Genomic DNA, 57671 nt, shown 5'->3' with positions numbered 1-57671 from the left:
GGTGTCTTTTTCTGGAATAAATACCATACCTGGAAAAAACTCAACCTTAACATTTTTAGAAACAACTGTTTTGTGTCCCGAAAGCATTATGGTAATCATGTACTTATCAAAAGTAAATAAAATGTCCTTACAAGGAGAGTTTGTTTCATAAATGGTTAATAGTCCATTATCAAACTTATATTCTGTGCTTTTCTCAATAAAAATTTTTCTTTCAATTTTCATATTATGAATTATAGTTAATAAAAGAGGTGTATAATTCAAATATACGCAATTTTAACAGTTAAAAATTGTTAAATGTGTTATAGTTTGAGTAATGCGTATAATAATTCAATAAATTTTTCTTTTTGAATGGTAATTTGGTGCAAAGTTGTTTTAACTCATAAAATAATAACTAAATAAATAATTTCTAAACCTTATCATGAAAACGTACCATACAATAATAGGAGGAAAACTAATAACTCCCAAAAACACCTTTGAGGTTAAAAATCCTGCTACCGATGAACTTATCGGTCATGCACCAATTTCAACTAAAACAGAAGTAGAACAAGCTGTTAATGCTGCAAAAGAAGCGCAACCAGGTTGGGCGGCTTTGGAGGATGATGTGAGAAAAAAATATATAATGAAAGTTGCAGATGTACTTTCTAATAATTCAGAAGCTTTGGCAAGATGGATAACAAAAGAACAGGGAAAACCTTTGGCTGGACCTGGTTCAATGTTCGAAATGGAAGCATGTGTTGGTTGGACTCAAGTTCCAGCATCTTTAGATTTGCCTGTTGAAGTCGTTTTTGAAGATGACGCCAGACGTGATGAATTGCATAGAAAACCAATAGGTGTTGTAGCAGCAATAGCACCTTGGAATTGGCCTTTAATGATTGCGATTTGGCAAATAATTCCTGCAATTAGAGTTGGAAATACAGTGGTTTTAAAGCCTTCGGAATATACTACAATTGGTACACTAGAAATGGTAAGATTAATTAATGAAGTACTGCCAGTTGGAGTTTTAAATACGGTAAGCGGTCCAGGAGAAATTGGAGCAGAATTAGTTGCTAATAAAAATGTTGGAAAAGTGATGTTTACTGGATCTAATAGTACTGGAGAAAAAATTATTGAAGCTACTGCTTGCAACATGACGCGTTTAACTTTAGAGTTAGGTGGTAATGATGCTGCAATTGTAATGGAAGATGTAAATGTTAAAGCTATAGCTGAAGGTTTATTTTGGGGATCGTTTTTAAATATGGGACAAACTTGTGCTTGTGCTAAAAGGCTATATGTCCATGAGGATAAATATGAAGAAGTAGTTAATGTGCTTAGCGATTTGGCTCAAAAAATGCCAATGGGCAATGGTTTAGACGAAGGTGTTGTTTTAGGTCCAATTCAAAATAAAATGCAATACGATAAAGTGGTGGATTTGGTAGAAGATGCTAAAGCAAATAATGCTCGAATAGTTTGTGGAGGCAATGCTAAAGAAGGTAAAGGTTTTTTCTATCCAATTACAATTATAGCAGATGTTAAAGATGGAACACGAATAGTTGACGAAGAACAATTTGGGCCAGTTTTACCAATTATTAAATATTCAAATATTGAAGATGCTATTAAAAGTGCCAATAGGTTAGAAGCTGGTTTGGGAGCGTCGGTTTGGTCTTCAAATATTGACGAAGCTAAAAAAGTAGCTGCAAGAGTTGAAGCAGGAACTGTTTGGATTAATCAACATGGAGCAGTACATCCTATGGTTCCTTTTGGAGGGATTAAAGGATCTGGTTATGGAGTAGAGTTTGGAGTAGATGGACTTAAATCTGTAACTCAGCCACAAGTAATTAGTATTAATAAAGCTTAATTTTTTAATATGATTTACAATAAGAAAATAGAGACTTTGCCGTTAGAAGAACTTAGAAAACTTCAAAACCAGCGTTTGGCAACCATGCTTAATCGTGTTTATACAAAGGTGCCTTTTTATAAACATAAATTCGATGAGTTAGGTATAAAACCAAGTGATATTAGAGGTGTTCAAGATTTACACTTATTACCATTTACAAAAAAAACAGATTTAAGAGATCATTATCCTTTTGGGCTGTTTACTTGTGGAGTAGACCAATTAAGTAGAGTTCATTGTTCTAGTGGTACAACAGGAAAACCAACAGTGGTTGGTTATACAAAAAACGATTTGGATGTTTTTGATGAGGTAGTAGCAAGGTCCTTAGCTTGTGCAGGAGCAACACCAGAAATGCGTTTGCATAATGCGTATGGTTATGGTTTGTTTACTGGAGGTTTAGGTTTGCACAGTGGAGCAACAAAAATGGGAATGACCGTTATACCTGTTTCTGGCGGAATGACAGATAGGCAACTTCAGCTTTTAGAAGATTTTCAATCAGAAGTTATTTGTTGTACGCCTTCGTATGCACAAACAATAGCCAATGAATGCGAAAAAAGAGGAATAGATTCATCACGATTCAATTTGAAATATGCCATTCTTGGAGCAGAACCTTGGACAGATGCGATTAGAGATGAAATTGAGCAGAAACTAAATGTAAAAGCAACTAATATTTATGGGTTAAGTGAAATTATTGGACCTGGAGTTTCTCAAGAAGATTTTGAAGAACAAGGTACAGGTAGTTATATATGGGAAGATCATTTTTATCCAGAAATAGTAGATAAAGATACCGGAGAACCTTTGCCTTATGGTGAAGAAGGTGTTTTGGTTTTAACAACATTGACTAAAGAGGCTTTTCCTGTTTTAAGATATTGGACTAACGATATTTGTAGTCTTTCTTACGATAATAGTATAAAACGAACGCATGTAAAAATGAGTTCTATAAAAGGAAGATCAGACGATATGCTAATTATAAGAGGTGTTAATCTTTTTCATACTCAAGTAGAAGATGTAATGTCAAATATTAAAGAGTTGTCTCCTAATTATCAACTTATAGTTTCCAAGCATAATGCTATGGATGTAGTAGAGGTTAAAGTAGAAGTGGTAGATAATTCGTTATTAAATAATGACGATTTAATAAAAAAGTTTTCAAAAAAAATAAAAGATAATATAGGCTTATCTATGAAAATTAACCTTCAGGCAATAGGAACAATACCTAAAAGCGAGGGCGGAAAACTTAACAGAATACTTGATAAAAGATAAAATTAAACCCTAAAAAATAACAATTATGAATTACGATTATATAGTAGTAGGAGCTGGTTCTGCAGGCTGTGTTTTAGCAAATCGCTTGTCTGAAGATGTAAAAAATAAAGTTTTATTAATAGAAGCCGGAAGTCCAGATAATGATCCAAATATAGAAGCACCAGCAGGTTGGCCAGCAACTTGGAATACAGAAAGAGATTGGGCATACATGACGGTTCCTCAAAAAAATGCAGGAAATAAGGCTAAGTATTGGCCAAGAGGAAAAACTTTAGGTGGAAGCAGTAGTATAAACGGTATGATTTATATTAGAGGTCATAAAACAGATTACGATAATTGGGCATACCAAGGTTGTCAAGGTTGGGATTATGAGAGTGTATTGCCTTATTTTAAAAAATCTGAAAATTTTGAAAAAGGAGCTAGTGATGCTCATGGAGCAAATGGACCATTACATGTGACCACAATTAAAAAACCAAGCCCAATTTCAGATATTGCCATAGCGGCTTGTAAAGAAGTTGGTTTACCTGTAACAGACGATTTTAATACAGATATTTGGGGAGCAGGTTTAAATCACATAACAGTAACTCCAGAAGGAGAGCGTTGCTCGGCCGCTAAAGCTTTTTTAGTACCAGCCCTTTCTCGCGAAAACTTAACAGTAATTACTAATGCTCAAGCGCAAAAACTGACCTTTAATGGTAAAAAATGCTCGGGTCTTGTATATAAAAAAGACGGAGAATTACACGAGGTTAGCTGTACTAAAGAAGTTGTTTTATCTGGAGGAGCAATTGGTTCTCCTCAATTATTAATGCTCTCTGGTGTTGGTAATGCTAAAGATTTAAAGCAACATGGTATTGATAGTGTTGTAGATTTGCCTGGAGTTGGACAAAACTTACACGATCATATTTTGGTGAGTGTTATTTTTGAAGCTAAGCAGCAAATTCCTGCTCCACAAGCAAACTTATTAGAAGCGCAGTTATTTTGGAAAAGTAAGCCAGAAATGATTGTTCCAGATTTACAGCCTTTATTTATGGGATTACCTTATTACAGTCCAGGATTAGAAGGACCTGCAAATGCATTTACATTATGTGCAGGATTAGTACGTCCAGTAAGTAGAGGTGAGATAAAATTAAATTCTGCAAATGCGGAAGATGATCCTTATTTAGATCCAAATTATCTAGGAGAACAAGCAGATTATGATGCTATTTACGAAGCCGTCAAGTTATGTCAGCAACTTGGCCGAACTGAAGCAATGGCTGAGTGGATGAAAGAAGAAGTGTATCCTGGAAACAATAAAAGTGAAGCAGAAATAGAGGATTATATAAGAAACTCTTGTGAAACGTACCATCACATGGTGGGCACTTGTAAAATGGGAATTGATAATATGTCGGTTGTAGATCCAGAATTAAAAGTACGTGGTGTCGAAGGTCTTCGTGTGGCAGATGCTTCAATCATGCCAACAATTATTTCAGGAAATACTAATGCTCCAGCAATTATGATTGGTGAAAAAGCTGCAGATATGATTTTAAATGGCTAATCTTAAATCTTAATAATGTAACAGATTTGAGTGTTAAGAAGCGCTCAAATCTATTACATTAGTTTCCTTTCCGGTAGAAAGCGTAATTAAACTCTGTACATTTCCTAAATAAGGTAGTAGAGTTAATTTTGATATAATAAAAGTTTCGTAAGCTTCAATGTCTTCAACAACAAGTTTTAGTAGGTAGTCAAAGTTCCCGCTCACTCTGTGGCATTCTACCACTTCAGGAAAGTTATTTATTTCATTTACAAATTTCTCTAAATAACTTCTAGTATGTCCTTGTAAAGTGATGCCGATAAACACGGTAAGTTTTAGCCCTATTTTCTTTTTATCTAAAACGGCTACATATTTTTTAATATAACCTTCTTTTTCAAGTTTTTTTATGCGTTCAAAAATAGGTGACGTTGTCATTCCTAGTTCTTTAGCAATACTCTTTGTAGTTCTGTTGCTATTTGTTTGAAGAATGTTTAAAATTTGAGTGTCTATTTTATCTAGAGTATTTAACATAAGGAAATAATATTTTAAAGACGATTATATTTAGCTGTAAAAGTAAAATATTCTTTTTATAATATATTTATAAGAATTAAATTCTTTTTAGGGTTTATTTTGAAGTTTTTAACAGTTGTAAATTCTATGATTTATTATCTTTATTTCTTGAAATAAAAGATATTTAACTTGAAGAATTTTGAATTGAAGATGCCCAAAATGGGCGAAAGTATAACAGAGGGAACCATAATTAATTGGTTAATTTCTGAAGGAGATAGTTTTGATGAAGGAGATATTATACTTGAAGTAGCTACAGATAAAGTTGATAACGAAGTGCCTGCGCCAGCATCTGGAACATTGGTTAAAACCTTATTTCAAGCTAAAGATGTTGTGCCAGTTGGAGAAGTAATAGCTGTTCTAGAAGTTTTAGAAGAAGTGAAATCTTCTAATAAAACAAAAGTTTCGTCAAGCGCAGTCGAGACGTCTAAAATGAAAGAAAAGGCACCAAAAAGACCAAAGCCAGTTCAGCAATCAACAACCTCAACTTCATTTTCAACATCAAACTCAAATACATTCTTTTCGCCATTAGTATTAGAAATAGCAAAAGAACAACATATCAGTTTTGAAGAATTAGCACGTATTCCTGCAACGGGTCACGAAGGCAGATTACGAAAAAGTGATGTGTTTCAATATATAGAAGACGGTAGACCATATAAATTCGCGCAACCAGTTGCCGAAAAAGATCCAACAGCTTATCGCATTCCGCAATTGCAATTCGATAAAGGTAAAGGTAAAGTCATTGAAATGGATAGAATGCGCCAAATGATTGCAGATCATATGGTGTACTCTAAACACACGTCGCCACACGTTACAGCTTATGTTGAAGCCGATTTAACCAATATGGTCAATTGGAGAAATGCAAACAAAATGGCATTTCAAGAAAAGCATGGCGAACGCTTAACCTTTACACCATTATTTGTTGAAGCAGTAGCGAAAGCGGTGAAAGATTTTCCAAACATTAATGCTTCGGTAGATGGGAATAACATCATTGTAAAAGAAGATATCAATATTGGTATGGCAACTGCATTACCTAGCGGAAACTTAATAGTTCCTGTAGTAAAAAATGCCGATACTAAAGATTTAAAAACTATTGCTAGCAATGTAAATGAATTAGCAGGAAAAGCAAGAGAAAACAAATTAGCAGGAGACGATATTAAAGGCAGTACCTTTACCATTTCTAACGTAGGAACCTTTGGTAGTGTTATGGGTACACCAATAATCAACCAGCCAGAAGTTGCTATTTTAGCTTTAGGAATCATAAAAAAACGACCTGAAGTTATCGAAACCGAAAATGGAGATGAAATCGCTATTCGTAGTATGATGTATTTATCGTTATCATTTGATCATAGAGTTGTAGATGGTTTTTTAGGCGGAAGTTTTGTACGTCGCGTAGCCGATTATTTCGAGCAATTTGATGTAAATAGAAAAATATAATAGGATATCCAATTCTCGCGTTAGGGATTGCAGTGAAAAGCCCACAGCGCAGCGAGGACTTGTAACGAAAAGCCCGCTCGAACGCCAAAAAAATAAAATATGAGTGCTTTAAATAAAGACATACTAAAAAAAGGATTTTTAAAACTCTGTACAGCAAAAGCTATGGCAGAACTTTACGAAGCTAATTTTAAACAAGTTTCTAAATATGTGCATGCTACTTCACGTGGTCATGAGGCGATTCAAATTGCTTTAGGAATGCAGTTGTTACCGCAAGATTATGCATTTCCATATTACCGAGATGATGCCATGTTACTCTCATTTGGTTTAGAGCCATATGATTTAATGTTGCAATTATTAGCTAAAAAAGACGATCCGTTTTCTGGTGGACGAACCTATTATTCTCATCCAAGTTTGAAGGATGATGATAAACCAAAAATTCCGCATCAATCCTCAGCAACAGGTATGCAAACCATACCTGCAACAGGAGTTGCAATGGGAATGCAGTATAAAGAATTACAAGGGTTAGATGATAAAACACTTAAAGAATTACCATTTGTAGTTTGTAGTTTAGGAGATGCATCAGTAACTGAAGGAGAAATAGCTGAAGCCTTCCAAATGGCAGCATTAAAACAAATGCCCATTTTATATTTAGTACAAGATAACGGTTGGGATATTAGTGCAAACGCTGCAGAAACAAGAGCGCAAAATGCCTTTGAGTATGCACAAGGTTTTAAAGGTTTGGAAGCCATTTCAATAGATGGAGCAAATTTTACAGAAAGTTACGAGGCCATTGAAAAAGTAATAAAAACAATTAGGGAAGAACGAAGGCCCTTTTTGGTTCATGCTAAAGTACCATTATTAAATCACCATACTTCTGGAGTAAGAATGGAATGGTATAGAGATGATTTGGACGAAGCGCGTTCTCGCGATCCTTATCCAGTTATAAAACAACAATTATTAGATAGCGGTTTTACTGCGGAAGAGATTGATACCATCGAAAATTTAGCGAAAGCGAAAGTGCAATCAGATTTTGAAAAGGCTTTAAAAGCTGAAGATCCAAAGCCTGAAGATTTATTTACTAACGATTTTGTGCCTACTCCAATTTCCGAAGAAAAAGGAACACGTTCACCAGAAGGTGCTGATAAAGTGGTGATGGTAGATTGTGCGTTATTCGCAGTAGAAGAACTAATGAAAAAGCACAAAGAATGCTTGCTGTATGGTCAAGATGTTGGAGGACGATTAGGTGGTGTTTTTAGAGAAGCAGCGACTTTAGCACAAAAATTTGGAGACGACAGAGTTTTTAATACACCAATTCAAGAAGCGTTTATTGTTGGTTCAACGGTTGGTATGAGTGCTGTTGGTTTAAAACCAATTGTTGAGGTTCAGTTTGCCGATTATATTTGGCCAGGATTAAATCAATTATTTACAGAAGTTAGTAGAAGTTGTTATTTATCTAACGGAAAATGGCCAGTTAGCATGATTCTTAGAGTGCCAATTGGTGCTTATGGAAGTGGTGGACCTTATCATTCATCATCAGTAGAATCTGTAATCACAAATATTCGTGGGATAAAAATAGCGTATCCAAGTAATGGAGCCGATTTAAAAGGCTTGATGAAAGCGGCTTATTACGATCCAAATCCTGTAGTGATTTTAGAACATAAAGGCTTGTATTGGTCTAAAGTGCCAGGGACACAAGGCGCAACATCTGTGGAGCCAAGTGAAGATTACGTTTTACCTTTTGGCAAAGCATGGGTTTTACAAGAAATTTGGAAACAAGATCATGTAGAAACTCTAACGATTGTTACTTACGGAATGGGAGTGCATTGGGCTATGAATGCTAGTGAAGCATTAGGGATGCAAGATCAAATTGAAGTCATTGATTTGCGTACCTTATTCCCATTAGATGAAGACACGATTATAAAATCGGTTAAGAAAACAGGGAAGTGTTTGGTCGTAACTGAAGAACCCTCAAATAATAGTTTTGCAAGAGCGTTATCTGGAAAAATTCAAGAAGAATGCTTTAAATATATGGACGCACCAGTAATGACTATTGGTAGTGAAAATATGCCTGCAATACCTTTAAATTCAACTTTAGAGCAAACTATGATTCCTTCTACGGATAAAGTAAAGGCTAAAATAGAAATGATTTTAAACTACTAATGGTTTTATTATTGGATAATTAACTTTTTAGCTCTTTTTATTTGAGTCTCAGATTCTGTTAATTCAATAATATACATCCCAGAAGTTAATTGAGAAATGTCAATAAATTGTCGAGTTTGAGCACTATCTAAAGTGTTAGAAATGATTATTCTTCCGTTAACATCGTATAGTTTATAATGTGTTTGATTTTGCAATTGGCCAATCACTGCAATAGTATTGTTAGTTTGGTTCGCATATATTATTAATTTTTCTAGAGGTTGTTCTGAAATGTTAAGTTGGTTAGATTCTAGTCTTAAATAAAAACGACCTGTGCCTGAAATTTGCTCTAATGGATTAATTATATACTCTGAATTATTAAGTAAGGTTACTTCGTTATTTAGGTTGTCTTCTAGGTATAAATTAATGGTATTTGGCAATGTTGATTCTAAAATACTAAAACTTAAAGACTCATTTGCATTTGCATGAACACCCAATGGAATTATTAAATCTGATACATCATTAGAATTAAAAGCTTGCAAAGCAATTGGGCTGCCCACGTTATCTTGTAATAAATGAGAATACAAAGAGAAATTAGGAGGTGTTGCGTCCCAAATTTTAGCATCATATCCTGGGTCTAATCCTAAACTGGCGTGATCATTAAAATAAAAATCGGTATGATATTCCTTGTTTGATGAATTAATTTTTAATTTCAAATAGGTTAATGGGTTAGCATTTCGTCCTTGAATAAAATCATCGTCATTTCCCACTCTTCTCATACTTGGCGTAAAAACTATATCTCCAGATGTTTCTGCATTAACAAAAAATCCTTGTCCTGGAGCAATGATTGTGCTAGCATTAGTTGTGGCTAAATTTAAAATTGACCAGCCATCTAATGCAGATCCGTCATAACCATAAATACCAATGGCGCTTTCGTCAATTAACCCAGAGTTTGATAAATTATTTAAAAAATCTTGAGCATTTAGATAACTTGGGTATGGATTGCCAATAAGATTCCAATCATTAACTCCTCCAGACACTATAGAGGCGTTAATAGAACTTGTTTCTACATTCCCAACAAATGTAAAATCAGATCCATCGCTTGATCCAGATACATAACCAATTCCTGCCGATAGAATATTACTATCTTCATTTGGTGAATAATAAACATAATTTCCCGTTGCAGGATTATATGTTCCAAATAAAAAGGCTGGATCACCATTAATAGTTCCTGATGGTATATTTGAATTTTCAGATCTAAAATCCCCAAAAGATTGTCCTGTTACTGGTGCACTTATTAAGTCGTTACTAGAAGTTGTAGTATTTGCTCCAGCAGCATTATTTATATGACGATTATAATTCACATTTCCTGTGCTAGTTCCTTCTACGATTAAGCTTGAGTATTTATTAGATATGGATTCGAGCGTAAGATTTCCGTTGTTTATTAAATTACCATTTACTGTTATGCTTCCACCTTCTTCAATTATTATCGATCCGTTAAGAGATACATTAAGATCATTAACTACTACATTTTCATCTGCATTTATAATATAGGTTCCTTTACCTATAAATACATCTATAGTGCCTGTAGTTAAAGAAGGCATATTATCGTTTTTCCATGAATCATTACAGTAAAGATATGCTCCTACTGGAAGATTAGAAATGCAATCAGCATTTTCAATGTCTTTACCTAAAACTTTATTAAATAGTATGTTGTGTCCTAAGTTGTTTAAATGAACTCCATCTCCATAATCTAATTGGCTTAAAATTGTTCCGTCAGTTTCGGCAACATTTGTCCAAAAATCGATAGAATTAGTACCGTAAGTGGATATTATTCCATCTCTAACATCAATTTGATCTTGTATTTGGGTTGGAGATCCAAAATTTCGTGGTTGGGTTGTAGTAATCCATATTGGGATAGTATTGGTTACAGCTTCATTATATAGAGTAGCGAAATTGTTTAATTGATCTGCCACAGGATACCCATTAGCTGTATCATTAGAAGGTAAATTTACGATTATAGCAATGGGCTGGTCTGATATGGCCTTTGTAATATTTCTTTCAGTATCTATAGTTACTCCTACGCCTCCAGGAATTGGAGTGCCTGTTGGTAATAAATGATACGTTGTATATCCACCTTTGCCGTAATTAATTACGTTTATTCTAGTGTTTTTTTGAAAAAGCGCTTTAGCATATAAATTTACCCATGCAAATTCAGGAGAAGATGCTCCAATACCTTCAGCTGTAGAGGATCCTATAACAACAATATTACAACTAGTGTCGTCACTAGATATCTCAAAAACACCATTACTTGTGTCACTGATTGCGTCAGATGTTGCTCTCACTAAACAGTTTTCTGAGGGTGTGTTTGGTATAGTCCAATTATAACTGTTTGTTAGATAGGATACAGTGGCAATTGGATTCCAAGATGCGCCATTATCTGTAGAATATTCTAAATCGATGTCTGAACTAAGATCTGTAGAGTCCCACATTATTTCAGGTGTCTTTCCAACTTGCCAAAATTCACCACCATTTGGACTATTTAGTGATAATGTAGGTTGAGGTGTATACTCCATGACAACAGCTCCTAAATAGAAAAAACCATTAATATTTGTATTATTAGGACCTGGCGATGCTGTGATTTTTATTGTACCGTCTGCCTTAGGGCTAATACTAGTTGAGACTGTATTGTTATGGTTATTTGCAATATCTAAAAATAACGTCTCTGTTGTTAAGCCTTCAATTACATATTGAGTTTCCTTATTGTCAGGAACAGCGTAGTCTAGTCGAGATGCATAAATGGTTATATTTAATGCGTTATTGGGATTTAAATCACTAAACTCTACAGCGCCTGTTGGCTCTGTTTTTCCTATAAATTCGGTTGTATTACCAAAAAAACTATCACCTGTAGCTGTGATTGGTAAGCCTAAGCTAGTACCAGGAGCAGTGGTTCCGTCCTCATTAAAATAATTAAAAGCGTCGGTGACAGAAATATCTATTGCTGTTGTATTACCTCCTTTATTTATTAAATTAATGATGTTTCCTGAAATAAAAGGATCAGTTAAGTTATTCCAAGGAGTACTACTTTGATTCGTGTTAGATCCAAAATCTATTAGCAAAGCATTGTCAGAATATATAGGTGCATCAACACTGTATTCTAATTCAATAACTCCTAAGTAGAAAAAACCAGAACCATTATCATTGTTTGGTCCAGTTGATACATTTATAACTATTGTGCCATCTGCTTTAGGATAGAAAGAAGCTGTAGCTACGTTACTTGTGTTTTCAGTAGCATCTAAATAAACGGTTTGTGTAGATTGAGCTTCAATGGTGTAGGATGTTTCTCTATTGTCTGACACTCCTGTGCGCGAAGCAAATATTGAGATAGTGTACTGTTTACCTATTACTAAATTGTTAAAAATTAAAGAGCTACTATCGGAAGTCGTCCCATAAAAACTATCTCGTGTAGCAGATTCTAGAAAATTTAAGCCAGGATCTGCTGATTGTGTTCCAACTACATTAATCCCTGTAAAACCATCGATAATTGAAAACCCTATTCCTGTTTCGAGGCTGTTAGAATTGATAAGATTATTTATGGTGCCTGAAACATTATTAGTGACATTATTCCAAGGAGAAGCACTTTCGTTCGTACCAATACTTCCAAAATCAATATAGATAGTTTCGGTCTGAGCAGAAATAGAATGAATTGAGAAACAAAAAAGTAAAAATACAAGGATCCTAACTTTTGTAGAAAAAGTTATTTTCATAATACATAAGGTTTAAAAATGTTAAAATAGATTTTGGGGCTCTACTCTTAAACAAAGATACTATTTATTTTTGGTATTCATATTGCAATTTTCAATAAACACCTGTTAGTGAGTGTTTTGCGGTGTTTTGTGTTAAATTGTAATTATGAATGTTATCTAATAAAATCAATGAAAAATGATTTCAGTATTTAGATGTCAATGTAAATATAATTCGTGGTGAGAATATGACTGTAACTTATCGCTATTTACATACAAGAATAAATGATTCATTCTGCGGAAAAGGTAAAGATGAGATGATGCAGGTTTGATTTATCAAAATATTATAATTTAATTCTTTGAATTTCGTATATTGAACCATTAATTTATTATACTATAACCATGAAAAAAATTTTTATATTAAGCGTTGCTTGTTTTTTATTTGCAGGTAGTCAAATGGCTTTCGCTCAAACAAAGGCAAATTCTCCTGTAGTGACTTCAAATACAACTATCCAAAATTCTGCAAAAGAGAAGACTAATGAAGTTGTAAATATGTTATTGAGAACCGATAAGTTAGATGAAACGCAACAGAAGAAAATATATGAAATCTTTTCTTCCGTAGAAAAAAAGATGAAGGGTGTTGAGTCTATTAAGGATTCTAGCGCAAGGAGTGCTAAGAAAGCTAAGTTGCAAAAGTATGTTAATGAAAAATTGAAAAATGTATTAACAGATTCACAATATCAATTATATCTAAAAAATATGCCTAAATAGTTTTTACTATTTTAAAATAAAAAGCAACCAGTCAATATGTTAATAGTATCGACTGGTTTTTTTATATGTCATATTCAGAAAGCGGTTTTGTGAATTTTTCTGGATCTGCAGCTAAATGATATCTAGGGTCATCAATTGCTTCTATAATAACTTCTTTAAATTTAGGGCTTGCTTTGTACATTAGTGTTTTACAGTCTTCACTAAGATGTTTGAGTTTTATAGTTTTACCTTCGGCTTCATATTTATTTACTAAGTTGTAAATCGCTTCTAAAGCTGAATGATCACTAACTCTTGATTCTACAAAGTCAATTTCTACATTTTGAGGATCGTTCTTTACATCAAACTTGCTGTTAAAATTTTGAATAGACCCAAAAAATAAAGGTCCCCATATTTCATAAATTTTTGTACCATCATCTTTAATACGTTTTCTTGCTCTAATCATTATTGCATTTTTCCAAGCAAATACTAAGGCGGAAACGATTACACCAATAAAAACAGCGATAGCAAGGTCAAAAATAACCGTAACAGCAGATACAATAACAAGTACAACTGCATCTGAAATTGGTATTTTTCTAATAATTCTAAAACTAGACCAGGCAAATGTTTCAATCACCATCATAAACATGACGCCAACCAAGGCAGCAATAGGTACTTGTTCTATATATTGATCTGTGAAAAGAATAAATGTTAATAATGTTAGTGCCATCATTATACCTGATAATCGTCCTCTACCACCAGCATTAATATTAATTACGGTTTGACCAATCATGCCACAACCACCAGTACCACCAAATAAACCACTTACAATGTTACCAGCACCTTGCGCAACACATTCTCTATTTCCATTTCCACGAGTTTCTGTTAATTCATCTACTAAGTTCATGGTCATTAAAGATTCTATTAGTCCAACAGAAGCAGCTAAAAATGCATATGGTAAGATGAATTTAAGCGTGTTTAAATTAAATGGTAAATTTTGCCAAAGTTCAGCGTTTGGAGTTGGGAATTCACCTTTTAAACCGTCGCCACCACCTTCAATAATATAAGATCCAACAGTACTTACATCTAAATTGCCAAACACTACAACAGCAGTTGTAACCAGTATAGCGGTTAATGCTGCAGGTATTTTTTTAGTTACTTTGGGTAGCAACCAAATAATGGCCATGGTGAGTCCAACTAATCCAAGCATTATATATAACTCAGATCCCTGCATGGGTATATTTATATATTTTTTTAGCCCATCTGCTCCAACTTCTAATTCTTTGTGAGAGAACATTCGAACTTGCGCCATGAAAATAACAATTGCTAATCCGTTTACAAATCCCATCATAACAGAATGAGGAATTAAGCGAACAAAACGACCTAATTTTAAAACACCTGCTCCAACTTGAATAATTCCCATTAAAATCACTGCAGCTAATAAATAAAAATAACCCATATTATCTACTGGGTTATCAAATAATAATCCTTTAGCGTGACCTTCAGAAATCAGATTTACAAATATTACCGCAACAGCACCTGCTGCTCCAGATATTAATCCTGGTCGACCTCCAAAAACAGCTGTTATTAATCCAACAATGAAAGCACCTGATAATGCCACCAAAGGATCAATTTGTGCTACAAAAGCAAAGGCTACAACTTCAGGAATCATTGCTAGTGATACAGTGATGCCTGCAAGTATGTCGTTTTTAGGGTTTTGAGTAAAGCTTTTTAAGGCTTTGTGAGCTAATATCATAATAACATCTCTTAAAAGTCGGCAAAGATACGCTTTTAGTAATGAAGCGCAAATCAAGTATGATATAGTCAAAAAAAAGCATCAACGCTTGAACGTTGATGCTTAATGCTTTTTATAGGCTTCGGAATGCATTATTCTTTCGATCCAGGAGGATATTCTAACATGATTTCTGAAACAAATTCACTTATTTTGGCTTCTTTCTTTTCTATATTTCTACTGCTTAAAATTCCAGTTCCCATTCCTTGCCAAATTAATTCTTTTTTATTAGCATCGATAAGGTCAATATAAAGCGTTCCTTCTGTTCTGGTTGTTACTGATGTATTATTGAAATTGTTCCAGTACCAAGGGTTCCAACCCCAACCATAACCAAAATTGCCATAGCCGTTATTATATACATTTACACGTTCTCTTGATTTAGTGAAAATACTAACAAGTAAATCTGGATTTTCAGATTTCGTAAAGCCTTTCGCTAAAAGTTCTGTTTCAACAGCACGAAGGATTCTGCGTTTATCAAGATCATTAATTTCGGCTTTGTCAATTCCTGTTTTGAAAAAGGCAAACGTTTTGAAATCATCAAATTTTGCCTCTTTATCATAATCTGCAGCAACTTTAATAGAACTGCATGACGTGATTATGACTGTTATAATCACTAACGGTAATAATTGTAGCAACTTTTTCATTCTTTTCTAATTTAAGTTAATCTATTGAGTTCAATAATGTATGGTCAACAATGTTAGGAAGTGTCACCTTTAAATTAGGTTCATTTTCCATAGCACGTTTAATAGCGAAAATAGCTTCTTCATTTCTAGCCCAACTTCGTCTTGAAATTCCATTATTGACATCCCAAAAGAGCATAGATTTTAAGCGTTTTTCTGCATCTATACTACCATCAAGAACCATACCAAAGCCACCATTGATAACTTCTCCCCAGCCTACGCCTCCACCATTGTGTATGCTAACCCAAGTTGCGCCTCTAAAACTATCACCTATAACATTTTGAATTGCCATATCTGCTGTAAAGCGAGAGCCATCATAAATATTGCTAGTTTCACGATATGGGGAATCTGTTCCAGATACATCATGGTGATCTCTACCTAATATCACATAGCCAATCTCTCCTTTTTTTATGGCATTATTAAATGCTTCGGCAATTTTCATTCGTCCTTCAGCATCTGCATATAAAATTCTCGCTTGAGAACCAACAACTAATTTATTCTCTTGTGCACCTTTAATCCATTGAATGTTGTCGGCCATTTGTTGTTGAATTTCTACTGGAGAATTCTCTTTAATAGTTTCAAGAATAGCACAAGCAATGGCATCTGTCTTAGCTAAATCTTCAGGTTTACCAGAGGCACAAACCCATCTAAAAGGACCAAAACCATAATCAAAACACATTGGTCCCATAATATCTTGAACATACGATGGGTATTTAAAATCAATCCCGTTTTCGGCCATAATATCTGCTCCAGCACGTGAGGCCTCTAATAGAAATGCATTACCATAGTCAAAAAAGTAAGTGCCCTTTGCGGTATGTTTATTTATAGCTTGTGCATGACGTCTTAAAGTTTCCTGTACTTTTTCTTTAAAAAGTACTGGCTTATTAGCCATCATTTCATTGGCTTCTTCAAAAGACATATTTATAGGGTAGTAACCACCAGCCCATGGATTATGAAGTGAAGTTTGATCACTTCCTAAATCTACATGAATATTGGCTTCGTCAAATTTCTCCCATACGTCAACGATGTTTCCTAAGTAGGCTATGGATATTGTTTCTTTCTCGGCTTTTGCTTTTGTAACTCGTTTTACTAACTGATTTAAATCGGTAATTTTTTCATCAATCCAACCTTGATCTAATCGTACTTGAGTTATTTTAGGATTGACTTCGGCACAAACTGTAATACATCCTGCAATATTACCTGCTTTTGGTTGTGCCCCAGACATACCGCCAAGTCCAGAAGTAACAAAAAGATTTCCTTTAGGCTCTTTTTTTATTTTTCTAAACCCATTAAGAACTGTAATTGTGGTTCCGTGTACAATACCTTGAGGTCCAATGTACATAAAGCTTCCAGCTGTCATTTGACCATATTGTGTGACGCCAAGTGCATTAAATTTTTCCCAATCGTCAGGTTTTGAATAGTTAGGAATCATCATTCCGTTTGTTACTACAACTCTAGGTGCGCCTTTATGACTTGGAAATAATCCCATGGGATGACCAGAATACATGGCAAGGGTTTGCTCATCACTCATTTCAGAGAGGTATTTCATGGTCAATCTATATTGTGCCCAATTTGAAAATACACCTCCATTTCCTCCATAAGTAATTAACTCATGAGGATGTTGTGCCACAGCATAATCCAAGTTATTTTGAATCATTAACATAATGGCAGCAGCCTGTTTAGATTTAGCAGGATAGTCTTCAATTGGTCTTGCGTACATTTTATAATCTGGGCGCAACCTGTACATGTATATTCTTCCGTAACTGTCTAATTCTTTTTTGAATTCAGGCAGTAAAGTTTGGTGATGTGCTTTGTCAAAATAACGAAGTGCATTTTTTAATGCTAGTTTTTGTTCTTCCGTAGAAAGAATAGATTTTCGTTTTGGAGCATGATTTATAGATGGGTCATACGGTTTTAGATTTGGAAGTTGACTTGGTATTCCTTCTCTTATTTGGTCTTGAAATGTTGTATTTGTAGTTGACATTACTTTTTTTTTAAAGTAGTTTTATTAGTCTTAGTTTGAGTAGAAGTATTAAACCCATAAGGACAGTGTCTGCAGCCGCTTTCACAGCAGTAGCCTCTTTTTAAATGATATTGCTCAGTAAAACAGCGATAGCCTTGAGGTGTTAAATAGTAATCACCATCCTCTAACGGAATAATTTTCTTCATATCTTACAAAGATAATGTAATTTGGAAAGATTTTTGAATAGTATAAATTATGGTTATAATTTCAAGATTTTTAGTTCCTAAAGGATATGTTGGTATGGCTGTTTTTCCTTTTATTTTTCTGAAATATTATAATTTAAAATCTAATGTTGTTTTATTGAATCATGAGAAGATTCACTTGCGACAGCAATTAGAATTATTGGTGTTTCCGTTTTATGTTTTATATGCTATTGAGTTTTTAATACGTTTAATACAATATAAAACATGGTATTTGGCATATCAAAATATTTCTTTTGAACGAGAAGCATATTTAAATGAAAAAGACCTCAATTATTTACAATCAAGATCTTTTTGGTCATTTATTAGTTATTTATAATTAGTGTCTAATTACAACTTTTTGAATTTTGTGTTTACCAGTAAATAATTGTGCTTTTACAAAGTAGGTGCCATCAGATAATCGCGTATCATTTAAAATGAATTCTGATCCATTGATGCCTTCAGTTGTAAAAATGATTCGGCCTACAATATCATAAATTGTTACGGTGTTGATGGTTCCAATTTCCGAAGTTACCTTTATGTATTCGCTTTTAGGGGCAATTATAGAAATCCCTTCACTATCATCTAATTGGTTGATGTTTAGGGTTTCATTTGTATACCTTAGGATGAAACGATTATTATGTGTACCTGCTTCAATAGTGAAACTATATGGAGATGAACGAATATCATGAATACTATTTAACAGTTTATCTTCTATATAGATGTTTTGATTTTCAGTATTAAAAAGTCCGTCAAGTGTATTAATAGCTATAGTGTGACTTCCAGTTTCATTTGCAATTATACCTAAGGGTACAGTGTCTTCTTGATGAAATGGGAGTGATCTTCCTTGTATTGATAGGGTTTCATTTTCTAAAATCGAATAGAATCCACTATTGTCTCCACTACTAAAATCATAACCGTCATATAAACGATCAAAATTATTTGTTGCATTTTGAATGTAGCCTACTAATATCGTATTAGTAATGTTATTTGGAGATAATAGGTCTAGCCATATTCTATGGCCTTCATTTGCATTGCTATTAGAGCTGTTTTCTGATTCATTGGTTCTAAAGAATGTACTATTGTTATAATTAGTAAGTACCTCTCTCATACTATTATTAAAAGTTACAGTTGTACCTGAGGTTGCTCCATGGTTCATCATCACAAAGAACGCTTGTCCTGAGCCAATATATAAATCACTGGTGCCTGGAGGATTAGAGCCTGTGTTGTTGTGTTCTATATAGTCATTGCCATCATAGTTGTATACATAATCTTCGTAGAATGGATCTATAGTAGCTGCAGAGAATGTTGAATCATGAGGCCATACATAGATAGTACCATTGATGTTTGTGTTTAAGTTTGTAAACGCATTTGCAGAAATTGCTGACGGATAAGGGTTTCCAATTAAATTCCAGTTGTCATCTTCATTTGTAGCTGTATTTCCTATTCCTGTATAATTTCCACCGTTATAGCCACCATGGTATATTGGTTTAGTTATGATTCCGTTATTTGGTACACCACTAAACAATGCAGTGTTGTTTGATATTGTGTAGGTGGTTGCAGGTATTGTTGTTGGAGTTCCGCTAAGACCTCTAACAATATAACCTGTTCCGTTTGTCATTACTCCAGCAGCGCTAAACCATTCACCATGATTTCCTGTTCCATTACCATTAACACTTGGTGTCCAGCCAAAATGTTGGCTAGATGAGGGTGAAATATCACTAACTTGAAAATTAGCCACTGGAGAAGACCAATAAACATATTCAGAATTTAATACAGCAGTTTCATTAAAATTGGGAGATCGTTGCATATGAATATTACCAATATTAACAGCACTGTCTTCAAATTGAACGAGGCTAGAACTACTTTTTAAATTTAAAATTCCCGTGTTTTCTACAGTTAACCTTTCCTGTACAATTAATTCTGTATTAGTACCAACTTCAAGATATGAGTTTGGAAGTAAAGTTAATGTTCTAGCTAAAGCTGGTTGTGGAGGCAGTGGAATTAAGTTAACAATATCTGCCGTTGGAATATTGCCATTTGAAACAGCAGTTGCGGGTATTACTACGCAATCTGTACTTGTTGGGACACCTACTGGAGTCCAGTTAGGAGCTAGGTACCAGTTGTTATTCACAGATCCGTTCCATGTTTTATTACCGTTAGTTACTACAACTTCATCGGTAAGGGTAATTGTAGATCCGTCACAAGTTGAATAAGTTGATATAGCAGTGTAGGTGCCAGCAGCAGTTGCAGTATAAGTGTTTGTTGTTGCGTCTGGTACTCCGGAAGTGTCAGTTCCAGCATACCACTCTACGCCTATAAGTCTAGAATTACCGCTAGGCACAAAACGCCAAGCTTCATTAGTTATCTCCCAATTTTCATCTAAGCCGTTTCTACATGGAGCTACAGTGTATTCATTGCTAGGATTGGTGGCTGGACCTACGTAGTCTCCTTGAATACCTACTATTGCATTTCCTCCATTCCATGGGAAAATATTATCATCATCAATACGCTTTTCTTCAATATAAACCTCGATTACGTTTGTGGTTTCGTATAATACCATCATACCAGAATATAATATAGAATTATCACTAAACATAGGGACATCACTCCACTCTGCAATAAATTTTCTGCAACCTACAATACCTTGAGTTCTTGTTGTAATTGCATTAGCAGGAAGGCCTGATGGATCTATATCATGATATACGCCATAGATGGTTTGTTCAAATAAATCACCAACTGTACTCGGTAGATTGTCGCTAAAAGAATAACCACAACCACTACCAGGTACGTTAGTGCCTGTTAAGCCAAATGCAGGATAATCAATATCAAATGTTATCATACTATTTGCTCCAGCTAAAGTATAGTCGTATTCATTATCGTAAAAGCAAAATGGGAAGCCTATAGCTGTAGGTGTATCTGCCCAATAATCATCATTTGCAATTGTAGAATTGTTAATAGTTGCTCCAAATGCTCCTATATACTGATATGGTATTTTAATAACATCATATGATGTGGTTTCGTGCATCTGCGCATTGGTTGCTAAATCTATTGAGGTTGTATTGCAATCTAATGTAAGGCTAGGGTCAGAATTATAGGGAGTTATAGCAAAAGGATCTGTCCCTAATTCATCTATGATCATCTCACAAGAGTAAGGTGTGGTGTCAATGGCTGGAGTTGTACAAGGTTCTGTAAGGCAAATTTCAAAAGTTCCTGAATCAGTATTAAGACTTTCCCAACTATAAACTCTTATATAATATACATTACCAATAGTTAATCCTGTTAAATTTACTGTTTCTTCGTCTGGATCCCAAGCGTCAGGATCATTCAAATCTTCACAATCTAAACTTGTTAAGGATCCACAAGTACCTGAAAAAACTTGTAAAACTAAATCATATATGGTTCCTGCGGTTACTGATACCGAGTGTTCAGCTGAAGTTGCTGTAAAAGTATACCAAACGTCGTCATCAGCAGTCCCAGAGCATTCTGTTTGTGACTGGGTTGCATTATCTGAAGAACCAACAGTGCCAATACATGATGTGTCTGATGTTAATGTAATAGCTCCCGAACAATCGTCATTAGAAGGAGGAGTTGGTGTGTACGCACAAATATCAAAAGTGCCATTATTATCATTTCCATATTCCCATAATCTAATATATATGGTTTGACCTGGTGTTAAGCCAGTTCTTGTAATTGAAGACATTAGGCCATTATCACTATCATCATCATCACATTCTATTAAGGTTAAAGCTCCACATGTTCCAGAATAAAAAGCCATCCCAGAATCTGTTATAACTCTAGTATTTGTATCTACAATTAATATTCCTGAAGCTGGTACAACAGCCGTAAACCAAACATCTCCACCTGAATATGATCCACAACCAGGTGCTGGAACACCCGCAGTGTTTGTTGCATACTCATTGGTGTATGTTGTAAAATTACAGCTTGAATTTACTGTTAAAGATGTAGCATTACATGGGTTATCGTTAGGAGGTACTGATGCAACAAGAGTTGTGAAGGTTATAGGTCCATCCCAACCACTATAGTTACCTGAACCACAGTCGCTTCTTACAAAAACATAATATGTTGTATTAGGTGTAAGACCTGTAATATTGGCTGTAGTAACTCCGGCTCCTGTGTTCCCCGTGATATCACCAGCTGGAGTATTAGGGGAGTTATCTGGTGATATGATGTATTCGTAACCACCAGTAGGAGCAGGTGTTGCTGCGGTCCAATTAATGGTTGCAGTTGAGATTGCTACTGCAGTAGCGGTAGTTACTGTTGGTGTATTACAAGGAGAAAATGTAGTAGCACAAATATCAAAAGTACCATTATTATCATTTCCATATTCCCAAACTCTAATATAAATAGTGTCTCCAGGTGTTAAACCGGTTCTAGTTATTGAAGACATTAAGCCAGTTGCACTATCATCGTCATCGCATTCTAACAAGGTTAATGCTCCACAAGTGCCTGTGTAAAAAGCCATCCCAGAATCTGTTACAACTCCAGTGTTCATGTCAACAATTAAAGTGCCATTAGCTGGTACAACAGCCGTAAACCAAACGTCACCACCAGAATAATTAGCACATCCAGGAGCTGTAATTCCTACAGTGTTTGTTGCATTGTTATTTGTAAAAGTAGTAAAGTTACAAGTCGCGTCTACTGATAAAGGGGTAGCGCTACAAGGGTCGTCATTCCCTGGAGGAGGTGGAGGGGTGCCACATATACTTGCGTTCCATCCCGTTCGAGTAGCAAATCCGTCACTTATAAAGACAAATGTTAAAGTTTCTGTAGCATGAGTTGATGTGAATGGTCCTATCGAGCCTAAGTTGCCAGAAAAAGGCGATCCTGCAACTTGAGGAGAACCAGCGTCTGGTCCATCGTACACGTATAAATAATCATAGCCAGCCTCAGTATTAAATTCCGAAAACGTGGCAGTAACTGGTCCACCGTCCGGATAAAAGGTCCATGTTTGATTTTCATTAGAACTATAATTCCCTCCTGTACCACCTGTATCGTAAAAATTAGTGGTTGCTCCAGGGCAACTTACGGGAGGTGAAGTTAAAGAAACAGTGATAGTGCCTACAGAAGCATTGACTGTATCGCAATTATATCTATTCATTTGTATACGGTAATCTCCTGTAGAAGCGGGTACGAAATCTATTGATGATGCCGTGCCTCCACAAGCTGGGCCATTATCGTCGTTATAACCAACAACTATACCTCCTGAGTCTCTAATTGTCATTTGCGTATCAAAGCCAGATCCACAATTTGAAACTCTATAAGTTGCGCCAGCAATCATGTTTGTTACTAAGAAGTTTCGTCTTCCTCCATTCGCATTTGGAGGGGTACAAGTAATTGGAGTAGCGTCAATTGGAGCCGCAGTAGTACAAGCTGTATTTGTTGTATATGCTGTACATTGAGAATGTAAACTATAATTACCAAGAATAGTTAGTAATAAAAAGAGTAATTTTCTAATCATAATCTATATTTTTGAACGCACCAACTGGAGGGTGTTGAGCTATATTTATGAGTAGGTGGTAATATGTATAGATTTGGTAGTGAAAATGTTAAAGTATTAAATATAATTACAATTTTAACATTTTTTTAAATAATTGTAAAAGATTTAGTTAAGATGTTAGAAATTACCGATTACAGGAACTTTGAAATTGATAATCAAGTGTTTGTGAAGCCAGATTACTTAAATCACGAAACTGTATCTGGAAATAAATTGAGAAAATTAAAGCATAACCTAATTGAAGCAAAAAATGAAGGTAAAAACACCATTTTAACTTTTGGTGGAGCCTACTCAAACCATATCTCTGCCGTCGCGTCTGCTGGGCAATTACTAGGTTTTAAAACTATTGGTGTTATTAGAGGGGAAGAGTTGGTGTCAAAAATTGAGACAAATGCAACTCTAAGTTATGCCCAATCTTGCGGAATGACTTTAAAGTTCGTTTCAAGAGACAACTATAGAGATAAAACAAACAGCGATTTCATTTTAAAATTACGTGATGAATTTGGAGATTTCTATTTACTTCCCGAAGGCGGTACAAATGCATTAGCTATAAAAGGCTGTGAAGAAATACTAACTGAAGCAGATAAAGACTTCGATTTTATTTGTTGTGCAGTTGGAACAGGTGGAACTATTTCTGGTTTGATCAATGCAGCGTTGCCGCACCAAAAAATAATCGGATTTCCTGCTTTAAAAGGTGATTTTTTAAGTCAGGAAATCACTAAATTTGTATCTAATAAAAATTGGGAATTAATTACCCAGTATCATTTTGGTGGCTACGGAAAAGTTAATACTACATTAATTGAATATATCAATGATTTTAAGGCAACTACTTCTATAGCATTAGACCCTATTTATACTGGAAAAATGATGTTTGGAATTTACGATTTAATTGAGAAAGGTTATTTTCCGAAGACATCAAAAATTTTAGCAATTCATACTGGCGGATTGCAAGGTGTAGAAGGAATGAACCAAAGGTTAAAACAACAAAATAAGCCTTTAATCGTTTGAAGATTATGAAGAAAATAAGTGTATTTGTAGTTATAAGTGTTTTAGTGTTGAGTTGTGGTTCTAAAAAAAGAATCGTGACTGTGAAAGATAAGCGTACTACAAAAACAGAACAAGTGGTAGTAAAACCAAAAACAACAACGACTCCTAAAACATCTCCAGATGTTCATGATACCTCTAACTTGAGTGCTGTTGAGATTTATATTTTAAAATATAATGCTATTGCAATGGATGAAATGCGCATCTCTAAAATTCCTGCAAGTATTACATTGGCTCAAGGGATTCTTGAGTCAGGTTCGGGTAAAGGTCGGTTGTCCATAGAAGCAAATAATCATTTTGGAATTAAATGTCATGGTTGGACTGGTAAAAAAATCTATCATGATGATGATGCTTCGCAAGAGTGTTTTAGAAAATATGATCATGCTCAAACGTCATTTAAAGATCATTCTGATTTTTTAACAGGACGATCTAGATATGCCAATTTGTTTAAGCTAAGACCTGACGACTACAAAGGTTGGGCTAGAGGCTTGAGAGCGGCAGGCTACGCAACTGATAGAAAATATCCTGATAAACTAATAAGTTTAATTGAACGCTACAATCTAGATAAATATGATGATATTATTTTAGGTAGAACAGCAGCAATAGCTCCTGTAGAGGTCAATCATATTGTTATTAAAGGAGATACCTTATACTCATTATCAAGAAAATATAATACGACTGTTGATGAACTTAAACGTCTTAATCGTCTAAATTCTAATGAAATTTCATTAGGTCAACGTCTCATAATAAAATCAAAATAACATGTTATATAAACGTAGTAGTGCGTTGTTTAAAAACGCCGAAAACGTTATTCCTGGAGGTGTAAATTCTCCTGTAAGAGCTTTTAAAGCTGTAGGTGGTACTCCAATTTTTGCAAAATCTGCTAAAGGAGCTTATGTCTATGATGAAGATGATAATCGATACATTGATTACATTAATTCTTGGGGACCAATGCTGTTGGGTCACGCTTTTGAGCCAGTAGTAAACGCAGTTGTTGAAAAAGCAAAAAACGGAACATCTTTTGGAATGCCAACAGAAATAGAAACTAAAATTGCCGAATTAGCAGTTTCTATGGTGCCCAATGTAGATAAAATACGTTTTGTGAACTCAGGAACAGAGGCTTGTATGAGTGCAGTGCGATTGGCACGTGGATTCACAGGAAAAGAAAAAATCATAAAATTTGCTGGCTGTTATCATGGTCATAGCGATGCTTTTCTAATTCAAGCTGGAAGTGGAGCCGTAACTTTTGGTAGTCCTAATAGTCCTGGTGTGACCCAAGGTACAGCAAAAGATACATTATTAGCAACATACAATGATATAGAAAATGTAAAAGCATTACTGGAAGCTAACGCAAATGAAATTGCTTGTGTAATTCTAGAACCAGTAGCTGGTAACATGGGATGTATACCTCCAAAAGATAATTTTTTACAAAAATTAAGAACGCTATGTGATAAACATAATGTATTGCTCATTTTTGATGAGGTGATGACTGGGTTTAGGTTGGCTAAAGGTGGAGTTCAAGAGTTGTACGGTGTTGATGCTGATATTATGTGCTTCGGAAAAGTCATAGGTGGAGGATTGCCTGTTGGAGCATTTGCCGCACGTAATGAGATTATGAATCATTTAGCGCCTTTAGGAAATGTGTATCAAGCAGGAACCTTAAGCGGAAATCCTTTAGCAATGGCAGCAGGTTTAGCTATGCTCACTGAGATTGATAATGATAAAGACTTATTTCAAAGATTAGAAGATAAAACCGAATACCTTCACAAAGGTTGTGCAGCAGCTTTAGATAAACACCAAGTTACGCATACCATTAATAGAAGAGGGTCAATGATTTCTATTCACTTTTCCGAAGCGGAAGTTGTAGATTTTGAAAGTGCTGCTAAAGGAAATAATGACACGTTTAAAGCCTTTTTTCATGGTATGTTAAATGAGGGTATTTATATTGCGCCAAGTGCTTTTGAGACTTGGTTTATTACAGATGCTTTGACTTACCAAGATTTAGATGAAACCATTAGAGCTGTTGAAAAAGTGGCTCAAACGTTATAATCAATATAAGGTATGGTATAAAAAAAAGCGACTATCATATGATGGTCGCTTTTTTTTATAATGTTCGCTAAAAAAATTAGAGTCCTCTAATTAATTCTAAGTAATTATTGTATTCATATGCTGATAACACCTTTTTTAAATCTTCATCTAAAACAGTTTCAATCTTTTTTAAACGTTCTGCGTTAGCGTCTAAATTCTTACTTATCTTTTTATAAGCAATACCATACGTTTGGTAAGCTCTATAAACATCATCCATTTTTGTTTGGTCAAATTTGATGACTTTTCTAAGTTCTTTAGTTTTAGTATTAGCTTCTGCATTAATCTCTAATGTATTTTGAGCAGTCATATCTTGAGTGCTAAACAATAATGCAATAGCAAATGCGCAAAGTGTAATTATTTTTTTCATTGTTTTTGGAATGTAAATTGTTCTACAAGATATAAAATTAGTGATTTTTTGACATAAAAATAAGCATCAATTAAGAAAATCGATGCTTATGAATAAAAACTAATCTAAACCAATCAAAATTTATAGCTTTTATTTGTTGTTTTTGCGTCCTTTTTTGCCTTTAAACTTGTTCTTGCGTTTTCCTTGTGTCTCGGTCCATTTCTCATATTGTTCAGCCGTTAAAATAGATTTCATTTTTTGCTTCATTGCAATTTGACTGTCTAATTGAGCGTTTCTCATCTTTAAACGGTCTTCTTTTGTAGGTTTTTTGGCGTCATCGTCGTTTTTTGCTTTTTCACGTTCAGCCATTTTAGCCTTTCGTTCTTTAGCTTGTTCTAAAAGCACAGTTTCAACTTGAGTTTGTTGAGTTGAAGATAAATCTAGAGCTAAGGTCATCTTTTTTGTGCCTAAGGTTGCTATCTCTTCAGCAGAAAGATTTTTCATCATGTCTCTATCTCCTCTTTCTCCACCTTTTCTTTTTTCTTGAGCAACAGCTTGTAATGAAACAAAGGCAATAGCAATTAAAATTATTTTTTTGCTCACGCTATTTGTATTCTTAATGTAGTGGTGAGATTTTTTCAAATTTTTCATAATGTCTTAAATTTAATTATTGTTTTGTTTTTTAATCGATTGCTCTTTGGACTGTAATTTGTCTTTTAGGTTTAATCGCATTAAAAATTTTAACCTCTAATTAACATCTTGTGCTTTTTTTATGAGTGCTAGTGTAGTGTCGTAAAGCTCAGTGTTTTCCATTTTACTTTTTAACCATGCATAAAAACTCATTACAAAAATATCTTCTTGTTTTTCGTTGATCCATGTGAATGCATGTTCTACTTTATCTTTAAATTTTTGTGAGGTCACTTGTTCAGGGTGTTTATAAAACGACTCTATTATTTTAATAAATGTCACCACACGTTCTTGTTCTATTTGTTTTAAGTAATCAAAATATGAACGTTTAAAACTTTTAAGTCGAGACTCGGTTAAATCTAGTTCTCCAAGTTCTATGTAGAGTATGATTTCGGCTAAATTCTTTTTGATAACCCACTCTTTTCCTGCTTTTTCAATGTAGTATTTATCGGTATGGTAGAATTTTGAAAATATAGTTTTGGCTGCTTTGTAATTTGATTTCTGCATGTAAAACATAACCAGTCCTAGATGTATGTCTAGCACAGATTCCAAATCACTATGCTTAGTTTGTTTTACAGATTCTAAAAGCGAAATAGCGTCGTCTTGCTGGTTGCTATAATTAAGATTGAGTGCTGTTAATAAATGATATTTCAGCTTAAAAGTAGCATCATATTTTTTTCTTTGAGCTTGCATTAACGATTTCATTTGTTCTAAATATGTCAAAGAGTCGTTAAATTTTTTGTTCCTAAATAAGGTGTTGGCAATCATGTAAACCACTTCAATATGATAGACTAATTGCTTGTCTTTTGCTTTATGATTTTTAATTTTCTCGTAAGTATCTATTAAAAAAGGCTCAATTTTTAAATAGTCATTGGTTACAAAAGCCGACAGACTTACAATCGTCATTAATTGATATAAAGATTTAAAGGATAGGGTTTCATTAATCTCAATATTGTGAGCTTTGAGCGTATTGCTAAGTATGGTTTTGAAGTCTAAAACCTTGCCTTTATAGGTCATGTCACTCAAGGTTTGCCTAATTTTTGCGTAAACTATATTAAGTTCTTCTTCAGTAAAATGTTGTTTTTGATTACTTCGGAAATTGGAAATCAACATATCAATATCTACAGACGGATTAAGATAAGCATATTGGATTTTTGTATGATAAATTTCATTTAAAATAGGAAACAGAAAGTGTTCTTGCGCTAAGCCTTCGGCTTTGTCTAAAATCTTATAAGCTATTTCTGGTTTTTTATGAATGAGAAATGTGCGTGATGCTAAAATATATTTAATGATTTGCATATCTACAGAATTTTCTTCTTCTAGATTTAGATTCGCAATAAAGTCTATAAGGGATTGAAAGAGTCTTTTTCTTAAAGCGTGATAAGCGACTTTGTTATCTGTTTTGTAAATGGTTTTACAAACCTCTTTTGAGGTGAGTTCATTTTGAGCTAAAAGCTTAAAAAGTTCTATGTTTTTGGTGTCGTTTCGCTTGTTCTTTTTCTCTAGGTAATTGATAAAACGTTGCTCATCTTCCGAAGAAAACGTTGAAATTATGGCGTTTAAGTTTGTCATGTTTGATTTCTAATAAAACGGAAAAATTTTAATTAATTAATCGTCAGTTAAAATGTGTTATTAATAGTAAATATAGTGTTTAGTTATGTGTTTGTTAATATATAATCGTCAGTTTTTTAAAAAATTTGTGTTTCAGAGACTTGATAACTGTCGCATATTTGCCTTGTAATCAACAAAACAAAAAATTATGAAACAGTATATTAAAATCACCAGCTTTATAATTGCAATATGTACCGTAGTTATTTTTTCAAAGCAAATTCAAGATGAAATTGTAGAGCGTTATAACACTAGTGTTGAGCAGTTGGCGAGTTTATCCATGACGAGTTCAAACCCAATTGGTTTTTAGCATGCAACTCAAAAAATTAAATACGGCATTTATTGTTACTACAGGAGTTTCGGTAATTGTATTTGTGTACTTAGTGTTTTTGGGATTTGATGAGATTAAAACCTTAAAAGATGTTGTAAAAATTATAGCGTCAATTTTGTTCCCATTACCTATGTTGTTTTTTGTGCGTTTTCTTTTAATAGAACATTTTTTACCACAAAACACAGATGAATATAAACTGAAACATCAAAAACCAGCAACCATTTTACTTATAACAAGTGTCGTTATTGGTGTGTTGAGTATGCAAGCTATAGAGTGGGTAACAGGTCAGAAATTAGAAGATCACCTCGTATTTGCACATCTCATCAACTCTACCACAATAAGTAGCTATGTGCTTAATTTTGTGTTGTACAACAATTTGAGAGTCAATGGTATTCTAAGTGGTATTCTTCTCTCACTAGCTATGCATGTGTTTTTTCTAACGGCTTAACCCTTGCAAGGTTTATTTTAAATATCATTTATAGCGAAGTAAAACATTTAAAAAAGTTTAATCATCAAAAATTTAAAATTATGAATCCAATTATTCAACCTCCAAAACCGAGAAGCAACTCTAGTAAAAGAGAATTGTTATTTACGTTTCAATCTATAATTGTAACCGGTTTATTAGCCTTTACAGCAATAGCGTTTTTCTTTCATTTTGATCTAAGAATAGAAAAAGGTATTAAAGTTGTGTTTGCGCCATTTTTATCTGTAGTGCCTTTACTATTTATTTTATCCATTCTTAGAGATTTACGTAAAGGCTTTAAAGAAGGGAATTACACCAAAGATGAGATCGTGAAATTTTGCCTTATAACAGCCGGAATTACAGCTGCATTTACAGGTGTTACATTTTTACTCTCGAAGATTGATGCTTTAGAAATATTATTAGCCGCAATAATGGCCATTTTAAGTGTTGTATTTTTTATGCGAAGTAAAATTAAGGATATTCTTGGTATGAGTATCATAACAGGAATTGCTGAAGGGATTATCGTTTATATGATCTTTTTGTTTTGATGATGGGTTAGTTAGTAACCCAAAACCCTTTTGGTGTATCTGCTTAAAGGGTTTTAAATATTAGAAACAATGAAACAAAAACTCACAAAATACCTTATAGATTTCTCAAATTTTAGTTTGACAAGACCAAGTAGTGATAGGTTAAGAATTATAGAAATTCTTGCAGTAGTCGTCACAGGAGTAGGAAAGTTTGTATGTATGGATTATCTCAATTGGAGATTGCCCTTTGTACTTGTGGCTATATCATTGTGGTCACTTTACGCAGTATATCGCTATAAAAAAGATAAACAGGTTTTAAAAGATTGGGGATTTAGGACAGATAATTTTAAATTGGTTTTAAAATTGGTATTACCGTTTGCACTTGTTTCAGTTATTACTTTTATGGTGATTGGTGCTGTGCAAGGTACATTAAATCCAACATGGCATATAATTCCGTTATTGATAACATATCCTATTTGGGGAATGGTTCAGCAATTTTTAACCATAGGTTTAGTGGCAGGTAATTTGAGTACATTAAAGTGTGTTAAGCTAAAAAAAACAAGTGTTATTTTAATCGCTGCAACCTTATTTTCATTGGTACATTATCCATCTATATGGTTATTGATAGGGACGTTTATTCTAGCTTTGTTTTATGGGTATATTTATCTGAAATCTAAAAACTTGTACGTTCTAGGCTTGTTTCATGGTTGGCTTGGTTCTTTGTTTTACTATACAGTAGTTAACCAAGATCCGTTTGCAGATATATTCTTGAAGTATTTAAACTAGTTGTTTTTTACTTTTTGCCAATTCTTCTAAACATCACTGTAAATGCATAAATAGTTGCCAGGATTAAAGCTGTAAGTAGTGCGAACTTTAATGACGATTTAAAGGTGGTTTCTACAAAATGGTATATCCAACCTAAGGCTATAATGATATTAAATAATACAATCATATACTGTCTAGCTTCTACTTTTTTAAGTTGACTATCATAAACGACAAAAGTGTTTGATATTTGGTCATGAATTGCTCTTTCATCATCACTAATTCCAGAGAGTAAAGTTATAAACCTGCTCAAACTCCTTGTGAACAATTGTATGACATTAGGCTTATCTCCATTTTTATTTACGACTTTGCTTTGAGTTTGAAATTTTCCAGGAGTTCTGCTAAATACTAATTCAAATACAAAATAGTATACAAATCTCGTAACAAGATAAATTAGAAATGCGGTAGCTTTGATTTTAAACGGGATGTATTCATAATCATCAATTAATAAAAAATAGATCACAACAGCCGTTATTCCTAAAACAGAAGATAAAATAAAATCGATGCCTAGGTTTTCACCACGTTCAGTTTCGGTAGCAAGATTATGGTTTGGGTATTTATTGTGAGTTATTTTCATGAATTAAAACTATTTTTCAAAGATATAAACTAAAACAGAAAAGCTTCAGATTTCTCTGAAGCTTTCTTAATATTTGTTTGTCTATTATGATTTATTATCCATTAGGATTTAAAATCATATCAATACGTTCAATAGCATCTGCAATATGCATTCTGCTTAATGTGTCTCCTCCACGAGCTGATCTTAATTGGCTACGTAGCGATTTTAATTCAGCTCTTACAACAGCTCTAATATCAGACTGGCTAGTGTTTACTGCAGTTGCTTTCACGTAAGGACTACGTGATCTGCCACTTTGATTTTCCGCAGTCATTAAAAATCCTAATCTATCAATATGAGCACGTTGTAAATTACGTCTGTAGGTGTCAATTTTTCTACCTGTACGTAATTCACTCCAAATACCTTTACGAAGATCGCTCATCATATCAGGTAAAGAATATGCTTTACTATCGTATGTATAAGCTTCGGTTAAACGTTGCATTTTACCTAGGCTCATAATGTTATTAAGGGTTCTTACTTGAATTGCACGAACACGTTCTACAGAACCTGTAAATTCAATACGATCAAATATATCTTTGTTTATCAACCAATCTTGAGTGGTAAATAAGTTGTCTTGAATAAATTGCATCGCCTCTTTTTGAGTCTCCTTTGGTACTGCTGTATAAACTGCTCCAGCTTGATCTGCAGCTTTATAGTTTTCATAAACACCACCAATGTTGTTAGAAACATGTCCCATGTAACGATTAAATTGAGATACAACATGACCATACATTTCTTGTAAATCATCATAGTCTTCACCAGCTTCTGTAGTCCACTCAATTAAGTTAGGTACAATACGCTTTAAGTTTTTAATTCCGTAGCTACTTGCTAACATGGCATCATCGCCTAAATCTTCAGTTTGAGAACTAGGGTCTACTACGTCTCCAGCTTGTTGGTGTCCAAAACGATACATTGGGTCACCAGCATGATCCATAATCCATTTGTTAAGGATTGGTTTTTCTTCTTCGGCAGTTTTTCCTAAAATAGGTCTGTAACCCCAAGAAATAGCGTACTTATCATAAGTTCCAATATCTGGCATTAAAGCAACACCTTCATCTCCTGGTTGTGCCACGTAGTTAAAACGCGCATAATCCATAATTGATGGTGCAGTACCATATTTTTGAGTAAATGCGGCATCACGTAATTTTTCTACAGGATATGCAACACTCGATCCCATATTATGAGGTAAACCTAAGGTGTGACCAACTTCATGAGATGATACGAAACGAATTAAACGTCCCATTACTTCATCTTTAAATTGAGGGCTTTGAGCATCTGGATTGATAGCTGCTGTTTGTACAAAGAACCAACCACGTAGTAAAGACATTACATTATGGTACCAGTTGATATCACTCTCTAAAATTTCACCTGTTCTTGGGTCACTTACGTGTGGTCCATTTGCGTTTGGTATTGGAGATGCTAAATAACGAACTACAGAGTAACGTGCATCCTCAGGGCTCCATTCAGGATCTTCTTCCACAGTTGGAGGATCCATAGCAATAATGGCATCTTTAAATCCTGCAGCTTCAAATGCTACTTGCCAATCTTCAATTCCTTGTTTGATGTATTTTCTCCATTTTACAGGTGTTGCTCTATCAATATAGTAAATGATTTGTTTCTTCGGAACAACTAATTCACCGCGATTAAATGCTGCAATATCTTCATCTTTAACTTCTAATCTCCAACGATCTAAAAACTCTAAAGACTTACTTTTTTGGTCTTCTTGGCCATAATCTGTTGTGCTGCTAGTAAACCAACCTACACGTTCATCAAAATAACGACGCTTCATTGGGTTGTCTGGTAACAAAATCATTGAGTTGTTTATTTCTATAGAAATACTTCCTGTACTTGAGTTAGAAGGTGGACGTCCTGCAGCATAAGTTTTCACATGTCTTGCTTCAATATTTCTAGGGTAACTTTTAATAGTTTCGATAAATGATTTATCACTTTCTAAACGTGTTACTCTGTAAGGTGTTCTTCTAAATTGAGGTAAACCTAGTGACTTTACGTCTTTAGAAAATAAAGGCGTAGCATCAATGACTGTACTTGTAGAGTCTTTACTAAATGCTTTTATAGGAAATGTAAATAATATAGGTTCAAAATTTGAATTTACTACAGCTTCTTTAACAGGAAGTGAGTCTGCTGCAGTCACATTGTATGACACAACACGTGCTATTACTTTCTTCCCTTTTTTCTCCCAACGTAACACTTGTTCGTTTTGCTTTCCGCCACCAAAACCTAATCCGCTAGCAGTTTTAGAAATTCGAGTTACCATTAGCATTTCTCTATTAAAAAGAGAATCTGGAATTTCGTAGTAATATTTATCATCTAACGTATGAACTGTAAATAAACCAATATCGCTTTTTGCATCTTTTGTGATGACTTTGTTATATGGTTTTGGATCATTTTTTCCAGGCTTTTTTGCTGGAGGTTTAGCAGCAGCAGTCGCTGCATTTTTTTTACTTGCTTTTTTTGCTGTTGAGCAAGAAACGGCAACAAAAAATACGGAAACTACAAGGAGTAGTTTGATTGAAAAGTGTTTCAAAGTGGTTGATTTTTTAAATTAGTCTTCTAAAATAAGAAATCCCTTATTGGCACGAAAAGGTTAGGTTGCTTTTAACTTAATATTTAGAAAATCGAAAGCAAGAAAAAAGCCACGTTATCGTGGCTTGTAAATTCTAAATTTATAGTTGATTATTCTAGTGAATTAATGTAATCAATTAATAGATCAACACCTTCGTCATGAACTACGGTTCTGCCAATTAAAGGCATTCCGTATTGTGGTATTGTATTTTGAATTCTAGTTAAAATACTATTACGTCGTTCTGAGATTGAAGATTCAACATATGGTGTTTCATAGCTAAGTCTTAAGGTTGATTCCTCTTCACAAAAACCACCAGGCGTATGACAATGCGCACAATTAATATCCATATAAGCTCTTGCTCGTCTGTCTAAAGATACTGTTGGGTCATCCCATTTAGGTAATAAACTTACACTTGTAGGGTCTGTGAGGCCATCAAGCATGTCATTATCAATTAACTGTTGTATTTGATTTGCCCCATTAAAGTCAAAATTTATAGTTCGCATTTTTGGACCAATAGGAGTCATGTTTCCTGTATTTTGGTGACACGTAAAGCAGTCTGTATTTGAAGGTATTTCGTAATTAATACTATTTGATTCTCCTTCAGCATTAGTCCATGTCACAGGAACAATACTACTATTTGCGTCTAAAGTAGCTTCGGTTTGAGCATCATTCCATTTGTAGTTGCCAGATTCCCAAGAACCATCAATTTTAATAAGAATTCTTGTTTCAATTATTTGTGTACCTTGAGATAAATCGGTTTCGTTTACATTGTAGTAAAAGGTTTTTACAATAATAGAGTTGTTAGGAAAAACTGGTAACCCTTCTCCAGTATAGGTTAATTTTTCACCTGTAGGTAAAACAAAAAATCGTTGTTTAATAGCGTAATCTGTATATAATGTTGAATGTAAATCATATTCAAAACCATAAGGTGTAATTTCTAAATTGTTTAAATCACCTGTAAACAAATTCAATTCTGAAAGTGTAGGCCTAAATTCTGGAATCACAGGAATCGCTAACGTTGTAAATGAGATCACATCTGCATCTGGACTCACATTACTAGCAGAACATACAGCTCTAACATAGACGTCGTAATCTGTATTTGGTAAAAGACCAGTTAATTCTAAAGATGTCGTATTTGATGTTATTGTAGTGCCAGAGCCTATGTTAAAACCTGAATTACCATATTCTAACTCATAAGTAGTGCTTGAATTAGCATTATCTTCCCAAGCTACAAGCGCTGAAGTATCTGTAATCATACTAGAACTAACATTAGTAACAGCAATACAAGGTGTAACAGACGTTGTAAAACTGTAAACCTCTGTGAGCATACTCATGTTGTTTTCAGAACAAATGGTTTGCACATAAACGTCATACGTTGTGTTGCCCAATAATCCTGAAATTGAAATCGATGTGTCTGTTGTAGATATTGTAGTTCCACCACCAAGCGGAAATCCTGTAACACCATATTCTACGGTGTAAGAGCCAACATTACTAGCGTCGTTCCAAGTTAAATTTATCGAAGTATCTGTAACTAAACTTGATGATACATTAGCAACTTCATTACAAGCAGCAATCATGTCGTCATCATCGCTACATGCAAATAAAATGCCTGTAACAAAAAGGAGTAAGCTTATTTTTTTTAACATTTGGGTTGATTTTTCTGATTAATAGCGGAGCGAATGTAATAAAAAACTTTTTTATAAGCCCTATTAAATCGTTATTAGGTAGGATTTTAACCGTAAAAATTTGTGTTTTAATTTTTGAAAATTTTGTTTTCTTTTCTTCGGAAAGTTTAAAAAACAAAAAAAAAGCATATCCTTTTCAAAGATATGCTTTGTACTATTTTTTGAATAAATAGGTTTGTTATGTTTTAAATTTCCGAAGAAAACTTTAGTTTAAACCACTTCTACAAATAAGCCATCATCATTTTTAACCACCTTAGCAACACCTTTGGCTGTTAATCCTTTTATGGATTTGTCCCATTTTTTATTACTTAAGCCAGATTGCGTTTTTAACGTAATTAGGTCAATTGGTGAGTTTGATTTAAGAAGGGTGAAAATAGTTTTCTCTTCTTCACTCATTTCTATTTTCTTCTTTTCAGGACGCATTTGTGGGAAGAATAAGACTTCTTGAATAGATTGATTGTTGGTTAAAAACATGATTAATCTATCCATTCCAATTCCCATTCCAGATGTTGGAGGCATTCCATACTCTAAAGCACGAAGAAAATCGTGGTCAATAAATTCTGTAGCTTCGTCATCACCTTTAGCGGCAAGTTTTAGTTGGTGTTCAAAACGCTCTCGTTGATCAATTGGGTCATTTAACTCACTATATGCGTTGGCGATCTCTTTTCCGCAGACCATCAATTCAAAACGCTCTGTTAATTCAGGATTATCACGATGTTCTTTACATAAAGGACTCATTTCTTTTGGGTAATCTGTAATAAATGTTGGTTGAATGTAATTACCTTCACATTTTTCACCAAAAATTTCATCGATTAACTTTCCTTTACCCATTGTGTCATCAACTTCAATGTGCATGTCTTTGGCTGCTTGACGAATTTCAGCCTCAGTTTTACCTGTAATATCAAAACCAGTAAAGTGTTTGATAGAATCTGCCATTGTCACACGAGCGTAAGGTGCTTTGAAGTTGATTTTATGTTCTCCAAAAGTTGCTTCGGTTGTACCATTAACTGCTGTTGCACAATGTTCTAATAAACGTTCGCAGAAATCCATCATCCAGTTGTAATCTTTATAGGATACATAGATTTCCATGGCAGTAAACTCAGGATTATGAGTTCTATCCATACCTTCATTTCTGAAGTTTTTAGAGAACTCATACACGCCATCAAATCCACCAACGATTAATCGTTTTAGGTATAATTCGTTAGCAATTCTCATGTATAATGGAATGTCTAGGCTATTGTGATGTGTTGTAAAAGGTCTTGCCGCTGCTCCTCCTGGAATTGGCTGTAATATTGGCGTTTCTACTTCAAAATATCCTGCATCATTAAAAAATGAACGCATAGCATTGAAGAGTTTTGTGCGTTTTACAAAAACATCTTTTACGTTAGGGTTTACAACCAAATCTGCATAACGTTGTCTGTAACGCATTTCTGGATCGTTGAATTCATCAAACGTGTTGCCTTCACTATCTGTTTTTGGTAATGGTAGTGGTTTTAAAGCTTTACTTAACAATATAAACCCTTTAACCATTACTGTTTTTTCTCCAACTTTGGTGGTAAATAATTCACCTTCAATACCTATAAAATCTCCAATATCGAGCAATTTTTTATAGACATCGTTGTATTTGCTTTTGTCATCACCAGTACAAATTTCATCTCTGTTAAAATACACTTGTATTCTCCCAGCACTATCTTGTAACTCAGCAAAACTTGCATTACCTTGAATACGACGCGACATTAAACGACCAGCAATTACAACCTTTTTACCATCTTCAAACTCGGTTTTTATCTGTTTTGACGTATGATCTACAGGAAATAAATCTGCAGGATAAGGGTTGATACCTAAGGCTCTTAATTTTGCGAGTTTTTCGCGTCTTACTAATTCTTGTTCTGAAAGCTGCATGCTACATATAATTTTTAATAACCTACCAATGTGATAAGCAGGTGCAAAATTACATTATTTACAATAATTATTACAAATTGCCATGAGGTTTTATCGCACTTATGTTCTCTTTTTAATCGATGGCATTAATTTGTTTTCACAACGTCTAGATTTTTTAGTAAATCTTTGTTATTTGGAAATAGTTGGATCGCTTTTTCTAATACTGCTATGGCTTCAGTACGTTCTCCATAGACACCCAATGTGTTTGCTAAACTCATGTACGTTATTGGCTGATTTGGAAATAATTTTGTGTTTAAATCAAACACTGTTATTGCTTCTTCATGCTGATTAATGGAATACAAAATGCGACCGTAAGTATTTAATTCATACATACTCTCTACTTTATCTTTGAATGATGTTGTTAGCTGTTCTTGTTGTTTTTTTAAACCGTTTAAGCCTTCGTTTTTTAAAATGTTATTGACTTTGGTAACAATTTGGTAATTAGATTTATAGTCGTTGTTGGTAACAATATTAAGCATATCTTTTTCAAAACTTTCAACAGGATGCTCAACAATACGGTTCATTTCTTTTCCGTTTTTCATGAAAATAAATGTAGGTACTCGATGTATATTTAATCCTGCTTCTCTATGGTTAGGACTTTGTTTATACATGTTTGACTTACCGCTTAAAGCAATAACTGTTAATTGCTCTTCTGGAAATTCACAAGCCTCCAAAATTTTATAAAATTTAGGGACTTCTTGCCTGCTATCGCCACACCAAGTACCCATAAATGCTAGAATTTGATAGTCTTTTAAGTTTTTAGCTAAAACGGTTATGGTTTCTTGGTCTAATTTATAGTCTTCATAGTTTTTTCGAAACCATGACATATAATTCTTGCCTTCTAAACCACTTTTGTTAATTTCACCTAGTAAAAATGGTGTGTCTCCATTCGTTGTGATTTCGTAATTGATCGTTTGTGCTTGTGGCTGTAAAACACAAACTAACGTTATAATAATTATTGTAATATTCGTTTTCATGATGATGCTTTTGAGGATGATGAAAGAGTTTATGAGTGAACAGCCTCATGGAGCGAAGTTGAAAAATCTTGTTTATAAAAAATAAAGTATGTCGACTTCGCTCGAAATGAAAATTGGCTGTGTTTTTTGGTTAATTCGCTGCAATGATATTTCCTTTAATTTTAAGAATTTTGTTACCACCTTGAGCATTAGAGGTTACGGTTACGGTTTTAGTAAAACTCCCAAGTCTTTTGGTGTCATACTTAATGTTTAACGCTCCAGATTCTCCAGGAAGTATTGGTGTTTTAGAATACGTTGGCACTGTGCAACCACAACTTGCTTTTACATTTGTGATTAATAGAGGCGCATCACCTGTATTGGTAAATGTAAAAAGCCTAGTGCCATCAGAGTTTTGCGTAATGGTACCATAATCTACCACTTCGGTTTTAAATTTGATAACTGCGACTTTTAAGTTAGAATTTTCAAATTTAGCTGGTGCTGCGTTAAAAAAAGTAAGTGTTAATACAAGTAAGATTGTAATGCTTAATGTACGTTTCATAATAAAATGTTTTAAATGATTAATATGAAAACAAACATCAAACTTATAAGCGTAAAATGTGTAAAATTACGGGTCGAAATGAGTACTAGTACCTAGGTTGATTTTTATAACTACTTAGAAAACAGCGACTTTAGTTCGTCTCTAGAATTTACGTTTAGTTTTTTGTAAACATTATTGACATGCGTTTTTACAGTGCTTACACTTACAAAAAGGGCTTCTGCAATATCTTTATTGGTGTTATCGTCTAGTATTAAGTTTAATACATTTTGTTCTTGCTTGGTGAGTTGTTCTTTGGCTTCGTTTTGTTGTTTAGATGTTTTTCTTTTAGCCGAAATGAGAAGCCACAAATTGAGTAGAGTTGAAGCAATAAGTAGTCCAGCCCATAAATACGACCAGTTGAAGCGCGAGGAATCTTTGGAAGAGAATACAATAAACTTATCTGAAGTTAATTCGGCCTCATATTGTTGTGCATAGCTAGAATTGGGATACTTGCTTTTTAAACGTTGTAATAGTTCATCGTAATATGAGTTCGTTTTTAAATCTTCTAGATAGTAATTATGAAATTGATTTCCACGATCAGACAAAAATGCGTAGATGTATAATTCAGCAAGAGGTTCGTCCATATTTTTACCAAAATCTTGTAAGTTTTTAAACCATTTTTTATTGTTTAAATCTCGGTTTGCTTTACTTCTAAATTCAGAATAGGCAAATTTCATTTCCTCTTTTAGAGAATCGATTTGTATAAAAGCGCTTGTTTTAGGGTTATTAGATTTAATATCACAAAACATTTGGGCATCAAATGATAAGGGAAACGTTATGGAGTCTGTGCGTTTGGCAATGAATAAAATGTCTTTATAATCTGTACAATGACCATCAAAATGGTTGGTGCTTTGGTTGATACTTAGGCAGTTGTCAACGTGTAATTTGTAAATTTTTTGTTGTACATCGAGTTGGTTTTGGTCAAATTTAAAAAAGCCACTGTTGTCACTTTCTACTTTGGTAATGATCTGTTCATCGTTGATGCCATCAATGGTACGATAGTCTTCAATTACCGATAGATAGACTTCGTTTTGCCAACGTTCATTGTCAATATGACCTTGGAAATGGTGTTGTGCAAAAGTTACATTTCCGAAGAAAAAAAGAATAATATATACCAAATATTTCACAGCACTAAACTACTATATTTTCTTGAAATGTAACAATCAAACATAAATGACGTCCTATTATTACATCAATCAAATCAAGCCGAACACGTTTTGGCATCATCAAAATTAGTTTATATGAGTTTTTGGAGAGTTCTTCTCGCTATTATTTGTCCGCCTTTAGCTGTCATTGGTAAAGGTTGTGGTTCTATTTTAATCGTTTTTATTCTTTGGATTTTTGGTTGGGTTCCTGGTGTTATTGCAGCACTGGTAATTCTTAATAATCCTGAGAGATAAAACCGTATCTTTGTGATATTAACCATTAAATATTTTAAAATGAATAGATTTTTTACACTGCTTGCTTGTGCATTAACGATGACTTTAACGAGTTGTCAATTTTCAGAAAACATTTACATTAATGAAGATGGAAGTGGTAGAATGGAATTTTCTATGGATGCCTCAGAAATGATGGAAATGGTAGGTCAAATGGGAGAAGGGAATTCTGAGAATGGCATGGATAAGGCAGTAGATTCAACGATAGTTTTTAAAGATTTTTTAGAGGAGAAAAAAGATAGTATTGCAACTTTGCCTATAGAAGATCAACAAAAAATTAAAGCCTTAGAAGATTTTAAAATGCACATGGTTATGAATCCAGAAACTAAGAAAATGGTTTTTGATTTAAACACAGAATTTAAAGATGCTAATGAGCTACAAGATATGTTTAAAGCAATGAACAGCTTTAGTAATTTACAAGGCACAGGTGGTGCTGAGCAAAATACACCATCAAGTCCGTTTTCTAATATAGGAGAGGGTGGATCTACTGATGTTCAATATTCTTTTGATGGGCATGTTTTTAAGCGATCGGCTAAAATCGTTGATCAAGAATTGCATCAACAAGCTATGGATAGTTTAGGAGAGCAATCTGCAATGATGTTTGGCTCGTCAAAATATAAGATTAACTATCATTTTCCTAGAGCGGTAAAATCGTTCTCTAAAGAAGGTGCAATGTATAGTGAAGATAGAAAAACTGTGACTTTTGAAGTTGGATTTATGGATGTGCTTAAAGATCCTGAATTATTAGATTTTGAAGTGGTTTTAGAAGATAAATAATAAGTAGTAGTATTGAATAAAATAATAAAACTTCAAGATTTAGGGACTAAAGATTTTAAGGATACTTGGGATTACCAAGAGCAAATTTTTAAAGACATTTTAGATACTAAAATTAAAAATAGACGAGAGGATGCTGGATTGGCAACAGATAATCATTTTCTGTTTGTTGAGCATCCTCATGTTTATACTTTAGGTAAAAGTGGTGACATGTCTAATTTGTTGCTTAGCGAAGAGCAACTCACTCAAAAAGGAGCGACATTTTACAAAATAAATAGAGGAGGAGATATTACCTATCATGGACCTGGGCAAATTGTAGGCTATCCCATATTAGATTTAGATAACTTTTTTACAGATATTCATAAATACCTAAGGTTTCTTGAAGAAATGATTATTCTAACCTTAGAGGAATATGGATTAAAAGCCGAACGAAGTCCTGGAGAAACAGGTGTATGGTTAGACGTAGGAACACCATTTGCGCGCAAAATTTGTGCTTTAGGTGTGCGAGCTAGCCGTTGGGTAACAATGCATGGTTTTGCGCTTAATGTGAATGCAGACTTAGGTTATTTTGATAACATCATCCCTTGTGGTATTCGCGGTAAAGCAGTTACATCTTTACATGTAGAATTGGGTGTTAAAAAAGTAAATGAAACCGACGTTAAAGAGAAATTGCTAAAGCATTTTAAGGCGCTTTTTGAAGCTGAGTTTGTATAAGTTTAAGGTCTAGACCCAACTTCTAATTTGTGATGTTTTCTTCGGAAATCGCGTATGGCGAAACAATGAATATTTAACACTGAAGTTGCAATGTTTTCTTGGTTTCTGTGTTTTTTATTTTTTTAAGAGCATTAATATTAGATTCTCACAATGATATATAGACTGAAAAAAACCAACATTAAAATGGGTTTTACATGTTGATTTTTTATATTCGAAAAGGACTTGTTATAAACTTAAATGATTACCCTTCTTCATTAAAAAATACTTTATAAAAGTGCATTTTTTTATCGTCATCATAACCGCGTTCTAGATATTCGGCAGAGGCGTCAGGCGCATCAACATCAAGTTTTATTTGAATGTTGGTGTCGAGTTTTATTTCGGTTTTAATCTTTTGTTTTTGTTTTTTCAACACGACTTCAGACACATCAAATTGGTTTCTTAAAACAATATTGTGGTCACTCTCATAGGTTTTTTTGTAATCTTCAAAAAGCTGTATGGTGTCTTCTTCATCAAAGACTTCTTCTTTAAAAGTTTCAACATTTGCAATCTCATTTTCTTTAAAGAAATCTACGGTTTTAGCTAAGAAGTTGCTTTGTTGTTGTCCGCCAAATTGAGGTTGCATGATGTCTTTTGAAAATTCTCGGCACATTTCGATATAATTCTTAGTATGCTGATTAGAATCGTCAGGATATTTAATGTTTAAGAAACTTTTAATCCAATATTGTGTGTCATAATTGTTATTATCAACACTTAGTACAATTTTACCTTCCGTATCAGCTGCATTTAAAATTAAAACACCTTTATCTACCTTTTTTGTAGCAATACCTTTTTGTGTTATGATATCATAACTGCCGTTTTCTAGATAGGTTTGAAAGAAATGTGCTTTATTTTCTATTTTAAAAATTCCAATAGCATCTGTTTGATAATCTTCATATTGAATATCATGAAACATGCAAATTATAACATCACCTGTTTTTATTTGAGACGAATTAGATTGCTCAAATAAATGGGTGACGATGTGTTTAGAAATGTCTACAAAATCAGAGTCGTCTTGCAATAATTGAGAAGCGTAGCTGTTTATTTCATTTAATTCAACATTGGAGTGATGATTAAACCTATAAGATTCTGCAAGACTCGTAAATGGTCTTAGTAAATAAGGTAGCATTAAGTCGTAGCTTATTTCTTCAAAATCAAGGACTTGTTCAGAAAAAGCATTTTTAGTACTGTTAAATTTATTACCTACTTTATGAAGTATGCATTTAGAAATTGAAGCTTTATTACGTTTAATCATGATCAAAAATTTGAGTCACAATACTACTAAAATTTAAAGTCTTAAAATAGGAAATTAACTAAGAAAACGCTTTCTAGTTGTATATAGAATATAGGGATGATTTGGTGCAACAACCAATTATTGTTTGATAAATTCTACACGTCTGTTTTGTGCTTTTCCTTCAGGTGATGTGTTATCTGCAATAGGTTCGCTTTCTCCTTTTCCTTCGGAAACGAGCCTACTTCCATCAATTTTATATACATTAATAAGGGCTTCTTTTACAGCTTCGGAACGAGATTTTGAAAGCTTTAAATTAGTATCATCATTACCATCAGCATCTGTATGTCCTACAATCATGAGCTTTATGCTCTCATCCTGTAACAACACTTGTGAGATTTGACGAATAATACCGTAAGATTGCGGTTTTATATTTGCAGAACCTGAGTTAAATAAAATACCATTAGTTGAAATTTTACCTTCGCTTAATAATTTACGCCTTAAATCTACACCGCCTTTAGCAACTTTTAAATTACTAATAAATATATGTTCTTTACCGTCTTTGAAATTGGTAATTTGAAACTTAAGATGATCAAGAACGTTTTCTACTTCAATAAGTCTAGGGATGTCAATGTGTTTAATTTCATTTACCCAAAGTCTAAAACGTTTTTTTGTAACAGATATAGAAACGTGTGGCTGATTGAGCACCTCTTTTCTAATGTCTCCTTTTATTGCCGAATTGATATCGCCTTCATCTTTATTAAAAAAGTTTTTTACCCTAAAATCAAATGCTGCATATTGACCAAAAGGTATCGAGACTTCAATATAATGCTCAATACCTCTATTAAATTTGTTGTTGTCACTTAAAATAACACTTAACCTACCAGTAGAAGAGGTTTTGTTGTCTAGACCTTCGGCTAATACATCAAACTCTATAGTGTAATCCTCAGGAAGTTCTATAATATCAGGAATGAGATGAATGTTATAGCCAGATTTGAGTTGCAACCATTTACCTTCAACTTTATTGATTTTAACAACTTCTCCAGATCCATTTGTATTCCATCGCGACGGAAAATCTCCAATAAAATCATTAGCAAAGTCCTCAAAAAACAGGAGTTCATCACCAGCTACAAAATCGAACTTACTGTAAATCTCTAAGTCATCTGATATGTTTTTAGGCGCTTCTATATTGGTATCGTCAGTTGCCTTTTTATCGCTATCGCTTGTGGTATCTTTCTCATCTTTTTGGTTGCTTGCTGTTTCTTGGGTTTTTTTGTCGTCCTCTTCGGGCTTTGTTTTATCACCTAGCAGCAGTGCTTTAGCTGTTTTTATGCTATAGGTAAGTGCTTTTTTTGCTTTATTTATTTGAAGCGTTGCTTTGCCTTGTTTGAGAATTCCAACACCATCTAAATCTGATATAATATCTGGAGCACTATCACTTAAATTAGTCATTTCGGCTAAAGCTTCCTCTAAAACATCAATGTCTTCATCGTCTAGAGGTGTGCCTGCTTGAGCATAACCATCATATTTGTATACCTTTTCATAAAGATCAAAAGATTCTTGAACAAATGTGTCTACACTAGAAATCCCAACTCTACTTTTTGGACGTTTTAGTTTTTTGGTTTGTGAGTACGATTGGAATATAAAACATACCGAAACTAAAACTGTCAATACAATTTTAGATTGAAAAAGTTTATGAAACATGAGGATTAACGTTTGTGAATTGCTGGTTTAAAGTTAGTTAATCCTTATTGGGTGGCAAAAAATGATGTATGGATAGTATGTTTTAGCGTGTGTGTGGTAAAATAATATGGATGTTAATTATCTAATCTCGTAAACAATTATGGCATTATTATCACCTTTAGTTATGACTTCTAGTGATCTGTCTTTATCAATATTTCCGAGTTCTAATTGAGAATTAGCATATACAGGGAAGTTTGCTATGGGTTTAGCTTGGCTATCAAATAGAAATCCTTTTTTAGATTGTAAATCTGTAACTGTAACATAAATTTTATCGTTGATATAAAAGATTTTTGGAGGTGTATAATCTCCAAAATCTAGTTCAATTGTGTTAGATTTTATCATCAGTTTATTATCACTTAATGACACAAATGTTTTGCTCGTGGTTGCAATACTATGGTTGCTATTTAAGTTCAAGTTTTTATGGCGAATAGTACCTTTAGAGTTTACTTGTATTTGTTCTCCATTAGTAGTAGTGGTTGTGAAGTTATTTTGGTATAAGTAAATATCATTTTTAGAAAAATCAATGTGTTCTTTTACTTGATACCTTGGGTTACCTACACGATCTAAAACTTCGAGTTTATTGCCGTGAGCAAATACTATAAAATCTTTAGAACCAATTCTAAAATGCTTAGGTTGAGATGTAATAGTGTTTTTGGCGCTTTTGTACTTAAAACCTTTTACAATATTTCCGTTTTTGTCATACATTAATACAGATTTTCCTTGAGTAATCATTAACCTGTAATTTTTCCTCTTATCATAATCAAAAACTGATACTGGTTGAGTTATATTGTCATTAAACTTAAGCGGAAAGTTGTTTACGTCTTTGCCATTTCTGTCTAATACATACAGTCGATTAGCAGTGTTAAAAACTAATTGTAATCTTCCGTTTTTATAAGTGTCTATCTGTGAAATTTCACCTAGAATTTTACCTTGCAATTGTTTTTTCCAATAGACTTTACCTTGATTAGAGATAAGGTATAAATTATTGTTTACATCTTGCACGACAATATCTTTTTGGTTGTTAGTATGGTTGTTTACTAATTGCGGAGTCGTCAACAGGTCTGCATTGATTGAGATGTTAAATTCTTCGGAAATAGTATGACGCGATCCTTTGTTCTTGTGATTTGAAAAGATGGCAGTTACATGGGCAAAATTTGTATCGTAAGTGTATTGTATTACATTAGAATTATAGTTGCTTATGTTTAACTTTATATCGTCAGTAAAATTAGTGTTTAATATTGTATTTAATTCTGAGTTATTACCATAAATTAAAAGCGAAGATTCATCACTTAGGTTTAATTGTAAATTTTGATACGATGCCGTGTTAGAAAGTACTGCGTCGTTTTGGTAGCTAGAAATAATAGATTTTAGAAAGTCTATATTATCAGAGAATACAATAAAGTCATCAATTGAAATAAAATATGTTGATCCATAAGAGTTTAAGATAAATTTAAAATCAGTTAAAATAGTTGGCTCTTTTTCCGAAGAAAAAATAGAAACATCTCTATAAGTATCGGTAGTTGTCTTTGTGTCAATGTTTTCGAGAGTAGTTGTAGGGTCTATCGATCTAATTAATATGGCGTTATGAGATTTGTTTTTGGCTATGCTAATCTCTATGATATTTTGAAAGCCTAAATTATCGGTTTTTAGAGTGTCTGCGAGTTGATGATTTTGAAGATTTGTTTTTATAGTTTCAAATTGATCAAAAGTTAGACTTGTAAAACTTTGAGTGTCTCTTGGTAAGATTGAGGCTGCTTTGTTTTCTTGCGGAATTGTATTTTTAAATATGTTAATTAAACTTTTAGTGGAATCATGTGCTTTAGTGATGCCATTAAATACAATTGAATTGTAACCAATATCGCCATCAATCATCGTGTAATTCGAGAATTTTTTAGTATTGAGCGTTGAATCTTTAAAGAACTTAGGTGAAAAATGATTAGAATTATGATTTATTAATACAGATACCATTTTGTCTTCATTTGAGGTGTTGAAGATGGTTTCAATTTCAGGTTCGTTTGTATTGTGGATTCGTGAGTTTTTAGTAATATCTAAATTGTTAGAAGCAAATAGGATGCTGTCTATCGTAGTGTAATAAAATGGATGATTATTGAAATATAATTTATTAATCTGCTCTGTGTTAAACGTGGAGTCTAATGTTATGCTCTTAATAGAGTCTAAGGTTAGGTTTTCTTTAGAAAAAGGAATAATGTAGCTAATGTTTAAGCTGTCTTGATTATTTTTAGAAAGTGCAATTAAACTGTGATTTTTATTAATGTCAACTAGAGGCGGGAGAATGTCCTTTAGGTTTTTGATAGCGGTGTAATTGCCTAAAGCCTTTATCAATGGATTATTGTTTAATCCATTTTCTAAACCTTCCGAAGAATTTATTTTAATTAGAATTTCTGTATTATTTGGAACTAATGATAAAGCGCTAATAGATTTGGATTTAGCATTCTCGCAACTAAAAAGCAGCACAAAGCAAAAACCGATAAACCAGATTTTTTTCATTTACAAAGATTTTTACAAATATAAAAAGTTACAAGTCCAAATGATATTGTTCTGGTAATAATCTAAAAGTTTTTCTGTGATATTTAGTGATGCCATATCTTCGTATGGCTTCTCTATGTTCTTTTGTGGGATATCCTTTGTTTTGTTTCCAATTGTACATAGGGTATTCCTTGTCGATGTCTTCCATGTAGGCATCTCTATAGGTTTTGGCTAGAACTGATGCTGCAGCAATGGAAGTATATTTACTATCACCTTTAATAATAGTTTCAAAAGGGATGTCACGATAAGGTTTAAACTTATTGCCATCAACAATGATAAAATCTGGCCGAGTGGAGAGCTGTTGAATAGCGTTGTGCATCGCTAGAATAGAGGCGTTTAATATGTTGATTTTATCTATTTTTGTAGGATAAATGTGTGTGTAGGAAAATGTGACGGCTTCGCACTCAATGATGGGTTTTAAAATGCTTCTTTTTTTTTCTGAAAGGAGCTTAGAGTCATTAAGTAGGTCGTTTTTGAAATTCCTAGGCAAAATAACTGCGGCAGCCGTTACAGGACCAGCTAAGCAACCTCGTCCAGCTTCATCTGTGCCACATTCTAAATTTAGTTTAGAAAAGGATGATTTAAGTCTCAAAATGTTAAAGTTTGAGCAAAGTTAAAATTTTAACGCAACCTATTTACATTTTATGTATCTAATTACTAGTAATCCTAAGGTTTAGCTAAGTAAAATCGCTTTGTGACAATTAATTGCTCGTTAACATTTTTTTAGTATAAATACTTGTTTATTTAATATATTATTAAGATGTTTGCGATAGACTAACTCAAATAATTGTTTTATGAAATTAAAGTTAACATGGTTAATGACGCTATTTATGGCGTTTGTGATGCAACTCTCTTTCGCACAAGAGAAAACGGTCACAGGAACAGTTACATCGGCTACAGACGGACTTCCGTTACCAGGTGTAAGTGTAATAGTAAAAGGAACTTCTCGTGGAGTTCAAACAGATTTTGATGGTAATTACTCTATCAAGGCAAGTACTGGTGAAACATTGGTATTTAGTTTTGTTGGAATGAAGACTTCAGAACAGAAAATTGGTCAAGGTTCAACATTAGATCTTGCCATGGCTGAGGATTTAGCTGAGCTTGAAACTGTTGTTATTACAGGTTATGCTGGAGCAACTAATAGTTCTAAGATTACATCTGCTTTAGCAACTGTTGATGCAGAGTCAATTGAGCAAGTGCCAATTAGTTCTGTGGATCAAATGTTACAAGGTCAAGCTGCAGGTGTAAATGTAAGTACAGGTTCTGGTCAGCCAGGACAGAGTGCTACAATTATTATTCGTGGTAGAAACTCACTAAACGGTGATACTGAGCCTTTATTCATTATTGATGGAGTGCCAGTTGATCAGGATAACTTTCGTAGTTTAAACCAAAATGATATTGCTACAATGTCTGTATTAAAGGATGCTGCAGCAACTGCTATTTATGGAAATAGAGGTGCAGGTGGTGTAATTCTTATTACAACTAAAACAGGTAAAAAAGGATCTGGAGTGAAAGTTCAATACAGGTCATTATTTGGTGTTTCAGAAGTGCCAAACCCTAAGTTTGATGTAATGAATGCGCAGCAGTTTTTGACATTTCAAAGAGATTTATTGCCAGGTACAACACAATATGGTGATGGATTAAATGATGCTGAAATAGCAGCGATAGCAAGACAGTCTAATACAAACTGGGCAGATATTTTCCTACGTCAAGGAAAGACTAGGTCGCATGAAGTTTCTGTAACTACAGGTGGAGAGAATAGTTCTTCATTTACTTCTGTGAATTATTTCAATCAAGAAGGTACTACATTAGGTAGTGAGTTGCAACGTTTTTCTTTTAGAAATAACTTTAATGCAAGTTCTTCAGATAATAAATTGAATTTCTCAACAACTTTAACGGCAAACTACTCTGTGAGTGATTTCGTTGTTGATGCTGTTAGAGGTGCTAATACAGGTGGTCAGTTAGATAACCCGTTTATTGTACCTTACATTGGTTTACCATATTTATCACCTTATAATCCTGATGGTTCTATTAATATCTTTGGTACAGGTCCAAGAGGAGAAGGTGGTTCAGGTGCTTATGATGCTAACGGTAATATTGATTTCAACAATGTTGATGGATTTCAAAACACGCCTTTTATAGCTTTAAATACAGCTGCCCTTGGTACAGATCAAGAAGCAGAAATTAAGATTGTTGGTAGGATTGCAGCAGATTATAACTTCGCTAAGAATTTAACGGCAGGAGTATCTTTCGGTATTGATTATACTAATGAAGAGCGTTTATTTATAAACCCTCCAGGTTCTATTAGAAGTTTTAGAACACCTACAGATGCATCAGAGTTTAAAGGAACGCAATTTGAAAGCTTCTATAGAGATGCTAATTTTATATCTAACGTATTTGTACGTTATGATAATAACATAACTGAAAAGTTAAATTTAAATGCTGCAGTATTTGCTGAGTATAACTATGCTAATACACAAATCGCTAGTTTGCAAGCATTTGGTTTAAATCCTGCATTGCCAACATCTGGAGCTGGGTTTACTGATGGTAATACAACTGAAGGTGATGATGCAGATGAGTATAACTATATACCAAGCGTTGGTTCTAGTGAATCTGAATTAGCATTAGCTTCAGTATTTGCTACTTTAGATTTAGATTATGATAACCGTTTTGGAGTGTCAGCTTCTATTAGAAATGATGCGACATCTCGTTTTATAGAGAATAGAGATGGTGTTTTCTGGTCTGTTTCAGGTAGATGGAATTTAGATAATGAAAGCTTCATGGAAAATGTTGATTGGTTATCTACTTTAAAATTACGTGCTAGTTATGGTGTCGTAGGAAATCAAGGTGTAGGTACGCGTTACCAAGGATTACAGACTGTAATTTCTGGTTCTGGTTACCAATTAGGAAATTCTTACCAATTAGGTACATTGATCGATCCAGCTATTCAGTGGGAGACGTCTAATCAATTCAACCTAGGTTTAAGTTTCGGTTTATGGCAAAACAGATTATCTGGTGAATTAGATGTTTATGATAATTTAACTACAGATTTATTTGCTAACAAACTATTATCGGCAGCAGGTACTGGTTCTACTTCAGTAACTACTAACGTTGCAGATATGAGTAATAAAGGTATTGATTTACAGATTTCTTATGATTTACTAAGAAAATCTGCAACAAATGATTGGAGCATTACGTTAAACGCTAATGGTAACTATAACAAAAATGAAGTAGAGTCTTTACCAGGTGAATTTACTGGGAATACTTTAAGAATTGCTGAAGGGTACTCTGCTAATACTTGGTTTGATGTAAGATGGGCTGGAGTTAATCCTGCAAATGGAGAGCCTCTTTATTTAGATGTAGATGGTAATTTAACAAATGTATATGATCCTAATAATAGAGTGTACTTAGATAAAAACTTTGATCCTACTTATACAGGTGGATTTGGAGCTGATATTAGCTACAAAGGTTTTGCTTTAAACGCCTTATTTTCATTCCAAGCTGATCGCTGGAAGAGAAATAGTTCTTTAGCACTTATTGAAGATTCTTCTTTAGGTTCTAACTTAAATCTATCAACAACTATGTTAGATGCATGGACTACTCCTGGACAAGTTACAGCAATACCAGCTTTATCTTTTGGTGGCTTAAGAGCACAATCTGGTGACAGATATTTAGAAGATGCATCATTCTTGAGATTAAGAAATATTTCATTATCATATAACGTTGATAAGAAAGTATTAGAACAAACAGGTGTGTTTACTGGAATTCGTGTTTTTGTACAAGGTACTAACTTAGTAACTTGGACTAAATTTAGAGGATTTGACCCAGAAGGTACAGTTGCTTCAACTTTCTTTGAATATCCTGTAGCTAGAACTTTTAGTTTAGGATTTGATTTAACTTTTTAAAAATAAAATAGAAATGAAAAAATATTTAGGAATAATAACTTTATCGGTTGCAACACTGTTTACCAGTTGTAGCGATCAATTAGATAGGTTTCCAGTTGATTCACTAGTTGAGGAAACTGCATACAATACCGTAGAAGATCTGCAATTTGGTCTTAACGGAGTTATTGGTAGTTATAGTACGAATTATATTATTGGATTTAATTCAATCTTTACAGATAACACGCAATTAGGTGTTGATAGTGGAGGTCAAGATAGAGCCCTTCATGAGCAAATTTTAAATGCTGATACTGGTGGTTTTAGTTTTGGAGACGCAGGAGTGCTTTGGTTTAACCGTTACAGTGTTATCAACGACATAAACAGGTTGTTCGAAGCGGCAGCAACTATTACACCTAGTGATGATGATTTAGATCAATACAATAACATATTGGCTCAAAACTATGCGTTTAGAGCATTAGCTCACTATGAATTATTGTTGTATTATGGACTTGATTTAACAAGTGATACTGCATTAGGTGTTCCTTATGTAGATTATGTGTCTGAGGACGCTACTCCAGCAAGAAATACTGTAGGAGAGGTGCTTATTGGTGTGCAAAATGATTTAGATCAAGCATTGTCATTATTTCCAGCTGGAACTAACGACATCAATTTTGCGACTCCAGATTTTGTTACTTTTTTAAGAGCGAGAATTGCTTTGGAAACTGGAGATAATGCAGGTGCTATTGCAGCAGTTAATGCATTAATCCCTAATTATCCATTAGCTAATGCAGCTGAGTATTTCGATATGTTTAACGAAGACGCTAGCAAGACTGAAGTTATTTTTAATTATGATAATGTACAAGGTGCAGATTCTGGTATTAATTTTGTTTGGAATTTCTCTGGTCAAGGACCTAAATTTGAAATTTCTAATGAATTATTTAATGCTTACTCACCTGATGATATTAGAAGATCTGTAATTTTAGATCCTGTAAGTGATGTTGCAGAAAATGTCTTAGTTGTTGGTAAATACCCAATTAATGCAGATACTCAGGCTATTAATGATTTTAAGTATATGAGAATTTCAGAGGCTTATTTGATTAGAGCTGAGGCGTATGCTAAAACTACGCAATTTGGACTAGCTGCCGCTGATGTGCTAGCTGTTCAGACTGCAAGACGTGGTTCTCCTCCTCCAGCAATTTCTTATGGTTCTCTTATAGAGGCTATCGAAGGGATTATTGCAGAAAGAAGATTGGAATTAGCATTTGAAGGTCATAGATATACAGACATTAAGCGAGTAAGATCTATAACGGGTGACGGTATTAATAGAGATATATCTATAGATGATTGTGGTGGATCAATTCCTTGTGAGTTACCAGCAACATCTCCTAAATTTATTTTACCATTACCAACAGGAGAACTTAATGGTAATCCAGTTATCAGAGAGCAACAAGCTCCAGGATATTAATTTAAAAAAAAATAAACATGAAAAATATATTTAAATTACTCATTGTATGTCTGTTGTTTACAGCATGTGAGGAAACAGAACCTGTACTTTTTGATGCTGCTGGTGGTCAAACGTTAGCAACATTCAATGTAACAAGTTCAAAATTACCGGTAATCATTGACGATGTAGGTTCAGTGGAAGTTCAAGTGAATATAACAACGCTTTCTAGTGTTGATAGAACTGTTAATATCTCTGTTGATTTAGAAGCGTCAACGGCTAATCCTGAAAATTATTCAGTACCTAGTTCAGTTGTAGTACCTGCGGGACAGCATCTTAATACATTTACTATCTCTGGGGTTGATAACTCGGTAGAAGTAGATCCTGAGACAATTGTTTTAAACATAGATTCTGTTGATTCAGGTATTGTTAATGGAGTTCAACATACGGTTAGTCTTTTTCAATCTTGTCCAGTTCCTGAGACGTATTTGGTAGGTGATTATGTTATCGTTGATAGTAATGGAAATTTTGCTTCTGACGAATTAGTAACTCTTTCTATCCCTGTAGATGACGATGGTGAAGTAATTGACGGTACTGTAAGAATATTTACAACCACGTTCTTACCTGGTAGTACAGTAGAGAGACCAACAACTGTGACATTAAATTTAGTTTGTGGTTCGTTTGCTATAAGTGAAATAGATGAGAATGTGACTTGTACGCAAGACAGTCCATTTGCATTAGATACAGCTGGTGATCAAAATAGTACTTTTAGTAGTAGTTATGATGATGATAGTGTTGGTGATATTCATACAGTGAACTACATAGAAGATTCTTATGGTGATTGTGGTAATCCATCTTTGCAAAACTTTACATTAACTAAACAATAAAATAGCATAATATGAAAAATATTTTAAAAATAACAATGCTCGTATTATTAACATTAGGCTATGGCTGTGATGGTGATGACGACGGTGGAAGATTTAGTAGTGATCCAAATAGTGGATGGATTCAATTTCAAACTGAAACAACTGATATATCTTTAAGTTTTGACGATACTGTATATGGGCTTCCAGTAGTTATGCAGGTTCCTTACAATCTTACTGATTTAAATATTGGTTATGAGTTAGTATCTGTATCTGGTTTAGATGTTAATTCTTTTTATAATCAAAATACCCTAACTGTTCCTGCAAATGAAGGAGGAACTGCTTTGGTAAATGGTTTTCCAACTATTGATTTTGATTTAAGTGCGATAGCTGATATTACTGAACCTATGGTTTTTGATGTGATTTTGACATCTACAGATAGAAATTCTGTAACAGTAGGTATTGATGGTGCTGATAGAATAATATCGAATAGAGTAAGTATTTGTCCTGCAAATGCAACAAACACAAGTAATTTTTTAGGTGATTATGTGTTAACAGTAGTTACTGAAGAAGGACCTTTTGGCCCGCAATTTGAGGATGGTGCTGTTGTAACCTTAGTTGAAGGTGCAAATGGATCATTAAGTAGAAGCTTTCTTATTGATTATTTACCTGGTGTTGGAGCTGGTGATCCTATAACGAATATAGAATTTACATTTACTTCCGAAGGTGTAGCCGTGGCAGAAGAGATTGGTACAGGATTATCTTGTGATGGTGGTGTAAGTGCTTTAGTATTTGGTAATGATACTGAAAATCAAGCCGCGTTACCTTGTGGTGATGATCAAATATTTCTTAATATGTTGGATTTCAAATTTATTGGAGATCCTGATGTTGCAGGAGATGTTAATGGAACAGGAGGTTGTGGTGAACAAGATGTTGCAACTACAATCTTGCTAACCAAAGTATAGATAAAACAATAGTTTTATTTAAACATAAAAAAAGTCACAAATTAATTTTTGTGACTTTTTTATGTTTAATTGTACTTTGCTTCATTAAGTTTAGTTCTATATTTGAAATTTATTATAAGTATGAAAAAAAATATATGTCTTTTTATTTTGTTGCTTAGTGTTTCTGTTCACTTAGCTCAGGTTAAAAATTTGAAAAAGTCTACTCTTATTAAAACTTCCGATAGTACTAGAATTAATAATAGCTATGATAAAAAAGATAAGCCTTCTCAGTCTAATCAAGACGCGACTATTGATCAATACAAAATTATCGATGTTTCTAACAATATAACTCTATTAGATACGTCCTTAACAATTCAAAAAGAATATAAATTTAATTATTTAAGAAAAGATAATTTTGGATTAATACAGTTTGCCAACTTAGGTCAAACTTATAATAGTTTAACAAAAGGTTTTGATAATAATAAGTTGGTTCCATTATTTGGTGCAAGGGCTAGACATTTTAATTATTTTGAAAAGGAAGATATTCACTATTATGAAGTGCCCACACCTTTAACTGAATTGTTTTATAAAACAGCATTTCAACAAGGTCAGTTATTGGATGCATTTTTTACAGTAAACACATCAAAACAATTTAACTTTTCTATTGCATATAAGGGTATGAGATCCTTAGGTAATTACCAACAGGCATTAACTAGTACTGGTAACCTTAGATTTACCTCTAATTTTATATCAAAGAATGAACGATACAAGGCTAAAGCACATATTGTCACACAAGATTTATTAAATCAGGAGAATGGAGGGTTGACCAATGAGGACGTTTTAAATTTTACTTCTGGTGATGAAGATTTTATTGATAGATCAGTTTTCGATCCTAATATGAGTGATGCAGAAAATATTTTAGTGGGTAAAAGGTTTTACCTGAACCATGTATATGATATAATTAAAAATAATGATTCTACAAGTCAATCACTAACTGTCAAAAATATAATTAATTTTGAAGATAAGTATTACCAATTTGACCAAACTAACAGTAATGCATTCTTAGGTGATTCATTTAATCAATCTAACATTCGCGACAAAGTTACTCTTGAAAACTTTGAATCCGAGATTTCTATCAACTACATAGAACCCATTATTGGTGAAATTAGTTTTGGTATAATTTACAATGATATTAATTATGGATATGATAAGGTTACTAATTTAAATGGTAATCAAATACCAAATAGAATCAAAGAGCAAGTTTTAAGTGTAAAAGGGGATTACACAAAACAATATAAAGACTTTACTTTAAATACCGAAATAGGAGTTAATTTAACTGGTCAATTCGATAATCGATTTTTTAAAGCTAATACATTATATAGTATTAATGATGATCTTTATTTAAAAGGAAGTATAGGCTATAATTTATCAGCTCCAAATTATAATATTCTACTTTACCAAAGTGATTACATCAATTATAATTGGAATAATATTCAAAATTTTAAAAATCAACGTAATTCTAATGTCAAGTTTGAATTAAATTCTGAAAAACTTTTCAATATTTGGTTGCAATATGAATCTATTAATGATTATGCATTTTTTTCTGCGGAAAACGATACAGAAATAATAAAGCCTAGTCAGTTGAATCAAACAATTAACCTATTTAAACTACAAGTTAATAAAGAATTTAAATTTGGAAATTTTGCTTTAGATAATTCAATCCTTTATCAGAAGGTCAATGACGATAGTCAGTCACTTAATTTGCCTGACCTGGTCATAAGGAATACTATTTATTATTCAAACCATTTTTTTAAAAATAAAGCTCTGTTTTTGCAAACAGGAATCACTTTCAATTACTTTACTGAATATTATATGGATGGTTACGATCCATTACTAGCAGAATTTTATTCTCAGAATGAAACTAAGCTGGGTGGCTTTCCCAGATTAGACTTTTTTATTAATGCAAAGATTCGACAAACGAGAATATTTTTAAAAGCAGAACATTTTAATTCATCGTTTACGGGATACGATTACTTCTCAGCTCCCAATAATCCTTATAGAGATTTCTCAATTCGATTCGGAATAGTTTGGAATTTCTTTCTTTAATATATTTTATAAAAGTAAATAGTATTGTAACTATTTCATTTATAGTGGTTAATGTGACCTTGGAAAAATACTTCAAAAAAAGGTTCAAAAAGATTAGGATTTGGTCAAGTATAGGTTGTATATTTGCAGCCGCTAAAAACGGTAACGTTTACGGTGATAAGTTCATTAAAATTATAGTGTTTATATTGTTTGGAAATTTTTTT

At 33.5% G+C, this 57671-nt stretch carries 44 protein-coding genes (1 of these 44 running past the window's edge); 22 read left to right on the top strand and 22 right to left on the bottom strand.

Annotation, left to right across the window (positions count from 1 at the left end; translation table 11 throughout):
- Nucleotides 1–222 carry the beginning of an AraC family transcriptional regulator gene (locus TD29_RS12975; RefSeq protein WP_040281177.1) on the bottom strand. Its footprint begins 678 nt before the window's first position, so 222 of the gene's 900 nt are visible here — the first part of the coding sequence; the start codon lies at nt 220–222; its stop codon lies beyond the left edge, outside the window.
- A gap of 196 nt (nt 223–418) precedes the next feature.
- Here TD29_RS12975 and TD29_RS12970 point away from each other — a divergent pair, with 196 nt between their 5' ends.
- The 3 genes from TD29_RS12970 to TD29_RS12960 are packed head-to-tail and all read left to right on the top strand — an operon-like array spanning nt 419 to nt 4661.
- On the top strand, nt 419–1834 hold the full coding sequence (locus TD29_RS12970) for an aldehyde dehydrogenase family protein (RefSeq protein ID WP_040281176.1): 1416 nt from the start codon (nt 419–421) through the stop codon (nt 1832–1834).
- A gap of 9 nt (nt 1835–1843) precedes the next feature.
- Nucleotides 1844–3130: a phenylacetate--CoA ligase family protein gene (locus tag TD29_RS12965; RefSeq protein WP_040281175.1), complete on the top strand. Its 1287-nt coding sequence runs from the start codon at nt 1844–1846 to the stop codon at nt 3128–3130.
- Nucleotides 3131–3155: 25 nt separating this feature from the next.
- Nucleotides 3156–4661 (top strand): GMC family oxidoreductase, encoded by a 1506-nt coding sequence (locus tag TD29_RS12960; protein ID WP_040281174.1) that lies wholly within the window; start codon nt 3156–3158, stop codon nt 4659–4661.
- A gap of 33 nt (nt 4662–4694) precedes the next feature.
- Here the strand turns inward: TD29_RS12960 and TD29_RS12955 are convergent, their stop codons facing one another.
- Complete coding sequence (locus TD29_RS12955; RefSeq protein WP_040281173.1) at nt 4695–5168, bottom strand: Lrp/AsnC family transcriptional regulator; 474 nt, start codon at nt 5166–5168, stop codon at nt 4695–4697.
- Nucleotides 5169–5366: 198 nt separating this feature from the next.
- Between TD29_RS12955 and TD29_RS12950 the strand changes: the two genes are divergently transcribed.
- Both TD29_RS12950 and TD29_RS12945 read left to right on the top strand, forming a co-directional pair.
- Nucleotides 5367–6641: a dihydrolipoamide acetyltransferase family protein gene (locus TD29_RS12950; RefSeq protein ID WP_241485276.1), complete on the top strand. Its 1275-nt coding sequence runs from the start codon at nt 5367–5369 to the stop codon at nt 6639–6641.
- A 99-nt stretch (nt 6642–6740) separates the two neighbouring features.
- Nucleotides 6741–8801, top strand: a complete 2061-nt coding sequence (locus tag TD29_RS12945; RefSeq protein ID WP_040281171.1) for an alpha-ketoacid dehydrogenase subunit alpha/beta — start codon at nt 6741–6743, stop codon at nt 8799–8801.
- 8 nt (nt 8802–8809) lie between these two features.
- Here TD29_RS12945 and TD29_RS12940 read toward each other — a convergent pair whose 3' ends face one another.
- Nucleotides 8810–12544: a GDSL-type esterase/lipase family protein gene (locus TD29_RS12940; protein ID WP_040281170.1), complete on the bottom strand. Its 3735-nt coding sequence runs from the start codon at nt 12542–12544 to the stop codon at nt 8810–8812.
- 378 nt (nt 12545–12922) lie between these two features.
- On the opposite strand from TD29_RS12940, the gene TD29_RS12935 reads away from it, so the two are divergent.
- Nucleotides 12923–13291, top strand: a complete 369-nt coding sequence (locus TD29_RS12935; protein ID WP_040281169.1) for a hypothetical protein — start codon at nt 12923–12925, stop codon at nt 13289–13291.
- Between the two features lie 61 nt (nt 13292–13352).
- Here TD29_RS12935 and TD29_RS12930 read toward each other — a convergent pair whose 3' ends face one another.
- The 4 genes from TD29_RS12930 to TD29_RS18270 all read right to left on the bottom strand — a co-directional run bounded on the left by TD29_RS12930 (nt 13353) and on the right by TD29_RS18270 (nt 17908).
- Nucleotides 13353–15023, bottom strand: coding sequence for a SulP family inorganic anion transporter (locus tag TD29_RS12930; RefSeq protein WP_040281168.1), 1671 nt, complete (start codon nt 15021–15023; stop codon nt 13353–13355).
- Between the two features lie 131 nt (nt 15024–15154).
- Nucleotides 15155–15703 (bottom strand): DUF4136 domain-containing protein, encoded by a 549-nt coding sequence (locus tag TD29_RS12925; protein ID WP_040281167.1) that lies wholly within the window; start codon nt 15701–15703, stop codon nt 15155–15157.
- Between the two features lie 16 nt (nt 15704–15719).
- Entirely contained in the window at nt 15720–17723 is a 2004-nt protein-coding gene (locus tag TD29_RS12920; protein ID WP_040281166.1) for a urocanate hydratase, read from the bottom strand.
- Entirely contained in the window at nt 17723–17908 is a 186-nt protein-coding gene (locus TD29_RS18270) for a DUF5522 domain-containing protein (RefSeq protein ID WP_084203477.1), read from the bottom strand. The genes TD29_RS12920 and TD29_RS18270 overlap by 1 nt, the downstream gene beginning before the upstream one ends.
- 49 nt (nt 17909–17957) lie before the next feature.
- Here TD29_RS18270 and TD29_RS12915 point away from each other — a divergent pair, with 49 nt between their 5' ends.
- Nucleotides 17958–18281: a hypothetical protein gene (locus tag TD29_RS12915; protein WP_040281165.1), complete on the top strand. Its 324-nt coding sequence runs from the start codon at nt 17958–17960 to the stop codon at nt 18279–18281.
- Here TD29_RS12915 and TD29_RS12910 read toward each other — a convergent pair whose 3' ends face one another.
- Nucleotides 18282–23423, bottom strand: coding sequence for a fibronectin type III domain-containing protein (locus tag TD29_RS12910; protein WP_152611518.1), 5142 nt, complete (start codon nt 23421–23423; stop codon nt 18282–18284).
- 153 nt (nt 23424–23576) lie between these two features.
- On the opposite strand from TD29_RS12910, the gene TD29_RS12905 reads away from it, so the two are divergent.
- From TD29_RS12905 to hemL, 3 genes are read left to right on the top strand one after another with little or no spacing between them, the layout of a single operon-like run.
- On the top strand, nt 23577–24467 hold the full coding sequence (locus tag TD29_RS12905) for a 1-aminocyclopropane-1-carboxylate deaminase/D-cysteine desulfhydrase (protein WP_040281163.1): 891 nt from the start codon (nt 23577–23579) through the stop codon (nt 24465–24467).
- A 5-nt stretch (nt 24468–24472) separates the two neighbouring features.
- The gene (locus TD29_RS12900) at nt 24473–25264 is read left to right on the top strand and encodes a glucosaminidase domain-containing protein (protein ID WP_040281162.1); all 792 of its coding nucleotides are present in this window, start codon (nt 24473–24475) and stop codon (nt 25262–25264) included.
- Between the two features lies 1 nt (nt 25265).
- Nucleotides 25266–26552, top strand: a complete 1287-nt coding sequence (gene hemL, locus TD29_RS12895) for a glutamate-1-semialdehyde 2,1-aminomutase (protein ID WP_040281161.1) — start codon at nt 25266–25268, stop codon at nt 26550–26552.
- A gap of 76 nt (nt 26553–26628) precedes the next feature.
- On the opposite strand, the gene TD29_RS12890 is transcribed toward hemL, so the two are convergent.
- The 3 genes from TD29_RS12890 to TD29_RS12880 form a co-directional block, all read right to left on the bottom strand.
- Nucleotides 26629–26958, bottom strand: a complete 330-nt coding sequence (locus TD29_RS12890; protein ID WP_040281160.1) for a hypothetical protein — start codon at nt 26956–26958, stop codon at nt 26629–26631.
- A gap of 129 nt (nt 26959–27087) precedes the next feature.
- Nucleotides 27088–27540: a hypothetical protein gene (locus TD29_RS12885; RefSeq protein WP_040281310.1), complete on the bottom strand. Its 453-nt coding sequence runs from the start codon at nt 27538–27540 to the stop codon at nt 27088–27090.
- 144 nt (nt 27541–27684) lie between these two features.
- On the bottom strand, nt 27685–29196 hold the full coding sequence (locus TD29_RS12880; protein ID WP_040281159.1) for a hypothetical protein: 1512 nt from the start codon (nt 29194–29196) through the stop codon (nt 27685–27687).
- 187 nt (nt 29197–29383) lie between these two features.
- Between TD29_RS12880 and TD29_RS18535 the strand changes: the two genes are divergently transcribed.
- From TD29_RS18535 to TD29_RS12865, 4 genes are all read left to right on the top strand, one after another.
- Nucleotides 29384–29542, top strand: a complete 159-nt coding sequence (locus TD29_RS18535) for a hypothetical protein (RefSeq protein WP_161792621.1) — start codon at nt 29384–29386, stop codon at nt 29540–29542.
- Nucleotide 29543: 1 nt separating this feature from the next.
- The gene (locus TD29_RS12875) at nt 29544–30011 is read left to right on the top strand and encodes a hypothetical protein (protein ID WP_040281158.1); all 468 of its coding nucleotides are present in this window, start codon (nt 29544–29546) and stop codon (nt 30009–30011) included.
- An 80-nt stretch (nt 30012–30091) separates the two neighbouring features.
- Nucleotides 30092–30574 (top strand): hypothetical protein, encoded by a 483-nt coding sequence (locus tag TD29_RS12870; RefSeq protein WP_040281157.1) that lies wholly within the window; start codon nt 30092–30094, stop codon nt 30572–30574.
- 69 nt (nt 30575–30643) lie between these two features.
- Nucleotides 30644–31339 carry a CPBP family intramembrane glutamic endopeptidase gene (locus tag TD29_RS12865; protein ID WP_052467112.1) on the top strand — a complete coding sequence of 232 codons (696 nt, stop codon included), beginning with the start codon at nt 30644–30646 and terminating at the stop codon, nt 31337–31339.
- A gap of 7 nt (nt 31340–31346) precedes the next feature.
- Here the strand turns inward: TD29_RS12865 and TD29_RS18010 are convergent, their stop codons facing one another.
- From TD29_RS18010 to TD29_RS12830, 7 genes are all read right to left on the bottom strand, one after another.
- The gene (locus TD29_RS18010; protein WP_052467111.1) at nt 31347–31952 is read right to left on the bottom strand and encodes an RDD family protein; all 606 of its coding nucleotides are present in this window, start codon (nt 31950–31952) and stop codon (nt 31347–31349) included.
- A gap of 94 nt (nt 31953–32046) precedes the next feature.
- On the bottom strand, nt 32047–34533 hold the full coding sequence (locus tag TD29_RS12855; protein ID WP_040281156.1) for a zinc-dependent metalloprotease: 2487 nt from the start codon (nt 34531–34533) through the stop codon (nt 32047–32049).
- A 149-nt stretch (nt 34534–34682) separates the two neighbouring features.
- Nucleotides 34683–36218, bottom strand: coding sequence for a fibronectin type III domain-containing protein (locus tag TD29_RS18265; protein WP_084203476.1), 1536 nt, complete (start codon nt 36216–36218; stop codon nt 34683–34685).
- A gap of 249 nt (nt 36219–36467) precedes the next feature.
- The gene (gene lysS / locus TD29_RS12845; protein ID WP_040281155.1) at nt 36468–38159 is read right to left on the bottom strand and encodes a lysine--tRNA ligase; all 1692 of its coding nucleotides are present in this window, start codon (nt 38157–38159) and stop codon (nt 36468–36470) included.
- Nucleotides 38160–38284: 125 nt separating this feature from the next.
- Complete coding sequence (locus tag TD29_RS12840; RefSeq protein ID WP_040281154.1) at nt 38285–39175, bottom strand: thioredoxin family protein; 891 nt, start codon at nt 39173–39175, stop codon at nt 38285–38287.
- A gap of 130 nt (nt 39176–39305) precedes the next feature.
- Nucleotides 39306–39713 (bottom strand): DUF1573 domain-containing protein, encoded by a 408-nt coding sequence (locus TD29_RS12835; protein WP_040281153.1) that lies wholly within the window; start codon nt 39711–39713, stop codon nt 39306–39308.
- Nucleotides 39714–39823: 110 nt separating this feature from the next.
- Nucleotides 39824–40870 (bottom strand): helix-turn-helix domain-containing protein, encoded by a 1047-nt coding sequence (locus TD29_RS12830; protein WP_052467110.1) that lies wholly within the window; start codon nt 40868–40870, stop codon nt 39824–39826.
- A gap of 123 nt (nt 40871–40993) precedes the next feature.
- On the opposite strand from TD29_RS12830, the gene TD29_RS18260 reads away from it, so the two are divergent.
- Genes TD29_RS18260 through lipB form a run of 3 tightly spaced genes read left to right on the top strand, consistent with a single transcriptional unit; the run spans nt 40994 to nt 42676 of the window.
- A complete protein-coding gene (locus TD29_RS18260; protein WP_084203475.1) occupies nt 40994–41152 on the top strand; it encodes a YqaE/Pmp3 family membrane protein in 159 nt (52 codons plus the stop codon).
- A 39-nt stretch (nt 41153–41191) separates the two neighbouring features.
- Nucleotides 41192–41965, top strand: a complete 774-nt coding sequence (locus TD29_RS12825) for a hypothetical protein (RefSeq protein ID WP_040281152.1) — start codon at nt 41192–41194, stop codon at nt 41963–41965.
- A gap of 12 nt (nt 41966–41977) precedes the next feature.
- Complete coding sequence (gene lipB, locus TD29_RS12820; RefSeq protein WP_040281151.1) at nt 41978–42676, top strand: lipoyl(octanoyl) transferase LipB; 699 nt, start codon at nt 41978–41980, stop codon at nt 42674–42676.
- A 241-nt stretch (nt 42677–42917) separates the two neighbouring features.
- On the opposite strand, the gene TD29_RS12815 is transcribed toward lipB, so the two are convergent.
- From TD29_RS12815 to TD29_RS12800, 4 genes are all read right to left on the bottom strand, one after another.
- Nucleotides 42918–43967: a nucleoid-associated protein gene (locus tag TD29_RS12815; RefSeq protein ID WP_040281150.1), complete on the bottom strand. Its 1050-nt coding sequence runs from the start codon at nt 43965–43967 to the stop codon at nt 42918–42920.
- A gap of 117 nt (nt 43968–44084) precedes the next feature.
- Nucleotides 44085–45647, bottom strand: a complete 1563-nt coding sequence (locus TD29_RS12810; protein WP_040281149.1) for an OmpA family protein — start codon at nt 45645–45647, stop codon at nt 44085–44087.
- 117 nt (nt 45648–45764) lie between these two features.
- The gene (locus tag TD29_RS12805) at nt 45765–48194 is read right to left on the bottom strand and encodes a DUF3352 domain-containing protein (protein WP_040281148.1); all 2430 of its coding nucleotides are present in this window, start codon (nt 48192–48194) and stop codon (nt 45765–45767) included.
- Nucleotides 48195–48222: 28 nt separating this feature from the next.
- Nucleotides 48223–48825 carry a ribonuclease HII gene (locus tag TD29_RS12800; protein ID WP_040281147.1) on the bottom strand — a complete coding sequence of 201 codons (603 nt, stop codon included), beginning with the start codon at nt 48823–48825 and terminating at the stop codon, nt 48223–48225.
- Nucleotides 48826–49027: 202 nt separating this feature from the next.
- Here TD29_RS12800 and TD29_RS12795 point away from each other — a divergent pair, with 202 nt between their 5' ends.
- The 5 genes from TD29_RS12795 (at nt 49028) to TD29_RS12775 (ending at nt 57468) form a co-directional block, all read left to right on the top strand.
- Complete coding sequence (locus TD29_RS12795) at nt 49028–52138, top strand: SusC/RagA family TonB-linked outer membrane protein (RefSeq protein ID WP_040281146.1); 3111 nt, start codon at nt 49028–49030, stop codon at nt 52136–52138.
- A gap of 13 nt (nt 52139–52151) precedes the next feature.
- Nucleotides 52152–53579: a RagB/SusD family nutrient uptake outer membrane protein gene (locus TD29_RS12790; RefSeq protein WP_040281145.1), complete on the top strand. Its 1428-nt coding sequence runs from the start codon at nt 52152–52154 to the stop codon at nt 53577–53579.
- Nucleotides 53580–53596: 17 nt separating this feature from the next.
- Nucleotides 53597–54442 carry a putative periplasmic lipoprotein gene (locus TD29_RS12785; protein WP_152611517.1) on the top strand — a complete coding sequence of 282 codons (846 nt, stop codon included), beginning with the start codon at nt 53597–53599 and terminating at the stop codon, nt 54440–54442.
- A gap of 11 nt (nt 54443–54453) precedes the next feature.
- Complete coding sequence (locus TD29_RS12780; RefSeq protein WP_040281143.1) at nt 54454–55383, top strand: hypothetical protein; 930 nt, start codon at nt 54454–54456, stop codon at nt 55381–55383.
- 120 nt (nt 55384–55503) lie between these two features.
- Nucleotides 55504–57468 carry a putative porin gene (locus TD29_RS12775; RefSeq protein WP_040281142.1) on the top strand — a complete coding sequence of 655 codons (1965 nt, stop codon included), beginning with the start codon at nt 55504–55506 and terminating at the stop codon, nt 57466–57468.
- Nucleotides 57469–57671: the final 203 nt, after the last annotated feature.

It is taken from the genome of Psychroserpens damuponensis (assembly GCF_000826655.1).
GTDB classification, from domain to species: Bacteria; Bacteroidota; Bacteroidia; order Flavobacteriales; family Flavobacteriaceae; genus Psychroserpens; species Psychroserpens damuponensis.
Note: the sequence above shows the minus strand (reverse complement) of the source record. Positions and strands in the feature narration are given on the sequence as shown.

Bases quoted from the DNA above. Each gene is read 5' to 3' on its own strand.
- TD29_RS12970 (WP_040281176.1), top strand. From the start codon at position 419: ATGAAAACGTACCATACAATAATAGGAGGAAAACTAATAACTCCCAAA.
- TD29_RS12965 (WP_040281175.1), top strand. From the start codon at position 1,844: ATGATTTACAATAAGAAAATAGAGACTTTGCCGTTAGAAGAACTTAGA.
- TD29_RS12960 (WP_040281174.1), top strand. From the start codon at position 3,156: ATGAATTACGATTATATAGTAGTAGGAGCTGGTTCTGCAGGCTGTGTT.
- TD29_RS12955 (WP_040281173.1), bottom strand. From the start codon at position 5,168: ATGTTAAATACTCTAGATAAAATAGACACTCAAATTTTAAACATTCTT.
- TD29_RS12950 (WP_241485276.1), top strand. From the start codon at position 5,367: ATGGGCGAAAGTATAACAGAGGGAACCATAATTAATTGGTTAATTTCT.
- TD29_RS12945 (WP_040281171.1), top strand. From the start codon at position 6,741: ATGAGTGCTTTAAATAAAGACATACTAAAAAAAGGATTTTTAAAACTC.
- TD29_RS12940 (WP_040281170.1), bottom strand. From the start codon at position 12,544: ATGAAAATAACTTTTTCTACAAAAGTTAGGATCCTTGTATTTTTACTT.
- TD29_RS12935 (WP_040281169.1), top strand. From the start codon at position 12,923: ATGAAAAAAATTTTTATATTAAGCGTTGCTTGTTTTTTATTTGCAGGT.
- TD29_RS12930 (WP_040281168.1), bottom strand. From the start codon at position 15,023: ATGATATTAGCTCACAAAGCCTTAAAAAGCTTTACTCAAAACCCTAAA.
- TD29_RS12925 (WP_040281167.1), bottom strand. From the start codon at position 15,703: ATGAAAAAGTTGCTACAATTATTACCGTTAGTGATTATAACAGTCATA.
- TD29_RS12920 (WP_040281166.1), bottom strand. From the start codon at position 17,723: ATGTCAACTACAAATACAACATTTCAAGACCAAATAAGAGAAGGAATA.
- TD29_RS18270 (WP_084203477.1), bottom strand. From the start codon at position 17,908: ATGAAGAAAATTATTCCGTTAGAGGATGGTGATTACTATTTAACACCT.
- TD29_RS12915 (WP_040281165.1), top strand. From the start codon at position 17,958: ATGGTTATAATTTCAAGATTTTTAGTTCCTAAAGGATATGTTGGTATG.
- TD29_RS12910 (WP_152611518.1), bottom strand. From the start codon at position 23,423: ATGATTAGAAAATTACTCTTTTTATTACTAACTATTCTTGGTAATTAT.
- TD29_RS12905 (WP_040281163.1), top strand. From the start codon at position 23,577: ATGTTAGAAATTACCGATTACAGGAACTTTGAAATTGATAATCAAGTG.
- TD29_RS12900 (WP_040281162.1), top strand. From the start codon at position 24,473: ATGAAGAAAATAAGTGTATTTGTAGTTATAAGTGTTTTAGTGTTGAGT.
- hemL (WP_040281161.1), top strand. From the start codon at position 25,266: ATGTTATATAAACGTAGTAGTGCGTTGTTTAAAAACGCCGAAAACGTT.
- TD29_RS12890 (WP_040281160.1), bottom strand. From the start codon at position 26,958: ATGAAAAAAATAATTACACTTTGCGCATTTGCTATTGCATTATTGTTT.
- TD29_RS12880 (WP_040281159.1), bottom strand. From the start codon at position 29,196: ATGACAAACTTAAACGCCATAATTTCAACGTTTTCTTCGGAAGATGAG.
- TD29_RS18535 (WP_161792621.1), top strand. From the start codon at position 29,384: ATGAAACAGTATATTAAAATCACCAGCTTTATAATTGCAATATGTACC.
- TD29_RS12875 (WP_040281158.1), top strand. From the start codon at position 29,544: ATGCAACTCAAAAAATTAAATACGGCATTTATTGTTACTACAGGAGTT.
- TD29_RS12870 (WP_040281157.1), top strand. From the start codon at position 30,092: ATGAATCCAATTATTCAACCTCCAAAACCGAGAAGCAACTCTAGTAAA.
- TD29_RS12865 (WP_052467112.1), top strand. From the start codon at position 30,644: ATGAAACAAAAACTCACAAAATACCTTATAGATTTCTCAAATTTTAGT.
- TD29_RS18010 (WP_052467111.1), bottom strand. From the start codon at position 31,952: ATGAAAATAACTCACAATAAATACCCAAACCATAATCTTGCTACCGAA.
- TD29_RS18265 (WP_084203476.1), bottom strand. From the start codon at position 36,218: ATGTTAAAAAAAATAAGCTTACTCCTTTTTGTTACAGGCATTTTATTT.
- lysS (WP_040281155.1), bottom strand. From the start codon at position 38,159: ATGCAGCTTTCAGAACAAGAATTAGTAAGACGCGAAAAACTCGCAAAA.
- TD29_RS12840 (WP_040281154.1), bottom strand. From the start codon at position 39,175: ATGAAAACGAATATTACAATAATTATTATAACGTTAGTTTGTGTTTTA.
- TD29_RS12835 (WP_040281153.1), bottom strand. From the start codon at position 39,713: ATGAAACGTACATTAAGCATTACAATCTTACTTGTATTAACACTTACT.
- TD29_RS18260 (WP_084203475.1), top strand. From the start codon at position 40,994: ATGAGTTTTTGGAGAGTTCTTCTCGCTATTATTTGTCCGCCTTTAGCT.
- TD29_RS12825 (WP_040281152.1), top strand. From the start codon at position 41,192: ATGAATAGATTTTTTACACTGCTTGCTTGTGCATTAACGATGACTTTA.
- TD29_RS12815 (WP_040281150.1), bottom strand. From the start codon at position 43,967: ATGATTAAACGTAATAAAGCTTCAATTTCTAAATGCATACTTCATAAA.
- TD29_RS12810 (WP_040281149.1), bottom strand. From the start codon at position 45,647: ATGTTTCATAAACTTTTTCAATCTAAAATTGTATTGACAGTTTTAGTT.
- TD29_RS12805 (WP_040281148.1), bottom strand. From the start codon at position 48,194: ATGAAAAAAATCTGGTTTATCGGTTTTTGCTTTGTGCTGCTTTTTAGT.
- TD29_RS12795 (WP_040281146.1), top strand. From the start codon at position 49,028: ATGAAATTAAAGTTAACATGGTTAATGACGCTATTTATGGCGTTTGTG.
- TD29_RS12790 (WP_040281145.1), top strand. From the start codon at position 52,152: ATGAAAAAATATTTAGGAATAATAACTTTATCGGTTGCAACACTGTTT.
- TD29_RS12785 (WP_152611517.1), top strand. From the start codon at position 53,597: ATGAAAAATATATTTAAATTACTCATTGTATGTCTGTTGTTTACAGCA.
- TD29_RS12780 (WP_040281143.1), top strand. From the start codon at position 54,454: ATGAAAAATATTTTAAAAATAACAATGCTCGTATTATTAACATTAGGC.
- TD29_RS12775 (WP_040281142.1), top strand. From the start codon at position 55,504: ATGAAAAAAAATATATGTCTTTTTATTTTGTTGCTTAGTGTTTCTGTT.